Source organism: Pontibacter pamirensis (assembly GCF_010015475.1).
GTDB lineage: Bacteria > Bacteroidota > Bacteroidia > Cytophagales > Hymenobacteraceae > Pontibacter > Pontibacter pamirensis.
In genome coordinates this window covers 57,672-115,342 of the sequence record NZ_SSNI01000006.1, presented here as the reverse complement: position 1 = coordinate 115,342, position 57,671 = coordinate 57,672, and the positions used below count along the sequence as shown (strand labels likewise).

Annotated in this window: 54 protein-coding genes (2 of these 54 cut by a window edge); 36 read left to right on the top strand and 18 right to left on the bottom strand. The window is 48.9% G+C overall.

The window, feature by feature from the left end; translation table 11 throughout:
- The 10 genes from E1919_RS07580 to E1919_RS07535 form a co-directional block, all read left to right on the top strand.
- Window positions 1-111, top strand: partial view of a sterol desaturase family protein gene (locus tag E1919_RS07580; protein ID WP_162052824.1) — the 3' portion only. The gene continues 384 nt to the left of window position 1, outside the view; only the last 111 of its 495 coding nucleotides appear in the window; the start codon falls outside the window, past its left edge; the stop codon is at window positions 109-111.
- The gene (locus E1919_RS07575; RefSeq protein WP_162052749.1) at window positions 83-958 is read left to right on the top strand and encodes a MerR family transcriptional regulator; all 876 of its coding nucleotides are present in this window, start codon (window positions 83-85) and stop codon (window positions 956-958) included. The genes E1919_RS07580 and E1919_RS07575 overlap by 29 nt, the downstream gene beginning before the upstream one ends.
- Window positions 959-1,175: 217 nt before the next feature.
- Entirely contained in the window at window positions 1,176-1,691 is a 516-nt protein-coding gene (locus E1919_RS07570; protein WP_162052748.1) for an RNA polymerase sigma factor, read from the top strand.
- 30 nt (window positions 1,692-1,721) lie between these two features.
- Window positions 1,722-3,218: a phytoene desaturase family protein gene (locus tag E1919_RS07565; RefSeq protein ID WP_162052747.1), complete on the top strand. Its 1,497-nt coding sequence runs from the start codon at window positions 1,722-1,724 to the stop codon at window positions 3,216-3,218.
- Window positions 3,219-3,241: 23 nt separating this feature from the next.
- Window positions 3,242-4,075 (top strand): phytoene/squalene synthase family protein, encoded by an 834-nt coding sequence (locus E1919_RS07560; protein ID WP_162052746.1) that lies wholly within the window; start codon window positions 3,242-3,244, stop codon window positions 4,073-4,075.
- A 3-nt stretch (window positions 4,076-4,078) separates the two neighbouring features.
- Window positions 4,079-4,612, top strand: a complete 534-nt coding sequence (locus E1919_RS07555) for a hypothetical protein (protein ID WP_162052745.1) — start codon at window positions 4,079-4,081, stop codon at window positions 4,610-4,612.
- Window positions 4,613-5,311: a lycopene cyclase domain-containing protein gene (locus E1919_RS07550; RefSeq protein ID WP_162052744.1), complete on the top strand. Its 699-nt coding sequence runs from the start codon at window positions 4,613-4,615 to the stop codon at window positions 5,309-5,311. It begins immediately after the preceding gene.
- Window positions 5,312-5,319: 8 nt separating this feature from the next.
- Window positions 5,320-6,171, top strand: coding sequence for a 4-hydroxy-3-methylbut-2-enyl diphosphate reductase (locus tag E1919_RS07545; RefSeq protein ID WP_162052743.1), 852 nt, complete (start codon window positions 5,320-5,322; stop codon window positions 6,169-6,171).
- 74 nt (window positions 6,172-6,245) lie between these two features.
- Entirely contained in the window at window positions 6,246-6,935 is a 690-nt protein-coding gene (locus E1919_RS07540) for a fatty acid desaturase (RefSeq protein ID WP_162052742.1), read from the top strand.
- A gap of 130 nt (window positions 6,936-7,065) precedes the next feature.
- Entirely contained in the window at window positions 7,066-7,653 is a 588-nt protein-coding gene (locus E1919_RS07535) for a hypothetical protein (protein ID WP_162052741.1), read from the top strand.
- A gap of 77 nt (window positions 7,654-7,730) precedes the next feature.
- Here E1919_RS07535 and E1919_RS07530 read toward each other — a convergent pair whose 3' ends face one another.
- From E1919_RS07530 to E1919_RS27530, 3 genes are all read right to left on the bottom strand, one after another.
- Window positions 7,731-8,081 (bottom strand): heavy-metal-associated domain-containing protein, encoded by a 351-nt coding sequence (locus E1919_RS07530; RefSeq protein WP_162052740.1) that lies wholly within the window; start codon window positions 8,079-8,081, stop codon window positions 7,731-7,733.
- Window positions 8,082-8,134: 53 nt separating this feature from the next.
- On the bottom strand, window positions 8,135-10,354 hold the full coding sequence (locus E1919_RS07525) for a TonB-dependent receptor (RefSeq protein ID WP_162052739.1): 2,220 nt from the start codon (window positions 10,352-10,354) through the stop codon (window positions 8,135-8,137).
- An 83-nt stretch (window positions 10,355-10,437) separates the two neighbouring features.
- Window positions 10,438-10,911 (bottom strand): HYC_CC_PP family protein, encoded by a 474-nt coding sequence (locus tag E1919_RS27530; RefSeq protein ID WP_237144119.1) that lies wholly within the window; start codon window positions 10,909-10,911, stop codon window positions 10,438-10,440.
- A 277-nt stretch (window positions 10,912-11,188) separates the two neighbouring features.
- Here E1919_RS27530 and mraZ point away from each other — a divergent pair, with 277 nt between their 5' ends.
- From mraZ to ftsZ, 13 genes are all read left to right on the top strand, one after another.
- Window positions 11,189-11,656, top strand: a complete 468-nt coding sequence (gene mraZ, locus E1919_RS07515; protein ID WP_115564850.1) for a division/cell wall cluster transcriptional repressor MraZ — start codon at window positions 11,189-11,191, stop codon at window positions 11,654-11,656.
- 3 nt (window positions 11,657-11,659) lie between these two features.
- On the top strand, window positions 11,660-12,571 hold the full coding sequence (gene rsmH, locus E1919_RS07510; RefSeq protein ID WP_162052738.1) for a 16S rRNA (cytosine(1402)-N(4))-methyltransferase RsmH: 912 nt from the start codon (window positions 11,660-11,662) through the stop codon (window positions 12,569-12,571).
- A 40-nt stretch (window positions 12,572-12,611) separates the two neighbouring features.
- Window positions 12,612-13,043, top strand: a complete 432-nt coding sequence (locus tag E1919_RS07505; RefSeq protein WP_162052737.1) for an FtsL-like putative cell division protein — start codon at window positions 12,612-12,614, stop codon at window positions 13,041-13,043.
- The gene (locus E1919_RS07500) at window positions 13,033-15,135 is read left to right on the top strand and encodes a penicillin-binding protein (RefSeq protein ID WP_162052736.1); all 2,103 of its coding nucleotides are present in this window, start codon (window positions 13,033-13,035) and stop codon (window positions 15,133-15,135) included. Before E1919_RS07505 ends, E1919_RS07500 begins: the two co-directional genes overlap by 11 nt.
- Window positions 15,135-16,598: a UDP-N-acetylmuramoyl-L-alanyl-D-glutamate--2,6-diaminopimelate ligase gene (locus E1919_RS07495; protein ID WP_162052735.1), complete on the top strand. Its 1,464-nt coding sequence runs from the start codon at window positions 15,135-15,137 to the stop codon at window positions 16,596-16,598. The genes E1919_RS07500 and E1919_RS07495 overlap by 1 nt, the downstream gene beginning before the upstream one ends.
- Window positions 16,599-16,654: 56 nt before the next feature.
- Entirely contained in the window at window positions 16,655-17,875 is a 1,221-nt protein-coding gene (gene mraY / locus E1919_RS07490) for a phospho-N-acetylmuramoyl-pentapeptide-transferase (RefSeq protein WP_162052734.1), read from the top strand.
- A gap of 33 nt (window positions 17,876-17,908) precedes the next feature.
- Window positions 17,909-19,252, top strand: a complete 1,344-nt coding sequence (murD, locus tag E1919_RS07485; RefSeq protein WP_162052733.1) for a UDP-N-acetylmuramoyl-L-alanine--D-glutamate ligase — start codon at window positions 17,909-17,911, stop codon at window positions 19,250-19,252.
- 32 nt (window positions 19,253-19,284) lie between these two features.
- A complete protein-coding gene (locus tag E1919_RS07480) occupies window positions 19,285-20,454 on the top strand; it encodes an FtsW/RodA/SpoVE family cell cycle protein (protein WP_162052732.1) in 1,170 nt (389 codons plus the stop codon).
- Window positions 20,447-21,559 carry an undecaprenyldiphospho-muramoylpentapeptide beta-N-acetylglucosaminyltransferase gene (gene murG / locus E1919_RS07475; protein WP_162052731.1) on the top strand — a complete coding sequence of 371 codons (1,113 nt, stop codon included), beginning with the start codon at window positions 20,447-20,449 and terminating at the stop codon, window positions 21,557-21,559. Before E1919_RS07480 ends, murG begins: the two co-directional genes overlap by 8 nt.
- A complete protein-coding gene (gene murC / locus E1919_RS07470; RefSeq protein WP_162052730.1) occupies window positions 21,556-22,953 on the top strand; it encodes a UDP-N-acetylmuramate--L-alanine ligase in 1,398 nt (465 codons plus the stop codon). The genes murG and murC overlap by 4 nt, the downstream gene beginning before the upstream one ends.
- Window positions 22,954-23,068: 115 nt before the next feature.
- Window positions 23,069-23,719 carry a cell division protein FtsQ/DivIB gene (locus E1919_RS07465; protein WP_237144109.1) on the top strand — a complete coding sequence of 217 codons (651 nt, stop codon included), beginning with the start codon at window positions 23,069-23,071 and terminating at the stop codon, window positions 23,717-23,719.
- A 12-nt stretch (window positions 23,720-23,731) separates the two neighbouring features.
- Window positions 23,732-25,042, top strand: a complete 1,311-nt coding sequence (gene ftsA, locus E1919_RS07460) for a cell division protein FtsA (RefSeq protein WP_162052728.1) — start codon at window positions 23,732-23,734, stop codon at window positions 25,040-25,042.
- Between the two features lie 26 nt (window positions 25,043-25,068).
- The gene (gene ftsZ / locus E1919_RS07455) at window positions 25,069-26,649 is read left to right on the top strand and encodes a cell division protein FtsZ (RefSeq protein ID WP_162052727.1); all 1,581 of its coding nucleotides are present in this window, start codon (window positions 25,069-25,071) and stop codon (window positions 26,647-26,649) included.
- Window positions 26,650-26,741: 92 nt separating this feature from the next.
- Here the strand turns inward: ftsZ and E1919_RS07450 are convergent, their stop codons facing one another.
- The 4 genes from E1919_RS07450 to E1919_RS07435 form a co-directional block, all read right to left on the bottom strand.
- Window positions 26,742-27,266, bottom strand: a complete 525-nt coding sequence (locus E1919_RS07450; protein ID WP_162052726.1) for an NADPH-dependent FMN reductase — start codon at window positions 27,264-27,266, stop codon at window positions 26,742-26,744.
- 179 nt (window positions 27,267-27,445) lie between these two features.
- Complete coding sequence (locus E1919_RS07445; protein WP_162052725.1) at window positions 27,446-28,201, bottom strand: succinate dehydrogenase/fumarate reductase iron-sulfur subunit; 756 nt, start codon at window positions 28,199-28,201, stop codon at window positions 27,446-27,448.
- Window positions 28,202-28,354: 153 nt separating this feature from the next.
- Window positions 28,355-30,289: a fumarate reductase/succinate dehydrogenase flavoprotein subunit gene (locus tag E1919_RS07440; RefSeq protein ID WP_162052724.1), complete on the bottom strand. Its 1,935-nt coding sequence runs from the start codon at window positions 30,287-30,289 to the stop codon at window positions 28,355-28,357.
- Window positions 30,290-30,306: 17 nt separating this feature from the next.
- Window positions 30,307-30,987, bottom strand: coding sequence for a succinate dehydrogenase cytochrome b subunit (locus E1919_RS07435; protein WP_162052723.1), 681 nt, complete (start codon window positions 30,985-30,987; stop codon window positions 30,307-30,309).
- A gap of 419 nt (window positions 30,988-31,406) precedes the next feature.
- Here E1919_RS07435 and E1919_RS07430 point away from each other — a divergent pair, with 419 nt between their 5' ends.
- The 3 genes from E1919_RS07430 (at window position 31,407) to fabD (ending at window position 35,423) form a co-directional block, all read left to right on the top strand.
- Window positions 31,407-33,995 (top strand): T9SS type B sorting domain-containing protein, encoded by a 2,589-nt coding sequence (locus tag E1919_RS07430; protein ID WP_162052722.1) that lies wholly within the window; start codon window positions 31,407-31,409, stop codon window positions 33,993-33,995.
- Window positions 33,992-34,420: a thiol-disulfide oxidoreductase DCC family protein gene (locus E1919_RS07425; protein ID WP_237144107.1), complete on the top strand. Its 429-nt coding sequence runs from the start codon at window positions 33,992-33,994 to the stop codon at window positions 34,418-34,420. The genes E1919_RS07430 and E1919_RS07425 overlap by 4 nt, the downstream gene beginning before the upstream one ends.
- 124 nt (window positions 34,421-34,544) lie before the next feature.
- Window positions 34,545-35,423 (top strand): ACP S-malonyltransferase, encoded by an 879-nt coding sequence (fabD, locus tag E1919_RS07420; protein ID WP_162052721.1) that lies wholly within the window; start codon window positions 34,545-34,547, stop codon window positions 35,421-35,423.
- Window positions 35,424-35,695: 272 nt separating this feature from the next.
- Here the strand turns inward: fabD and folK are convergent, their stop codons facing one another.
- Together folK and E1919_RS07410 are read right to left on the bottom strand one after the other, a co-directional pair.
- The gene (gene folK, locus E1919_RS07415) at window positions 35,696-36,181 is read right to left on the bottom strand and encodes a 2-amino-4-hydroxy-6-hydroxymethyldihydropteridine diphosphokinase (protein WP_162052720.1); all 486 of its coding nucleotides are present in this window, start codon (window positions 36,179-36,181) and stop codon (window positions 35,696-35,698) included.
- Window positions 36,174-37,019: an alpha/beta hydrolase family protein gene (locus E1919_RS07410; protein ID WP_162052719.1), complete on the bottom strand. Its 846-nt coding sequence runs from the start codon at window positions 37,017-37,019 to the stop codon at window positions 36,174-36,176. The genes folK and E1919_RS07410 overlap by 8 nt, the downstream gene beginning before the upstream one ends.
- 409 nt (window positions 37,020-37,428) lie before the next feature.
- Here E1919_RS07410 and E1919_RS07405 point away from each other — a divergent pair, with 409 nt between their 5' ends.
- The 6 genes from E1919_RS07405 to E1919_RS07380 all read left to right on the top strand — a co-directional run bounded on the left by E1919_RS07405 (window position 37,429) and on the right by E1919_RS07380 (window position 41,884).
- A complete protein-coding gene (locus E1919_RS07405; RefSeq protein ID WP_162052718.1) occupies window positions 37,429-38,406 on the top strand; it encodes a polyprenyl synthetase family protein in 978 nt (325 codons plus the stop codon).
- 119 nt (window positions 38,407-38,525) lie between these two features.
- Window positions 38,526-39,041 carry an energy transducer TonB gene (locus E1919_RS07400; protein ID WP_162052717.1) on the top strand — a complete coding sequence of 172 codons (516 nt, stop codon included), beginning with the start codon at window positions 38,526-38,528 and terminating at the stop codon, window positions 39,039-39,041.
- Window positions 39,042-39,169: 128 nt separating this feature from the next.
- A complete protein-coding gene (locus tag E1919_RS07395) occupies window positions 39,170-39,793 on the top strand; it encodes a class I SAM-dependent methyltransferase (protein WP_162052716.1) in 624 nt (207 codons plus the stop codon).
- Between the two features lie 417 nt (window positions 39,794-40,210).
- Entirely contained in the window at window positions 40,211-40,726 is a 516-nt protein-coding gene (locus tag E1919_RS07390; RefSeq protein ID WP_162052715.1) for a hypothetical protein, read from the top strand.
- Between the two features lie 113 nt (window positions 40,727-40,839).
- Complete coding sequence (locus E1919_RS07385; RefSeq protein ID WP_162052714.1) at window positions 40,840-41,037, top strand: hypothetical protein; 198 nt, start codon at window positions 40,840-40,842, stop codon at window positions 41,035-41,037.
- 391 nt (window positions 41,038-41,428) lie between these two features.
- Window positions 41,429-41,884, top strand: a complete 456-nt coding sequence (locus tag E1919_RS07380; RefSeq protein WP_162052713.1) for a hypothetical protein — start codon at window positions 41,429-41,431, stop codon at window positions 41,882-41,884.
- 177 nt (window positions 41,885-42,061) lie between these two features.
- Here E1919_RS07380 and E1919_RS07375 read toward each other — a convergent pair whose 3' ends face one another.
- Window positions 42,062-43,333, bottom strand: coding sequence for a peroxiredoxin family protein (locus tag E1919_RS07375; protein WP_162052712.1), 1,272 nt, complete (start codon window positions 43,331-43,333; stop codon window positions 42,062-42,064).
- A gap of 191 nt (window positions 43,334-43,524) precedes the next feature.
- On the opposite strand from E1919_RS07375, the gene E1919_RS07370 reads away from it, so the two are divergent.
- A complete protein-coding gene (locus E1919_RS07370) occupies window positions 43,525-45,801 on the top strand; it encodes an aconitate hydratase (protein ID WP_162052711.1) in 2,277 nt (758 codons plus the stop codon).
- An 82-nt stretch (window positions 45,802-45,883) separates the two neighbouring features.
- On the opposite strand, the gene E1919_RS07365 is transcribed toward E1919_RS07370, so the two are convergent.
- Window positions 45,884-49,180, bottom strand: a complete 3,297-nt coding sequence (locus E1919_RS07365; RefSeq protein ID WP_237144099.1) for a S8 family serine peptidase — start codon at window positions 49,178-49,180, stop codon at window positions 45,884-45,886.
- A 521-nt stretch (window positions 49,181-49,701) separates the two neighbouring features.
- Entirely contained in the window at window positions 49,702-49,968 is a 267-nt protein-coding gene (locus E1919_RS07360; protein WP_237144097.1) for a sll1863 family stress response protein, read from the bottom strand.
- A 429-nt stretch (window positions 49,969-50,397) separates the two neighbouring features.
- On the opposite strand from E1919_RS07360, the gene E1919_RS07355 reads away from it, so the two are divergent.
- Window positions 50,398-50,835, top strand: a complete 438-nt coding sequence (locus E1919_RS07355; protein WP_162052709.1) for a response regulator — start codon at window positions 50,398-50,400, stop codon at window positions 50,833-50,835.
- Window positions 50,836-50,915: 80 nt separating this feature from the next.
- On the opposite strand, the gene E1919_RS07350 is transcribed toward E1919_RS07355, so the two are convergent.
- The 5 genes from E1919_RS07350 to E1919_RS07330 are packed head-to-tail and all read right to left on the bottom strand — an operon-like array spanning window position 50,916 to window position 54,996.
- On the bottom strand, window positions 50,916-52,271 hold the full coding sequence (locus E1919_RS07350; protein WP_162052708.1) for a sensor histidine kinase: 1,356 nt from the start codon (window positions 52,269-52,271) through the stop codon (window positions 50,916-50,918).
- A 6-nt stretch (window positions 52,272-52,277) separates the two neighbouring features.
- The gene (locus tag E1919_RS07345) at window positions 52,278-53,318 is read right to left on the bottom strand and encodes an ATP-binding protein (RefSeq protein WP_162052707.1); all 1,041 of its coding nucleotides are present in this window, start codon (window positions 53,316-53,318) and stop codon (window positions 52,278-52,280) included.
- A complete protein-coding gene (locus E1919_RS07340) occupies window positions 53,308-53,721 on the bottom strand; it encodes an anti-sigma regulatory factor (protein ID WP_202915875.1) in 414 nt (137 codons plus the stop codon). Before E1919_RS07340 ends, E1919_RS07345 begins: the two co-directional genes overlap by 11 nt.
- Entirely contained in the window at window positions 53,705-54,115 is a 411-nt protein-coding gene (locus E1919_RS07335; protein WP_162052820.1) for an STAS domain-containing protein, read from the bottom strand. The genes E1919_RS07340 and E1919_RS07335 overlap by 17 nt, the downstream gene beginning before the upstream one ends.
- 8 nt (window positions 54,116-54,123) lie before the next feature.
- Window positions 54,124-54,996 (bottom strand): STAS domain-containing protein, encoded by an 873-nt coding sequence (locus tag E1919_RS07330; RefSeq protein WP_162052706.1) that lies wholly within the window; start codon window positions 54,994-54,996, stop codon window positions 54,124-54,126.
- 321 nt (window positions 54,997-55,317) lie between these two features.
- On the opposite strand from E1919_RS07330, the gene E1919_RS07325 reads away from it, so the two are divergent.
- Window positions 55,318-55,791 (top strand): DUF4136 domain-containing protein, encoded by a 474-nt coding sequence (locus E1919_RS07325; protein ID WP_237144095.1) that lies wholly within the window; start codon window positions 55,318-55,320, stop codon window positions 55,789-55,791.
- A gap of 31 nt (window positions 55,792-55,822) precedes the next feature.
- Here E1919_RS07325 and cobA read toward each other — a convergent pair whose 3' ends face one another.
- Window positions 55,823-56,590 carry a uroporphyrinogen-III C-methyltransferase gene (gene cobA, locus E1919_RS07320; protein ID WP_162052704.1) on the bottom strand — a complete coding sequence of 256 codons (768 nt, stop codon included), beginning with the start codon at window positions 56,588-56,590 and terminating at the stop codon, window positions 55,823-55,825.
- 768 nt (window positions 56,591-57,358) lie between these two features.
- On the opposite strand from cobA, the gene nirB reads away from it, so the two are divergent.
- Window positions 57,359-57,671: the beginning of a nitrite reductase large subunit NirB gene (nirB, locus tag E1919_RS07315; protein WP_162052703.1), read on the top strand. Its footprint extends 2,192 nt past the window's final position; the window shows 313 of its 2,505 coding nt (coding positions 1-313); it begins with the start codon at window positions 57,359-57,361; its stop codon lies off the right edge, out of view.

The following is a 57,671-nucleotide window of genomic DNA, read 5'->3' as shown; positions in this document are numbered from 1 at the left end:
GACTCAGAGTCCTTCGGAATGCTTTGGGTGGCACCACGGTATTATAAAACAGCATACAAAATAGTTAAAAACAAGGAAAAGCGTGGCTCAGTACACAATCAAGGAACTTGAACATCTTTCAGGAATTAAAGCGCATACTATCCGAATCTGGGAGCAGCGCTATAAAATCCTCAATCCAAAGCGCACTGATACCAACATCCGCTACTATGACGATGCCGATTTAAAGTCACTGCTGAACATTTCAGTACTGAACGAGCGGGGCTTTAAAATCTCCAAAATAGCGCAGATGGAGCCTCAGCAAATATTAAATAAGGTGTCACAACTATGCGATGCCCCTTGCGAGTGCTCCCATCATATTAGTATCCTTGTCTCGGCCATGGTAGATATGGATGAGGTGAAGTTTGAGAAGCAGCTTTCCACAGCCACCCTGCAACTAGGCCTGCATCAGACGATGGAGCAAGTTGTTTACCCATTTCTGCATAAAATCGGTATTCTGTGGCAGACGAACAACATTACTCCCGCACACGAGCACTTTGTAAGTAACCTGATCCGGCAGAAACTGATTGTCGCCATAGATGGGCAGGTCTTGCGCCGAAAAGAGAATTCCCCCACTTATTTATTGTATTTGCCGGAAGGAGAATTACATGAACTGGTGCTGCTCTACATGAACTATATACTAAGGGCTAACGGGCAGCATGTGGTATACCTGGGGCAAAACCTCCCTTTCAAGGATGTGGAACTGACGCATGAGCAGTTTCAGGCAGAATATATCTGTACCGTAATGACTGCTTTACCTGAGCGGGATCAGGTGCAGCCATATCTGAACAAACTTTCACAGCGTTTCCCGCAAAGCACCATATATGTCTGTGGCTTTCAAGTGCAGCATGATTTTCTTGTTTTTCCTGAAAACGTGGTGCGCCTTAGTCGTATGCAAGACCTAGTAGATAGACTAAAGTAGAAATATCCCGCAAACTGTACTCCTGCTCCTGTCATACATTTGACAGGGGCAGGAGTTTTTTTATGCTGTTCACCTTATATATAGGTACATACACAGGTTTTTATAAGTCGTTTGTCGTTATTGTTTAATATTTATTGAAAATAAGTTAAACAGTATTGGTTAAAAATATAATAGTTGCGTATATTTGTTTATGCTTTAACCTTAAAAGTATAAACAAATGACTGCTATAGAATTTAATAATCTTGTACAAAATGTGGTACTGTCTCTTCGTCCGGTGGCGATGAATCTGACACGGGATGCGGATGATGCAAAGGATCTCGTGCAGGAAACAATGCTGAAAGCGCTCACTAATCGTGATAAATTTAAGTCAGGGACAAACCTGAAGGCATGGTTGTATACCATCATGCGCAACACGTTTATAAACAATTACAATAAAATCACGAAGCGCAGCAGCAACATCGACAGTTCGGAGTACCTGCAGTACCTGAATACCGATGAAAGCTATATCACGCAGAACAAAGGCACGGCGACCTTCGTCATGAATGATATAAACAAAGCGATTGCCAGTCTGAGCGAGGAGCATAGGACCCCTTTTATGATGTATTACATAGGGTATAAGTACCTCGAGATAGCAGAGAAACTTGATATTCCGATTGGTACCGTAAAAAACCGCATCCACATTGCCCGCAAAGAGCTGAAGCATGCGCTCAAAGTGTATAACCGGGATATATAGTCAATTATATTAAAACCTGTACCTCTCTGCATGGCGCAAAAAAAGATAATTGTAATCGGATCCGGTTTTTCGGGTCTATCGGCGGCAACCTGCCTAGCTGACCAGGGTTATGAGGTGACTGTACTGGAAAAGAACAGCAGCCCCGGTGGACGGGCCAGAAGCTTCGCTGCCGAGGGGTTTACTTATGACATGGGTCCAAGCTGGTACTGGATGCCTGATGTGTTTGAATCTTACTTCCGCCGCTTCGGCAAAACCACCTCCGACTATTACGACCTTCTGCGGTTGGACCCTTCTTATACCGTTATTTTCGGTGAAGACGATTTTATGGAAATTCCCGCTTCTATGGACAAGCTGCGCGAACTTTTTGAAAGCCTGGATAAGGGCAGCGCCAACGCTTTAGACAAGTTTCTGGAGCAGGCTTCTTATAAGTATGAAGTCGGTATTAACCAGCTTGTTTACAAGCCCGGCAGGTCCGTCAGTGAGTTTATGAACCTGCGCCTGCTCTTGGATGTGCTGCGCATGGATGTCTTTCAATCCATACACAAGCACATCCGCCGCTTTTTCAGCCACGATAAAATCATCAAGCTGATGGAGTTCCCGATTCTTTTCCTTGGCGCTCTGCCCCAGAATACGCCAGCCCTTTACAGTTTAATGAACTATGCCGACATCAGTTTGGGTACCTGGTACCCAATGGGTGGCATGCATAAAATAGTGGAGGGCATGGTGAAGCTGGCAGAAGAGAAAGGTGTAAAATTTTTGTATGACCAGGATGTGCAGCGCATAGACGTGCAAAACGGGGTGGCAAAGCAGGTGCTGACAGCCACAGATGTTTTTGACACCGATGTGGTGGTGGCCAGTGCCGATTATCATCATGTAGAGAAAGAATTGCTGCCGAAAGCTTACCAAAGCTACTCCGATGCTTACTGGGAGAAACGTGTGATGGCCCCTTCTTCGCTGCTGTTTTACCTTGGTGTGAACAAGCGCCTGCAAAACCTGCAGCACCACAATTTGTTTTTTGATGAAGATTTCGGGCCGCATGCCCATGAGATATATACAGATCCGAAGTGGCCGAACAAACCCCTGTTCTACGTTTCTGCCCCTTCTGTAACGGACTCATCGGTTGCCCCTGAAGGTTGTGAGAATTTATTTGTGCTGATACCCGTTGCACCCGACCTGGAGGACAAGGAAGAGGTGCGGGAAAAGTACTTTCACCTGGTCATGGACAGGCTGGAACGGCTTACAAAGCAGGAAATTCGTAGTAGTATTATATACAAGCGCAGCTACGCCCACAAAGACTTTATACAAGACTACAATGCCTTCAAAGGCAACGCTTACGGGCTGGCAAACACCCTGATGCAGACGGCGCTGCTGAAGCCGAGCTTAAAAAGCAAAAAAGTTAAAAACCTTTACTATACCGGCCAATTAACTGTTCCCGGGCCGGGCGTGCCCCCCTCCCTTATTTCGGGACAGGTAGTGGCGAAGGAGGTGGCAAAGGAGTATGCAGCGCCGCTTGCCGTAAAAGTATAGAGTACCTAAAACCAATCAAGTGCATGGAGCTATTTAAGGAATGTTGCTTAAAGTGCAGCAAGATTATCACCGAATCTTACAGTACCTCATTTACATTGGGTATTAAAACGTTGCATAAAAAGTTTCACATGCCCATCTACGGCATCTATGGTTTTGTCCGGATAGCCGATGAGATAGTGGATACTTTCCATGACTTTAACAAGCGACAGCTACTAGCGGATTTTAAAAAGCAGACATACGAGGCGATAGAAAACGGCATAAGCCTAAACCCTGTGCTGCACGCTTTCCAGAGCGTGGTAAAGGAGTACGACATTGATAAGGAATACATTGAGGCTTTCCTTAAAAGCATGGAAATGGACCTTGATGACCATGTATACGACCGATCCCTTTACAAAGAGTACATCTTTGGCTCGGCGGAGGTGGTAGGGCTGATGTGCCTGAAGGTGTTCTGCGAGGGAGACGCGGAAATGTTTGAGCGGTTAAAAAAGCCAGCTGCCAGCTTAGGGTCTGCTTTCCAGAAGGTTAACTTCCTTCGCGACATGAAAAGCGATTACAACGACCGTGGCCGGGTTTACTTCCCGAAGGTAGAGTATATGAACTTTAGTAACGACTGTAAGGTTGAGATCGAGGAAGATATTCTGAGAGACTTTGAGGATGCCTACGCCGGTATCATGGCTTTGCCGCGCTCTGCGCGGATGGGCGTTTATCTGGCCTACGTCTATTACCTCAAACTCTTCAGGAAGATACAGAAACTTCCGGCAACCCATATACTGAAAGAGCGCGTAAGAGTACCTGACAATACAAAGCTGGCACTTCTGCTCGGCTCGTATCTCAAGTACCGATTAAACGTATTCTAATTCATGTCAAAAAAAGTTCTTTACCTGTTTCTGCTGGTCCTCCTTTACAGCAGCGCGTGGGCCGATGACGCCCGTTATAATGTATCAAAGTTGCGCTTGCAATACCTGCAGGCAAGCAAAGAGGAAGCAGTGGCGAAGCAGTTTCATAAGAAAATGAGCGCCTACAGCGAAAATGACCCGCTGTTGCTGGCCTATAAAGCGGCATCAGAGGCGGTGATGGCCAAATATGTGTGGAACCCTTACAGCAAACTGAAGCAGGTAAGAACCGCAAATGCCATTTTTGAGGACGCTGTAGCGCTGGACAAGGACAACGCAGAGATACGTTTCCTGCGGTTCACCCTGCAACACTACGTGCCACGCTACCTGAATCTGAGCGGACAAGTGGAGGAAGACAAAGATTTGATTATCAGCAGCCTTCAGGACTACCCGAACTCCGGTATGTCGAAGCCGCTGGCACGCACCATACGTGATTTTATGCTCACAAAAGATCATTGCACAGAAGCCGAGAAGAAAATATTGCGCAATATCAACATCTAAATGTACATCTATCTATACCTCAACATTTTTACCATACTTTTCCCGCTGCTGCTGTCTTTTGATAAGAAAGTAGCTTTTTATAAGAACTGGCCGGCATTATTTCCGGCCATACTTGTAAATGCCGTAGTGTTTATGGCCTGGGATGCCTGGTTCACAGATTTAGGGGTATGGGGGTTCAACGAGGAGTATCTGACAGGAATTTACCTGTTTAACCTGCCACTGGAGGAGGTGCTTTTCTTTATCACAGTGCCTTATGCCTGCGTGTTTATATATGATGTACTGAATGCCTATATCCCAAAAGACCTGCTGCAGCCTTACGCCAAACCCATAGCGCTTGTACTGATGCTGGTGCTGCCGCTCATCGCAGTTTTTCATATGGCACAGCTTTATACTTCTGTTACCTTTACAGCGCTTGCTTTGCTGCACCTCGTGCATCTGCGCTACTTTGGCACACGCTACCTGGGCCGGTTTTACCTGGCCTACCTCGTGCACCTTGTGCCTTTTCTGCTGGTAAACGGTGTTCTTACCTACCTGCCCATTGTGTGGTATAACGATAGTTATAACCTCGGCCTGCGGATAGTTTCCATACCTGTAGAGGATACAATGTATTCTATGCTCATGCTGCTGCTAACTATCTCTGTATATGAAAGTTTGCGGCAACGAAAATCAGTTAAACAATATGCGTCTTTAGCTGTATAAGAGAGTATATGCAAAGCCTAAGTGTAACCATCGACTCAAACTCCGGATTCTGCTTTGGGGTGGTATATGCCATTCAGATGGCAGAAGATATACTGGATGAGCAGGGATACCTTTTCTGCTTAGGCGATATCGTGCACAACGATGAGGAGGTGGAGCGCTTGCAGAAGCGGGGCCTGCGCATCATCGACCATGCCCAAATGGCGGAACTGCATAACGAGTCGGTTTTGATTCGGGCGCATGGCGAGCCGCCGGAAACATATCAAATTGCGTTGCAGAACAACCTCACGCTGGTTGATGCCTCATGCCCTGTGGTGTTAAAGCTGCAGAACCGCATCAAAACCTCTTATGACAAAAAAGACAAGATCTTTATTTACGGCAAGCACGGCCATGCGGAGGTGGTGGGACTGTTGGGCCAGACAAGCAACGAAGCAGTGGTTTTTGAAAATATGGCGGAATTGCTGCAGCATGAACTGCCGTCTAATATTACGCTCTACAGCCAGACCACTAAAAGCACTGACAGCTTTTACAAGATAAAAGGAGAACTGGAAGAGCGTGGTTACGAAGTAAATGCCAACGATACTATTTGTCGCCAGGTTTCTAACCGTGATAAGGACCTGCGTAAATTTGCGGCTAAATTCAATAAAATTATTTTTGTATCCGGTACCAAATCCTCGAACGGTAAGGTGTTGTACCAGGTTTGCAAAGACACAAACCCAAATACTCGTTTTATTTCCAAAGTAGAAGAACTGAAGCCGGAGTGGTTCCAGCCAGGCGATACGGTCGGCATTTGTGGTGCTACTTCCACGCCTATGTGGCTGATGGAAACGGTACGGGAGGCTTTGAAGGGATATAATTTATAAAATGAAATTATAGCTTTGTGCGAAGCACATAAAGCCCGTACGGGTGTCTGATTAGTAGGTAGAAACAATAATATATGGCGATAGTAAGGCGTAACGACGTCAGAGGTGTGGTGATAGCGGCAGTAGTGGTGGCTCTTTGGACTGGTCTGCTGGTGTATCTGCTACAATGGTCCGTTGACTTCTCCTCTTCATTTACTTATCTCTTTTTCCTGTTGCAGACGCACTTGTACACAGGCCTTTTTATTACCGCTCATGATGCGATGCATGGCGTAGTTGCACCGGGGCGGCCTAAGTTGAACCGAGCTATAGGAACCGTTACGGCCCTGTTGTTTGCCTATAACTGGTATCCGCGTCTTTTGCCCCGGCACCACCAGCACCACCGCCACGTAGCCACGGAACATGACCCTGATTATCATGCCGGCTCTTTCTGGCCCTGGTATTTAAGTTTTCTAAAGCAGTACATTACCTGGTGGCAGATTGTTCTGATGGCTATCACGTTTAATGTGCTCAAGCTGTTTTTCCCGCTGGAGAATGTTGTCCTCTTCTGGATGTTGCCGGCTATAGTGGCTACTTTCCAACTCTTTTACTTTGGTACTTACCTGCCCCACCGTGGAGAGCACCCTGCAGATAACCCTCATAAGTCCGGAACACAGGCTAAAAACCATGTTTGGGCTTTTATAAGCTGCTACTTCTTTGGCTACCACTACGAGCATCATGACAAGCCTTATCTACCTTGGTGGCAATTATATAAAGCTAAAGGCTGAAATTTACCTGATTTTCAGCCGGTAAAATATACTTTAGCGGAGATTGAAACAGCTTGTGTTAAAGTGACGTAAGGGAAGTGGTTTGACGCTGCTGCGTGCGGCTTCACCTGAACCTATACTCTTTTCAGCCATGATAAAAATCTTTACAAGAGCTGCTTTCCTGCTGGGGTTTATTCTGTTTCAACTTTCTTCGTTGTCTACTTCCGCGCAGGGAGTGTTTGCCAACAAGGATCCAGGTTCTTTAAGGGCAAGTGTAAGTTATGTATATCTTTCTGATTTCGATAGCCAGGGACTCATGTTTAGTAATCGGTTACACCACTATTTGGGAGAGCGCTTTGGCTTAGGTGTAAACTTAGGCATGCTATCAGGGTCGCGTTACGATAAAACCAGCGAGATTTATACTATTAAGAGCACCTATTACATGGGTGGCTTCGAGTTGAATTATGATTTACTGCAGAACGAGACGCTTGTTTTCCGTATAGGAGGCGGAATGACAGGCCGGCATCGTTCCGAAATAAACTCTGATCCGGAAGATGTTGGTACCGTAGATGGCTCTGTAGTACATATCAGAACGGCTGACGTCGGGGTTACAGGTTTTATAGAAAATGACTTTGGCGTTTTTCGCAATGGCGTGGCAGGAGGTAGGATAGAGTACCTGTACTATACCAAAGGGTCGCCTGTACTTGCCGTTGGCTTACACATGGGTTTTACTTTCTAACTGCATCAAATACCGTCAAACCGCATAAACAGAAAAGGGGCCGCTTTAGCGGCCCCTTTTCTGTTTATGCGGTTTGATTAATGTGCTCCCTTTTTGCAGCAGTCATCCAGCCTCTTGTAGGCGCGCTCCTGGGCGGGCTTGTCATCAGCATCATATCCTGTCTCAGTCACGGCCTTGCGAATATTGTCAACATTCGTTTTACGGCTATCAAATACCACCGTCAGCACTTTCGAGTCAACATCTAAAGATGATGACTTTACGCCTTTCTCATAAGCCATGGCCTTCTCCATGGTTTTCTTGCACATGTCGCATACCGCTGACGTTTTGATGGCAACTGTCTCTTGGTTTTTAGGCTGTGTTTGTGCATTCGAGCTCATGCTCAGAAGCGCTATCAGCATAGACAGGAGCAGCATTTTTACCTTTATCATGTTAAATTGAAGTTATAGTTAAATATGAATTATTTTGTCTTCTTTATCTTTTATTAGTCAATCTTGAAGCGTAAGCCAGCGTAAATCACGCGCCCTGTGATAGGTCCCCACACCATGCTGGCATCAAAATTTGAGCCAAATGGGTCGCTAGCACCAACAATCGGATTGGGCTGCCGGTAGTTCAGGAGATTTTCTCCACCTACATAAACTTCCCAACGTTTGAAGGCCCTTGTTACCTGCGCGTTCGTAGTAAAAAACCTGTCCGATTCGCGCATGTTCATGGCTGCGCCACTGTCTTCTATAGAAGCAAGCGGCATCAGGCCGAAGTATTGTGTGGTGAGGTCCGCGCGCCATTTATCGAATGGCGTGGCAAAGCCTAGGTTCACAAAAAACCGGTGCTCCGGAATCATCGGTTTTTGCACCAGCTGGCCGCTGTAGGTTGTCTTTACATCGAAGTATTTATAAGCAGCCTTTACATCAAAGCCTTTCAGCACCTCGTATTGCACCTCTGCCTGGAAACTTTTAGAGAACGAGCGCCCGCTCAGGTTGTAGAACATAACCCTTTTTGGGTCCGTGTACATATCGGCCACCACCTGGTTTGTGAAAGTTGTATAGTAGTAGTCTGTTACAAAGGTGCCTGGTCTTCCGCCTAACTCAAAGTAATGGGTAAAGGAGCCGCCTAAATTCCAGGCTTCCTCTGGCTGAAGCTCCTCCCTGAAATCAATAGCGCGGGAACTGACAAGGGCTGCCGTGTTTTCTGCAACAGGATTGGCTACTCTGAATCCTTTGCCTGCTGCCAATCGGAAAATAGTGGTAGGAGTAGCGTCAAATTTCACATTCAGTCTAGGCGTAAAGATGGTGCCGTACAGGTTGTGGAAATCCAAGCGGGAGCCAGCCACTATCGTCAGGTTGTTAGAGTTGTTATACACATACTCCAGGAACGCCCCCGGCACACGCTCTGTCCGGCCAAAAGTGCTGTCGGTTAAGGTTTCGGTGTAGCTGTCGTAGTTGTAGCTGAGGCCTGCTTTATAGGTGTGGCCGGTGTGGCCAATGATGGACTGGAAGATTAACCTGGCGGAGCCGCTGTTCTGTTCTCCGTCATAGTTGCGCAAGCCGTATTGTGCGTCAAACTTATGATGCGTGAGGGACGTAATGGCGCCAATGCTCTGGTAAGGCTTGCCTGGAAACGTATAGGAGGTTTTATTGTAGGCGGTAAGCCTGTCAGTTTCAGATTCGGTACCATAGTAAGGCTGCTCTTCCTGTAGCGTATTCTCGTCGTACTCCATCTGGCCACCTATCCTAGTCTCACGCAAAGCACCCACGCCAAACTCTGATACAACGGCTTTGTGCTCGTACTTCCACTTATTAAACATGTTGTACTGTGTGCCCAGCGAAAGGTCCATAAAGCCATCCTTGTTGCGGTCTACGCGGTTGTGAAGTTGGTCGGTGTGCAGCATCAGGATAGTGCTCCATTTGTCGCCTACTTCCGTGGCCACATTCACGTTGGCATCAAAGCGTGCCAGGCTGTTGCCATACACGTTCACAAAAAGCCGCTCCGCTTTTGCCGGGTCTTTCAGCATCACGTTCACCTGCCCGGATACAGACTCATAGCCATTCAGGACGGAGCCTGTGCCTTTGATGATGTCGATGGACTGGATATAGGTGCCGGATAGGTAGTTGAGGCGGTAAGGTGTGGCCAGTCCGCGCAGGGAGGGTATGTTATCTGTTGTGAGCAGGGTATAAGAGCCATCCAGGCCCAGCATCTGAATCTGCTTTGCCCCGGATACGGCGTCCGTGGTGGAAACTTCTACAGAGGCATTGGTCTCAAAGCTCTCTGCCAGGTTGCAGCAGGCAGATTTCTCCAAATCCCGGGAGGTGATAATCTGTGAGTTAGTGGGAGTGAGGGAGGAGTAGCGGGTTTGCTGTCCTTCCACCACCACTTCTTTCAGAGAACCAGAGGCTGCCAGCGGGATGGAAACGAAATCTTTCCCGGTTACCTGAATAGTATCAGGGGTATAGCCAATATAGGTGACGACAATCTCAGGGCTTATGGCATCCTGTTTCTGAAGAACAAAGCTGCCGGTGGCATCGGTGGCAGTGCCAATGCTGGTGCCTTTCCAGACTACATTGGCCCCTATTATCGGACTAGAAGTATTGGCACTGTCTACCACTTTGCCCCTCAGTTCCTGAGCGTTGGCAGACAAGGTGAAGGTGAAAAGAGCAGTTAGAACTGCTATGTAATGAAGCGGATTGCTTTGTTTATTCCGGAACATGTTTTTAAGTAATTTGAATTTCAGACGTAAAAATCACAGCTGACGAGGAAAATGCTCCCACTTCAGCGGTTTTCACGCGAAAATCAAATTATCAGCACCTGGAGGAGGTGCAGGAGCTTGCGGCCATAAAGTGGAGGGGAGGAGTCGGAGTAAGTGAGGGGGCGCAGGTCTGTTGGTAAACTGCTGAACAAACCTGAAAAAACCGGTGTTACCTCCTCATATAAGAAAACAGGCAGCGCAATAGCCAGTGCCTTCTGTGAGGAAACTGTCTCCAGTTTGGCAAAAGTTACCTCTTCTGTGCAACAGCTATCTTCCTCATTGGCAGCCTTCTCACCTTCGCAGCAGCCGTCGGTATGAGCCAGCGCTTCTACCTTTCTGAGCCCTGTCATCAGGCACAGTTGCTCACTGAGCGCAATGCCCACAGACCCCAGCATAACGCAGAAGGCAAGCAGTAGCGGAACGGTATGGCGCAGGGTGGTTTTCACATTGCAAATATACACATTTCCCCCACTTTGTCCCACATTTGCCATTTTCTCCCACTTTTGTTGAAGAACCAAATCAGCTAAAATTAGTTGTTTTCTATATTTTAGTTATAGTGGTGTTTTTCAGTGTATTATGATTTAGTGCCTCGTAGTATAAGCAAACGCCGCAACTGGTGCAAATAAACTTATACCCAAAATATAGACGTGGAAATGTGGATAATGTGGATAAGTGGGGTGGATAACCATAATTTATCCACAAAGTGGTAAAAAGTGGTAGATTGTGGTTGTGGAGTTTTGCTGATTCGCTACATTTGTATAGTCCAAAGTCTATACAGTCAGAACCTCGTTGCCTATGAACTTTCTCTCCGGCGAATATGAGTGCAAGATTGACCCCAAGGGACGATTAGTTTTACCTGCAAAGATAAAAGCTAATCTACCGGAGGAGTCAGGCAACCATGTTGTGCTTATGAGAGGATTTGAGCCATGCCTGGTGCTGTACCCAAAGGCGGAGTGGAAGGTGATTTACGACAAAGTGGCTGGGTTAAACGAGTTCAACGAAGAGTACCGTCATTTCCAGCGGAACTTCTTCCGGGGCAATACCGAGATTGAGTTGGATGGCACAGGCCGCTTTATCGTGCCGAAGACGATGGCGCGGTTTGCGGCGCTGGAGAAGGAGGCCATCGTGGTGGGGCTCGGCAACCGTGTAGAGATATGGAACCCGGACCAGTATGAGGACTTCCTGATAAAGGATCAACAGAATTTCTCACAGCTCGCCCAGAAGTTCCTGGGTGATAAACCGGCTGAAGAGCCGCTGATTTAATTAATGGAGTACCACCGTCCAGTAATGTTAGAGAAGTCTGTAGAGGCCCTGGCTGTTAAGCCCGAAGGAATCTATGTAGACGTGACCTTTGGAGGTGGTGGGCATTCTAGCCTTATCGCAAGCAAGCTTACAGCCGGTAAGCTCTATGGGTTTGACCAGGACCGGGACGCTGAGGAGCAGTCGAAGAAGCTGGATAGCACTACCTTTCAGTTTGTGCGCGCCAACTTCCGCGACTTAAAAAAGTACCTGCGGCTGTACCGGGTAAAAGAAGTGAACGGTATATTGGCCGACTTAGGTGTTTCGTCGCATCAGTTTAACGTGCCGGAGCGTGGCTTCTCTACCCGCTTCGACGGGCCGCTGGACATGCGCATGAATGCAGAGGCAGGCACGACAGCGCAGGAGGTGCTGGAAACCTATTCGGAAGAGCAGTTGCATCGCATCTTCGGGATTTACGGAGAGGTGAAAAACGCGAAGACGCTGGCCCGCACCGTGGTGGAAAAGCGGAACCGGGTGCCACTGCAGACGATAAATGACTTTAAAGAGGCCATCAGGTCTTGCACCCCGAAAGGGAAAGAGAACAAGTACCTGGCGCAGGTGTTCCAGGCGCTTCGCATAGAGGTGAACGACGAGATGAAGGCGCTGGAGGAAATGCTGGAGCAGGCAACGGAGCTGCTGAAGCCGGGCGGGCGGCTGGTGGTGATTTCGTACCACTCGCTCGAAGACAGGCTGGTGAAGAACTACATTGCCAAAGGCAAGTTCTTCGGGGAAGTAGAGAAGGATCTGTTCGGGAATGAGATAAAGCCATTAGAGGCGGTGTACCGCAAACCGGTTACACCAACGGAGCAGGAGTTGCTGGAGAACAGCCGCTCCAGGAGCGCTAAGCTAAGGGTGGCAGAGAAGAGAGCGGAGAGCTGACAGATAAATGCAGAGTATTAGCTAAAGGAAACAAATTATTATGGCTTCAAATGTACTAACAAAGAAAGCAGATGCATCTAAGGGAAACCTGGTGCGTGTGAAGCCAGAGCCGGAAGCACCGAAGCCAAAAAAGGCCAGAGGCTTCAGCTTATTTGCGCTGCTTGATAAATATGCCAACGTAGATGCCTTGTTTGAACATGGGGTGCCGCTTAAGTTTATGCCGCACGTCCTGTTCCTGACGGGCATCACCCTTTTCTATATCGGCAACACCCACTTCGCCGAGAAAACCATCCGCAAGATTGAAAAAGTCAAAATAGAGACAGAAGACCTTCGAGCGGACTTCACCACGCTCAAGTCTGAGTACATGGAGGCCAGCAAGCAATCAGAGGTGGCACGCAACGTGGCGCCCCTTGGCCTGGTAGAAAGTTCATCTCCACCTTTTCAAGTAGTTGTGCCTGCGGATGAATATTAAAAAATCCATACTCGTTAGGGTGCGGGTAGCCTTTCTGGCTATCTGCCTTTTCGCGTGTGCGATAGTTTACAAAATCGTGCAGATTCAGTTTATGGATGGCCAGAAGTGGAAGAGCATCTCCAAAGAGCGCCGCATCTACTATAAGCCGGTGGCCGCTACGCGCGGAAACATCTTCTCCGACAATGGAAGCATTCTGGCAACATCACTGCCTTTTTACCGTGTCGCGTTCGACCCGACAGTGGCTAAGGCAGAGACATTTAACAGCGGTGTGGATTCGCTGGCTTTGCTGCTCTCCCGGTTTTACGGCGATAAGTCTGCGGATCATTACCGCCGGAAAATTAAGAATGCACGCCACTCAGACAGGCGCTACATACGCCTGAACAGCAGGCAGATAAATTATCAGGACAAGAAAATGATGACGCGCTGGCCCATTTTCCGGGAAGGAAAAGGCAGAGGCGGCGTGATATTCGAGAAAGTAGAAAAGCGTTTCAAGCCTTTCGGCTTACTGGCCGATAGAACCATCGGCTTTATCAACGAAGATAAATACGGGGCAGGTTTAGAGTATAGCTTCAACAGCAACCTGACAGGTACGGATGGGGAGGCGCTCTTCGAACGTATCGCTGGGGGAAGCAAGCCAATTTACGACGGCACTGATGTAAAGCCGCAGCACGGCTACGACATCAAAACCACCATCGATATTAACCTGCAGGACGTTGCTGAAAACGCCCTTTACAAAGCCCTGGAGCGAACAAAGGCAGAGTATGGCTGCGTGATTATGATGGAGGTGAAGACAGGGGAGATAAAGGCGATTGCCAATCTTGGTAAAACCACCGGCGGCTACATCGAAGACTATAACTATGCAGTTGGTAACCAGGGGCGCACAGAGCCAGGCTCCACATTTAAGCTTGCTTCTATGATGGCCCTCTTGGAGCATGCTCCCCAGATAAACCTGTCGGATACAATCGATACCGGCGATGGCCGCTACCGCATCAGGAATACCATTATGAGCGATTCGCACCATGGTGGCTTTGGGAAGATAACGGTGCAGCAGGTGTTTGAGAAGTCGTCGAACATTGGAGTGGCAAAGCTGATGGAGGCAAACTTCAGCCAGAATCCCCGCGCCTATGTAGACTATCTGCATCAATTTGGTTTGAGCAGTACGCTTGGCTTTCAGATGGAAGGCGAGGCACGCCCGTACATGAAGAACCCGCAGGATAAGAACTGGTACGGTACTACGCTTACCTCCATGGCCATCGGGTATGAGCTGAAACTCTCTCCGCTGCAGACGCTCGCTTTCTACAACGCGGTGGCAAACAACGGCGTGAAGATACAGCCGATCATTGTAAAGGAAATCCGCAAGGCAGACAACGTAATTCAATCATTCAACACACGCGTGCTGAATGAGAAAATCTGTTCGGATGAGACGCTGAAGAAACTGAAAATGATGCTGGAAGGGGTGGTGGAGCAGGGAACTGCCAAAAACATCCGCAGCGCAGACTATAAAGTAGCAGGTAAAACAGGTACGGCGCGTAAAGTGAAGAATGGGCGCTACGTGCGCGAGTATTCTACCTCCTTTGCAGGCTACTTCCCGGCCGACAACCCGAAATACTCCTGTATTGTCATTATCGACAGTCCAAAAGGGGTGAACGTGTATGGGGGCGATGTGGCAGCGCCTGTTTTTAAGGAGTTGGCAGACAAGGCCTATGCCCGCGACTTGGCTATGCACAAACCGATGCATGCCCGCGTGGTACCAAATAAAGACAGCCTGCCGCTGATACCTGCCGGCAGCTTCGATGATCTGTCTGTTATCCTGAACAAGATTGGCATCAGCAGTCATGCTACCGCCGGAGCAGATGAGGAGTGGGTGAAAGTGGAGCCACAGCGACGTTCACTCAATTTTAAGGCAAACCCGGTGCTGCAGGGGCAAGTGCCTGATGTAACAGGTATGACGCTGCGTGACGCACTCTTTATCCTGGGTAATCAACACCTGGAGGTGAGAGTGGAAGGTTCCGGAAAGCGGGTGCACAGGCAATCCATGGCACCAGGCACTGAAATAGATAAAGATAAAACCATAACGATTACGCTTAGCTAATGCAATTACTGCAAACCATACTGAAAGATGTAAAAGTGCTGGACACAAAAGGTTCGCTGGGTGTGTCAGTGGCAGGTATTACATTCGACTCGCGCCAGGTGCGGGAGGACGTGGTGTTTGTGGCAGTGCGCGGCGTGCAGACTGATGGGCATGACTTTATTCCGAAGGCCGAGGCGCTAAATGCGGCTGCCATTGTCTGTGAAGCGCTGCCAGCGCAGCTACAGGAAGGCATAACTTACGTGGTGGTAAAGGATTCAAAAGAAGCGCTGGGGTATATTGCCTCTGCTTTTTATGATTTTCCTTCCAAAAAGCTGCAATTGGTTGGAGTAACCGGTACAAACGGAAAAACAACTTCTGTTACGCTGCTGCACAAGCTGTTCCGTGAATTGGGCTACCATGTTGGGCTGCTCTCCACCGTGCAGAACCAGATAGATGAGGAGGTGATTCCGGCTACGCACACCACACCGGACGCTGTGAAGCTAAACGAGTTGCTGGCGCAGATGGTAAAAGCGGGTTGCACGCATTGTTTCATGGAAGTAAGTTCGCATGCCATGGTACAGCAGCGTGTGGCGGGGCTCACATTTGCAGGCGGCGTTTTCACGAACATCACCCACGACCACCTCGATTACCATGGTACTTTTGATGAATATATAAAAGCCAAGAAGTCTTTCTTCGATATACTGCCAAAAGGTGCTTTTGCGCTTATTAACGCCGATGACAAGCGGGGACCGGTGATGGTGCAGAACACGCAGGCTAATGTGCATTATTTTGCATTACGCAAAGCTGTTAATTTCAAAGCCCGCATCATCGACAATACTATTCAGGGGCTGCACCTCGAAGTGGACGGCCACGAGATATGGTGTAAGCTGATCGGAGCATTCAACGCCTACAACCTGCTTGGTGCTTATGGCGTGGCTGTGCTGATGGATGAAGATAAGATGGAGACGCTCACTGTGTTGTCGAGTTTAAGCTCTGCCGTCGGGCGTTTTGACTATGTGGTGTCGGATGCGCAGATAACTGGCATTGTAGACTACGCCCATACGCCGGATGCGCTGGAAAACGTGCTGAACACGATTCAGCAGATCCGGAACCCGAACCAGAAAGTGATTACGCTGGTGGGTTGCGGCGGAAACCGCGACGCAGCCAAGCGCCCCGTGATGGCAGACATTGCCTGCCGTTTCAGCGACAAAGTAATTTTGACCTCCGACAACCCGCGCTTTGAGGAGCCGCAGGCTATTCTGGAGGACATGCAGAAGGGGGTGAAGCCGCTTGACTATAAAAAAACACTATCGGTACTGGACAGGAGAGAAGCTATCAAAACAGCCGTTATGCTGGCCGATGAAAATGATATCATTTTGGTGGCAGGAAAGGGCCACGAGACATACCAGGAGATAAAAGGCGTGAAGTACGATTTTGACGACAAGCAGGTGCTGCACGAGATGTTTCAGCAATTAGGTAAGTAACAAGACAGCACAAACGAATACAAAGAATAAAGCCAAGGGAAAACGATTACAATTAAATGCTATACTACCTCTTTACATATCTGGACCGCGAATTCGATTTTATCGGGGCAGGTGTGTTCCAGTACATCTCATTCAGGGCAGGTATGGCTACGCTTGTTTCGTTGCTGATCGCGATGATATTTGGCGGTAAACTGATAAAAGTACTCCAGCGCAAGCAGGTGGGGGAGAGCATCCGCGACCTGGGCCTGGAGGGGCAGATGGAGAAGAAGGGAACGCCGACGATGGGCGGTTTAATTATACTGCTCGCCATCCTGGTGCCTACGCTGCTGTTCGCGCGCCTTGATAATATTTATATCCTCCTGATGCTGGTCTCTACGGTATGGTTAGGCCTTATCGGTTTCCTGGACGACTACATCAAGATATTCAGAAAGAACAAAGAAGGGCTGGCCGGGCGCTTTAAAATATTAGGCCAGGTTGGCCTCGGGCTTATCGTGGGGCTGACACTATACTTCAACGATGATGTGGTGGTGAGGCAGTACCTGTTCAACGACGGCACTGTTTCGGCGGTTAACGCTACCAGTAGGTACACGGACGTGCATAAGATGATTACAACCATTCCGTTCCGGAAGAACAACGAATTGGACTACTGCAACCTGTTTGCTTTTGCCGGGCCGCTGTTTCAGGACTGGTCTTGTTACCTGTACATCCCGTTTGTAATCCTGATTATCACAGCAGTATCTAACGGGGCGAACATAACAGATGGTATCGACGGACTGGCGGCTGGTACTTCGGCTATCATTGGCATGACGCTGGCGATATTCACCTACGTGTCTGGTAACACCATTTTTGCTGACTACCTGGACATTATGTACATACCGAATTCAGGAGAGCTGGCTATTTTCTGTCTCGCTTTTGTTGGAGCCTGCGTGGGTTTCCTGTGGTATAACACTTACCCGGCGCAAGTGTTTATGGGCGATACAGGCAGTTTGGCCATTGGTGGTATTATCGCGGTGCTGGCGCTGATTGTACGGAAAGAATTATTGATTCCCATTTTATGCGGAATCTTCTTGGTAGAGAACCTGTCGGTGATGCTGCAGGTGAGCTATTTTAAATATACGCGGAAGAAATATGGCGAGGGTCGCCGCATCTTTAAGATGTCGCCGCTCCACCACCATTATCAGAAATCAGGCTACCACGAGTCTAAAATCGTTGGCCGCTTCTGGATTGTGGGCATTATGCTGGCCATTTTAACCTTGGCAACTTTGAAATTACGCTAAGGACAGGCACAACGGGATACGATTAACGAAACTATGAAAGTAGCAATACTAGGAGCAGGAGAGAGTGGTGTAGGAGCTGCTTTGCTGGCAAAGGCAAAGGGGCTGGAGGTGTTTGTCTCGGATATGGGGGAGATAAAGGAAAGCTACAAAGCAAAGCTGGTAACGGCAGCTATCTCTTTTGAAGAAAAAACACATTCTTTTAACCAAATACTCAACGCTGATGAAATCATTAAAAGTCCTGGCATTCCTGATAAAGCTGCAATTGTACAAGAAGCAACCAAGAGAGAGATACCGGTAATCTCGGAAATCGAATTTGCCGGAAGGTATACAGATGCGAAGTTTATCTGCATCACCGGAACAAACGGCAAAACAACGACGACGCTGCTGATATACCACCTGCTGAAAAACGCAGGATTGAATGTGGGTTTGGCAGGTAACATAGGAGAGAGCCTGGCAGAAAAAGTAATCGAGAACAAATACGACTACTACGTGGTGGAACTGAGCAGTTTTCAGCTCGACAACATGTACCAGTTCAAGGCGCATATTGCGGTACTCACGAACATCACGCCGGATCACTTGGACCGCTATGAGTACAGCATGGAAAAATATGCTGCCTCCAAGCTAAGGATAGCGCAGAACATGACGGGGTCTGATTTTTTCGTGTACAATGCCGATGACGAAAATATTGCCAAGGCCTTACATAAAGAGACGTTCGCAGGAACTACGGTGCCCTTCACACTAAAAGGAGCCGGCAATGGCAAAGTTTTCCAGGAGGGTAAAAATATAAAAGTGGAGGTTGAGTTTTATAAGGGGGAAATAGACACTTCTAAATCCACTCTCATAGGCAAGCACAACCAATACAACACCATGGCAGCTGTGGCAGTGGCCAAACTGATGCAGGTTTCAGACGAAGCGATTGAGCAGGCTCTGGAAACTTTTCAGAATGCGGAGCACCGCCTGCAGCCGGTAGGAGTGGCCAAGGAAGTAACCTATATCAACGATTCCAAAGCCACGAATGTAGAGGCGGTGTGGTATGCGCTAGAAGGCATCAAGCAGCCCATCATCTGGATAGCAGGTGGCGTGGACAAAGGCAACGACTACAGCACGCTGGTAGAACTGGCACGAGAGAAAGTGAAAGTGCTGGTATGCCTGGGCAAAGACAACAAAAAGCTGCAGGAAACTTTTGGAAGAGTAGTGCCGATTATTGCAGAAACCACTTCCATAGAGTATGCTGTGCGCCTGAGCCGCTCACTGGCCACGGCCGGAGATGTGGTGCTGCTTTCGCCGGCCTGTGCAAGTTTCGACTTGTTTAAGAATTACGAACACCGTGGACAGCGATTTAAAGAAGCTGTAGAGAAGATAGTGCTGAAGAAATAAAAGAATACAAGCATAACCAAAGCCAAAGGTTTATGAACAAGCAGTGGTTACAGAAAAACCTGAATGGAGATCCCGTACTATGGGGAATCGTGATCGTGTTCTCACTGATCAGTGTGGCTGTGGTATATTCTGCAACGGGTACGCTTGCTTACAAGAAAATGGAAGGGAACACCGAGTATTTCCTTTTCAAGCACTCTTTCCTGATTTTTGTTGGTCTGGCCTTTATGTGGGCTGCCCATAAAATTAACTACCGCTATTACTCCAAGCTTTCGCTGCTGGCGCTGCTGCTTTCTGCACCACTGCTTATCATCACATATTTCTACGGTTCCAATATCAACGAAGCATCCCGTTGGATTACGATTCCAGTTATCAACCAAACCTTTCAGCCTTCGGATTTAGCCAAGTTGGCTCTGATATCATACCTGGCCAGTATGCTCTCCAAAAGACAGCAGGTGCTGCACGACCTGAGAGGAACCTTACTCCCCATTTTTGGCTGGACAGTAGCTATTTGTGCGCTGATAGCCATGACAAACACGTCTACTGCCGTATTGCTTTTCGGTACCTGCATGCTGTTAATGTTTATCGGCAGAGTGCCTGTAAAGTATCTGGCGGCGGTAGTTGCAGTAGGAATAGTTGTAGGGGGTATCGGCCTTGCCGTGGGGCAGCGTATGGATACGGCCATCAGCCGGATGCAGGATTTCATGGACCCCAACGAAGTGCCCTTTCAGTTGGAGCAGTCTTACATCGCCATTGCCACCGGTGGCGTGGTAGGTAAGGGGCCTGGTAACAGCGATCAACGCGATATCCTCCCGCACCCTTACTCTGACTTTATTTACTCTATCATCCTGGAAGAATACGGTTTGATAGGAGGTGTAACAGTGCTGTTTTTATACCTGGCGCTTCTCTACCGGGGCCTTGTCACGGTGAGTAAGAGCAATGGGGCTTTTGGAGGACTTTTATCTGCTGGTCTGAGTTTTAGCCTTGTGTTGCAGGGAATGGTCAACATGGCGGTAGCCGTAGGGCTTGGGCCAATTACGGGTTTGCCGCTGCCACTGCTCAGTATGGGAGGTACCTCCCTGATTTTTACCGGTATTTCCATCGGGATTATTTTGAGTGTAAGCCGTAACGAAAGCGAGTTGGAACGTGCTGCCATGGCTACCGTTACCGTAAATTCACCCGTTAATACAGCTGTAAATGCCTGAGTCTAACCGACCATATCGCGTTATCATCAGCGGTGGCGGCACCGGCGGGCATATATACCCGGCCGTGGCCATTGCCAACCAACTGAAGGAGGTTAATCCGGAGGCAGAGATCCTGTTTGTGGGCGCGAAGGGCCGGATGGAGATGACGCGTGTGCCGGAAGCAGGGTATAAGATTGTGGGATTGTGGATTAGCGGCTTACAGCGGCGCCTGACGCTGGACAACTTGTCGTTCCCGTTCAAGGTGTTTTCCAGTGTGCGTGCAGCCCATAAGATTATCAGAGATTTTAAACCGGACGCCGTGGTAGGTGTGGGTGGCTATGCCAGCGGGCCCTTGTTATATGCCGCTACGGCACGTAAAGTGCCGGCGCTCATTCAGGAGCAGAATTCTTACGCAGGCATCACGAACAAACTGTTGGCGAAGCGGGTGGATAAAGTATGCGTGGCGTATCCAAACATGGAAGCTTTTTTCCCCGCTGAGAAGCTGGTACTGACCGGGAACCCGGTGCGCAGCGATATCATGAACAGCCAGCAGAAACGGCAGGAGGCACTGCAGCACTTCGGCCTTATTGGGGAGAAGAAAACGATACTGGTCATTGGCGGAAGCCTGGGTGCTAGAACTATAAACCAAAGCATCGCTGCCGGCCTGGAGCAAATTATTCAGGCAGGTTATCAGTTGATCTGGCAAACAGGAAAGACTTATTATCCGGAGGCACAGGCGCTGGAAGAAAAGCACAAAGCGCAGGATGTACGTGCCTTTGACTTTATCAAGCGCATGGATTTAGCCTATGCTGCGGCCGACATTGTAGTTTCCAGGGCAGGGGCTTTGTCTATTTCAGAGCTTTGCCTGGCGGGGAAACCTTCAGTGCTGGTGCCTTCGCCAAATGTGGCCGAAGATCACCAGACGAAAAATGCCATGGCGCTGGTGCAGCAAAATGCTGCCATACTGGTGCGTGATGCGGAGGCAGCTGAGAAATTAGTACCGGCTGCTTTACAACTGGCGCAGGATGAGCAGGAGCAAAAGCGCTTGCGCACGAACATCCTGAAAATGGCCCGCCCGAATGCGGCAGCCGATATTGTGAACGAGCTAATTGGATTGATCAAGTGAAACTGGAAGACTATACATACATCTACTTCTTAGGCATCGGCGGCATCGGAATGAGCGCCATTGCCCGCTGGTTCAACGCCAAAGGTTACCCGGTGTGGGGCTACGATAAAACCCGCACCACCTTAACCGAGGCGCTGGAGCAGGAAGGCATTGTGGTGCACTATGAGGATGATGTAAACCTGCTGCCGCAGGAGGTTTTGCAGCATAAAGAGGAAACATTGGTGGTGCTGACGCCCGCTATTCCGGCAGAGCACACCGAGTGGGCTTACCTGAAGGAGCAAGGCTACACCATCAAAAAGCGCTCGGAGGTGCTGGGTATCATCACGGCGTCTGCTTATACTGTTGCAGTAGCCGGAACACATGGGAAAACTACAACTTCTTCCATCGTGACTCAACTGCTGCACCATGCCGGAGTAGACTGTTCCGCCTTTTTAGGTGGTATCGCCACCAACCTGAATTCAAACCTGCTGATAGGCAAAGGAGCTGTTGAAAAAGAGGAGGTGATAGTAGTGGAAGCCGATGAATATGACCGTTCGTTCCTGACGCTGTTTCCGGAAGTTGCCATTGTAACTTCCGCAGACCCAGACCATTTGGATATTTATGGTGATAAGGAGGAACTGATACGTACTTTTCAGAAGTTCATTAGCCAGATAAAGCCCGGCGGATACCTGTTCTTACACGAAAACACGGACCCGCGCCTGACGGAAAAGGTGCAGGAAGGCGTGCAGGTAATCAGGTACAGTTTGAACAGCGGAGCGGCTCACTCAGAAAACCTTCAGATCAACGGGCGTTGGTTTGAGTATGATATGGTGAGCCCTTTTGGAGACATCAAAAATATAAGCTTAGGTGTACCAGGTTTTCACAATGTAGAAAACACCCTGGCGGCAACTTTGGCGGCGCAGGTTTTGCAGGTTTCCGATGATAAAATAAGGGGTGGAGTAGCGGCTTACACAGGTGTGAAGCGGCGGTTTGAATTTGTGTACGAAGGCAAGGGAAAAGTATATATTGACGACTATGCGCACCACCCGAAAGAGATAGATGCATTCATGATTTCACTGCGTGCGCTCTATCCAAACAAGCGAATTTTAGTGATATTTCAGCCGCACCTTTTTTCGCGCACGCGTGACTTTGCAGACGAGTTTGCAGAGAGTCTGAGCAAGGCTGATGAACTGGTTCTGCTGGATATCTATCCGGCGCGCGAAAAACCGATAGAAGGAGTGACATCAGACCTGATTTTAGAGCAGGTAAACTGTCTAATTAAGTCGTTGGTTCCAAAGGAAAAAATAGTCGAAAAACTGTCCAAAAACGGTGATTTTGACGTTTTAGCCACTATTGGAGCTGGTGATATAGATACGCTTGTAAGGCCATTGAGAAATTTTTTAGAAAATAACTGAGATGGGCTTGAATAGTAAAATAAAATCTTTAATTTTTGCAGGTTGTAGCATAGTATCCATTGGTGCTTTGGCCGGATTTGCTTCCTCTCGGCAAAATGAAAAAATCTGTGAGAAAGTGTCAATAATTATTGATAATGAGTACAATAATTACTTTATTGGGGATAAGGAAGTTCGGGACCTGCTAACACGTGAAGGTGAGCGGAAACTTGAGGGACTTTATAACCAGGACATCGACCTGAAGAACCTCGAAAAACGCATCGAAGCAAACAAATTTGTGAAGGATGCGGAGGTATACCGGGGCTTAGATGGAAACGTGCATGTAAAAGTAAAACAAACAAGGCCTATTGCTAGAATTATACGAACAGATCAACAAGATGTCTACATTGACGCAGAGGGTAACATCCTTCCTCTGTCCGACAGATACACCGCTCGTGTAATACCAATAACTAAGTCAGCACTTATCAAGTCATCTGACAAAGGATTCTTTCAGGATTCTATAGGCCAGTCTTACCTTTCCCTGCTGCAGTTCATTGAGAACGACCAGTTTTGGAAAGCACAAATTGCCCAGATGCACATAGACGGCAGAGGGGAAGTGTCTTTCCTGCCTCAGGTAGGTGAGCACACTGTTGAGTTTGGCAAGCCTGTAAGGGTAGAGCAAAAGTTTAAAAAGCTAATGATCTTTTATAAAGAGGTACTGCCCGTGATGGGTTGGGAGAAATATAAGAGAGTGAACATTGAATACGAAGACCAGATAATTTGTGAATAACAGAAAAAAGATATGCAGAACGACAAAATAGTAGTAGGCTTGGATATTGGCACAACCAAAGTTTGCGCACTTGTAGGTCGTAAAAATGAGTTTGGCAAGCTGGAGATATTAGGGATGGGAAAAGCTACCTCTGAGGGGGTAGTGCGCGGCATAGTAAGCAATATCGACAAAACAGTAGAAGCCATCCGCAAAGCGATTCGTCAGGCCGAAGAACAGTCGGGTATCAACATTGGGGTAGTAAACGTAGGCATTGCAGGGCAGCATATCAAGAGCCTGCTGCACAACGGGAGCATCACACGCCAGGTAACCGACCATGAGATCACGGTAGAGGATGTAAATCGCCTTACGAACGACATGTACCGGTTGGTGACTCCTCCCGGAAGCGAGATCATTCACGTGATGCCGCAGGAGTATAAGGTAGATTATGAAGAAGGTATTGTCGATCCGGTAGGTATGTCTGGTGTGCGCCTGGAGGGCAACTTCCATATCATCACAGCGCAGTCTAACGCCATTAACAACATCAACAAGTGTGTGTCGCGCGCAGGTCTGGAGGTCGACCAACTGATCCTCGAGCCCTTAGCATCCAGCATGTCGGTGCTAAGCGAGGAGGAGAAGGAAGCAGGAGTGGCACTGGTAGACGTGGGCGGCGGCACAACAGATGTAGCCATCTTTAAAGACAACATTATCCGCCACACGGCAGTTTTGCCTTTTGGGGGAAATATCATTACCTCCGATATCAAGCAGGGTTGCATGGTGATGCAAAACCAGGCAGAACAGCTGAAGGTGAAGTTTGGCAGAGCCATAGCCGACGAAGCTTCCGAGAACGAGATTGTCTCCATACCGGGCTTGCGTGACCGTACGCCGAAGGAGATTTCGCTGAAGAACCTTGCGTATATCATCGAGGCGAGGATGGAGGAGATTGTAGAGTTAGTATATGCTGAAATAGTGCGCTCAGGCTATGGTAATAGCCTGGCGGGAGGCATTGTAGTAACAGGAGGGGGCTCCCAGTTACAGAATCTGGTGCAGTTGGTAGAGTACATTACGGGCATGGATACGCGTATCGGTTATCCGAACGAGCATCTGGGCAGGTCTAAGGTAGACGCTGTGAAGAGCCCGATGTATGCGACAAGTGTCGGATTGGTGCTTGCCGGCTATCAGCCGTTAGATCAGCGCGTGGACCATTACACAGGGGTAAATGAGCCTGTGTATCAGAAACAGCCAGAGCCGAAAAGCACAACTGGCAGCAGTAATAGTGGAGGTGGCCTTCTGCAAAAGCTAAAAGGCTTCTTATCAGACGACATCGACAACAAACAAAGTTATTAACCCATTTTAGAGCAGGAGAAAATCGCATGACTTCAATGTATTCATTTGACTTGCCGACCAGTGGTAAGTCTATCATAAAAGTAATTGGCGTCGGGGGCGGAGGCAGCAATGCCGTGAACCACATGTACGGCCAGGGTATCAAAGATGTAGAGTTTATCATCTGTAACACCGACTCACAGGCTTTAAAAAGCAGCAGTGTTCCGAACAAACTGGCCATCGGCCAGAACCTGACGGAAGGTTTGGGTGCCGGTGCTAACCCTGAGAAAGGTAAACACGCTGCCCTCGAGAGCAAGGAAGAGATACGGGAGATGCTAAGCAACGACACCAAAATGGTGTTTATCACGGCTGGTATGGGTGGTGGTACCGGTACAGGTGCTGCCCCGGTTATTGCGAAAGTGGCCAAAGAACTGGGCATTTTGACAGTGGGTATCGTAACCGCTCCTTTCGTGTTCGAGGGTAAGAAGAAGAAGATAGCAGCAGAGAACGGCATCAAGGAACTGAGCGAGAACTGCGATACTATCCTGGTGATCCTCAATGATAAACTGCGTGAGATGTTTGGTAACCTGACCATCCGTGAGGCTTTCGCGAAAGCTGATAACGTGTTGACGACTGCTGCTAAATCCATAGCTGAAATCATCACGGTTACTGCTGAAGTAAACGTTGACTTTGAAGACGTAAAAACAGTAATGAAAGACTCTGGTGCTGCAGTAATGGGTTCTGCAATTACAGAGGGCGAGGGCCGAGCCCTGCGTGCTGCTGAGGAAGCACTTTCATCTCCTTTGCTCAACAACACCGATATCCACGGTGCTCAGAAAATCCTGCTTTCAATTATGTCTGGCGAGCAGGCGGAACTGGAAATGGATGAACTGACTGAAATCACAGAGTATATCCAGGATAAGGCCGGCCAGGAAGCTGAAGTTATCTTCGGGCACGGCATCGATTCTTCTCTTGGCCAAAGTATCCGTGTGACGGTGATTGCCACTGGTTTTGCCAGTGACGCGGAGAGTATCATTGAGCCAAAAAAAACATTCTTTGACTTAGAAAGCCAAAAAAAAATCGAGGTAACTGAACCTGTGAGACCAGAGCCTGCGCAAGAGGTAGCTGCCTTTGTGTCGCGCCCTGTAGCGCCTGCTCCTGTAGTTACACCGCAACCTCCTGTACAGCAAACACCACCGCCGGCCGCGCCTCCAACTTATGAGCAGCAGCCGGCACATCGTCCGGAGCCGCAGCCAGTACGGCCGCAGCCAATCATTTTTGAGCTGGATAGCGATGTACAGAACCATAACAATGGTGGTTATACGCATAATGCTCCCCGTGAAGACGATGGCCGTGCGGCACGTGAGCGCGAGGCGGCAAGCCGTTTAGCAGAAGAGCGTGAACTGATGCAGCGCCGTGCAGAAGAGCGCCGTGAGCGTTTGCGCATGCTGAGTTCAGAAATCACTTCTGAGGCTATTAAGGAGAAGCTGGATGTGCCAGCTTACCTGCGCCGCAATGTAGCCTTAGATAGAGTGTCACACTCTTCAGAGCGTAACATCTCCCGTTTTAACCTGAACGACGACAACGAGATCTTAGGCGACAACCGTTTTCTGCACGACAACGTGGACTAAATAATTAGTAATCCTAAACAGAAAGCCCCTGCATGCGCGCATGCAGGGGCTTTCTGTTTATACGTCTACCTGAAACGGAAAGAGAGAAGCCTTTAAAATCGGATGAGCTGTTCAATCTGTTCTTCCATCAGGTCATTGTAGAGGTCGCTGGTGATGATCTTCCCGTCAAAGTTTTTCTCGATGTGGGCAAACTTCAGTTTCATAGCCATAATGTGCATGCCTAGGTAATGCAGTATATCCGTAAGGTGGCTAAGGGCAAGTCCGCTGCCTTGCATACCAGACGATAAGCCTATCAAAGCTCCTTTCTTATCCTTGAAAGGGCAGGGGTAACTAAGCGCATCAATAAAAGCCTTCAGCACGCCAGGGAAAGATGAGTTATATTCCGGAACCACAAAAACAAACTTGTCAGAGTTCTCTATGACTTGAATAAGCTTGTTGAATTCTTTGTTCTTGCCTGCATTCTTGTACATCGCTGAAACAGTAAAATCAGCAGGTAAGTCAGCCAAATCTACAATGTGATAGGCCTCCTGCCGTGCGTCCAGCATAGAGGCGTATAAGTCGGCAATGGCTCTTGAGCGTGAGGCAGGTCTATTAGTGCCTGATATGATTGTAATCATATAATGTGTTTCTTATATCTCCTTTAACAGTTAATACCAGCATAGGTTATAGAGGAGGACGTTTTACGTACGTTCACTTCCGGTGCTTGTATCTTCATGAAGTATGGATATACAAGCGCATCTAAAATAAAAAAGGCGGGAACAGTAGCTGCCCCGCCTTTACTTATGGTAAAGCTTTATTAAGCTACGTTCTCAGAGGTTGCTTTTGCAACAATAAACTCTCTTCTGAGCTTGTTGATGTTCTCTAAAGATATGCCAACGGGGCACTCGGCAGCGCAGGCACCTGTGTTGGTACAAGCTCCAAAACCTTCAATGTCCATCTGGGCAACCATGTTCTCCACGCGCGTCTTACGCTCTGTCTTACCTTGCGGAAGCAGGGCCAGTTGCGACACCTTCGCACTGACAAACAGCATGGCAGAAGCATTTTTACAAGCGGCCACACAGGCACCACACTGGATGCAGGTAGCTGCGTCGAACGCTTTGTCTGCTACTGTTTTCGGGATTGGAATCTCGTTGGCATCCGGCACACCACCTGTGTTAACGGAGATGTAACCACCCGCCTGCTGAATACGATCAAACGCAGAACGGTCCACCACCAGGTCCTTATGAACCGGGAAGGCAGCTGCTCTCCAGGGCTCAATAGTAATGGTGTCGCCGTCTTTGAAATGACGCATGTGCAACTGACAGGTAGTGGTGCCACGCTCCGGACCATGTGCACGGCCGTTGATAAACAGGCTACACGCTCCGCAGATACCCTCACGGCAGTCATGGTCGAAGGCTATAGGCTCTTCGTTACGTATTTCTAGGTCATCGTTCAACACATCCAACATCTCCAAAAACGACATGTCAGGGGAAACGTTCTTTACAGGATAGCTTACCAGCTGACCTGCTGTGTCTCTATTTTTTTGGCGCCAAACCTTTAGTGTCAGGTTCATCGGTTTAGCATTTGGATTACTTCCAGCCATTTCTTTTGAATTAGAAATTATGAATTATGAATTAGAAATTATCAGAATTGACGCCCTTGTATAACAATCTTTTAAGGCTATTCATTTCTAATTTTGAATTTCTAACTTTCAATTATCAATCAATTATTTGTAGCTACGCTGCGTGAGTTTCACGTTCTCGAACTCAAGGTCCTCCTTGTGTAGCCTTGGCTCATTGCCAACACCCGTAAACTCCCAGGCTGCTACATAAGCGTAGTTCTCATCATCACGCAGGGCTTCGTTTTCCGGTGTCTGAGACTCCTCGCGGAAGTGACCACCACAGGATTCATTCCTGTTCTGGGCATCGTCTACCATCAGTTCGGCCAACTCAATAAAGTCAGCCACACGGTTTGCACGCTCCAGCGTCTGGTTCAGCTCTTCGCCTACGCCAGTCACTTTCACATCACTCCAGAAAGCCTCGCGTATTCTGCGGATTTCTTGTTTAGCAAATCTTAAGCCTTCTTCGTTACGAGCCATACCACAGTGTTCCCACATAATCAACCCTAGCTCCTTGTGGAAAGAATCTACGGTGCGGGTGCCCTGGATAGAAAGTAACTGGTTGTTTTTATCAATTACTGCCTGCTCTGCCTCTCTAAAGGCAGGGTGGTCCGTTGGCACTTTATCGTAAGGCATCTTCGCCAGGTAATCTCCAATGGTATAAGGAATCACGAAGTAACCATCAGCCAGTCCCTGCATCAGCGCCGAAGCACCAAGTCGGTTCGCACCGTGGTCAGAGAAGTTACACTCGCCAGCGGCATATAAGCCTGGGATAGTAGTCATCAGGTTATAATCCACCCAAAGGCCACCCATGGTATAGTGTACCGCCGGGTAGATACGCATAGGTCTTTCGTACGGGTTCTCATCCGTAATCTTGGCATACATCTCGAACAGGTTACCGTACTTGGCTGCAATAGCCGCCTGGCCGTCACGCTTGATAGCATCTGCAAAGTCCAGGTATACGGCAAGGCCGGTTGAACCAACGCCGCGTCCTTCGTCGCAAGCTAATTTAGCGTTACGGGAAGCCACGTCACGCGGTACCAGGTTACCGAAGGCTGGGTATTTGCGCTCCAGGAAGTAATCGCGGTCCGCCTCGCCAATATCATTTACAGAGATTTCACCTTTTCTTAACCGCTCCGCTATCTCCACTGTCTTTGGCACCCAAACACGTCCGTCGTTTCGGAGAGACTCAGACATCAGCGTCAATTTAGACTGGTACTCGCCTGATACCGGAATACAAGTTGGGTGAATCTGCGTAAAGCAAGGGTTAGCAAACAAGGCTCCTTTTTTATAAGCTCTCCAGGCTGCCGTTGTGTTGGAACCCATCGCGTTGGTAGAAAGGAAGAACACGTTACCGTAACCGCCTGTTGCCAGTATCACGGCGTGTGCGCTATGGGATTCAATTTTGCCTGTAATCAGGTTACGGGTAACAATGCCACGGGCTTTGCCGTCAACCATCACAAGGTCCAGCATTTCCGTGCGAGGGAATACCTTCACCTTACCGTAAGCTACCTGGCGGTTCAGGGCAGAATAAGCACCCAATAACAGCTGCTGCCCGGTCTGGCCGCGGGCGTAGAACGTACGCGACACCTGCGCACCACCGAACGAACGGTTGGCAAGCAACCCGCCGTAGTCACGGGCAAAAGGAACACCCTGCGCCACACACTGGTCAATGATGTTGACCGACACCTGTGCGAGGCGGTAAACGTTCGCCTCGCGTGAACGGTAGTCACCACCCTTTACCGTGTCATAGAAAAGACGGTAAACAGAATCCCCGTCGTTTTGATAGTTTTTGGCGGCGTTAATACCACCCTGTGCGGCAATAGAGTGCGCACGGCGCGGGGAGTCCTGAAAGCAGAATGCTTTCACATTATAGCCAAGTTCACCCAGGGTAGCTGCGGCAGAAGCACCAGCTAAGCCGGTACCTACTACAATTATATCGTATTTTCTTTTGTTAGCCGGGTTTACCAGCTTTACATTAAATTTATGCTTGTCCCACTTTTCAGCTACTGGGCCTTCCGGGATTTTAGAATCTAATATCATAGCAAAATAAAAGACAGTTAGTATAAAAAGAAGAAGTATAGTGGGATAATGGCAAAGCCAAGACACACAATAACTGAAAACGCGTAACCAAACATCTGAATGAAAGGAGTGTACTTTTTGTGATCTAAACCAAGCGTTTGGAAACCACTCTGAAATCCGTGAATCAGGTGGTAAGCCAGCGCCACCATCGCGAGCACGTAGATAAGTACATACCACCAAATCTGGAAAGACTCAACAACTCTGATATAAAGGTTTTCATACTCTGCACCCTCTATCACAACGCCCTCCAGGCCGCCGAAGCGGGCAGGAACAAAGAAGTTCCATAGATGGATAATGAGGAAAACAAGAATAACAGTGCCTAACAAACCCATGTTGCGGGAAGACCAGGTGCTGTTTTCCTGTGGGCGAACCTCAGCGTATTGAATCGGGCGGGCTGCCTTGTTCTTACGCACTAGTACGATAGCATCATATATATGAAAGAGGAAGCCAAGAAGTAGTACTATTTCCATGATACGGATAACAATGTTGTTGGCCATAAAATAGGAGTAAAGATTAAAGGCCGCACCTCCGTCATCATTAAAAAGCTGCAGGTTACCAATAAGGTGTACTACCAGGAAAGAACACAGGAAAAGGCCCGTAATCGACATGATGATTTTGCGCCCCATTGTACTGGAAAACGTTTTAGTAAACCAACTCATTTGTGTTTGTTATAGGTTAAGTAAATCAGGGTTTTTAATTACCAAAGGTAATAGCGGCCCTTATATAAACCAATTTTAGCTTCATATTTTGAATCAATCTAAATTGTTACGCGTACCACAAAAGGTTACAGGTTTATAACCTCCCTGCAATCCTTTTGTTGACATTTGTTGACAATAAAATCTAAAAAAATTAGTTTAGATAAGTACCTATAATTACTACCTATATTTACCGCCAAATATAAAATCGTATGCCAAACAGTTTACGCATGAAGTATTTGCTGCGCGGCAGTCTGTTGTTAGTGCTGATAGCATTGTGGGGAAGTTTCACAGAGGCACAGGCTACGCATATCCGGGCAGGAGACATAACAGCAGTACGCGATACCACCCCAAATCCTAATCCGCGAAGATTCTTTTTCAGGATGAACATTTTCACCGATCAGGCTTCTTCCGCTGAAGATCCGGTCGTGTTTATGAACATGGGCGGAGGAGTAATACTGGAAGTTGCCCGTGATTCAGTGGTCGATATCGGAAACGAGACCGACAGAGAAGTATACATGTGGGAGTACACCTTTCCTTCTGACGGTACCTTCAGGGTATCCTGGGTGGGGGTAAACCGTAACCTCGGCATCCTGAACATGGCTCCTCCCTCAGATCAACGGTCATTCTTTATAGAAACCGTTATCAACATAAACGCGCTGCGTGGCTTCAACAGTACACCTATCCTGACGGTGGATCCGATAGATATTGCTGCAGTGGGACGAAGGTACGTGCACAACCCCGGCGCTTACGACGCCGACGGTGACAGCCTTTCCTTTAAACTGATTGTGCCGCGTTACGAGGATGTGAACGGCAACATCTCGCCCGTTCCGGGCTACAACCTGCCCCACCTCATCTTCAACTGCACAACCTCCGACGCCTCCGGCCCTGCGACCTTCTCTCTGGACCCTTTGACGGGGCAGATGACCTGGGACGCGCCCTGCCGGCAGGGAGAGTACAACGTGGCCTTCGTGGTGGAGGAGTGGCGGGTCTCGCCCAACGGTGGGGCCGTGAAGTTGGGCGAGGTAGTGCGCGACATGCAGATACTGGTGCGCGAGACCCCTAACCGCCCGCCGGTGCTCGAGCCGAAGGACACTTGCGTGGTGGCTGGCACGGAGCTTCGCGGGGTGGTGGTGGCCACCGACCCGGACGGCGACTTGATAAACCTGACGGTGGCGGGCTCGGGCATTGTGCCGCCGGCCACCTTCGAGCAGACGGTGCGCCAGCCGGGTGAGGCGCGGGGGCTTCTCAACTGGCTCACCGACTGCGGCGACGTGCGGGAGCGGCCCTACCAGGTGGTGTTCCGCGCCGAGGACGTGCGGCCACCGGGGGAGACGCGGCTGGCTGACCTGCAGGCCTGGAACATCCGGGTGGTGGGCCCGGCGCCCGAGAACCTTGCCGCGCAGGGCGGCGACCGGAGCGTGACGCTCAACTGGGACCCCTACGCCTGCCAGAACGCCTCCGCTATCCGCATCTACAGGCGGGAGGGCCCCTCGGGCTTCGTGCCCGACGACTGTGAGACCGGCGTGCCCGCCTCCACGGGCTACGTGCTGGTAGGAGAGGTGGAGGCCGGGGTGGCCACCTTCTTCGACGACAACGGCGGGGCGGGGCTGCAGGCCGGGGTGGAGTACTGCTACATCATCTACGCTGAGTTCCCGGCGCCAGCGCGGGGCGAAAGCCTGGCCTCCAATGAGACCTGCGTGGCCATCAATCAGGACATCCCTTACCTGACCAACGTAACGGTGGACGAGACAGACGCCGAAGAGGGGCAGGTGACGGTACGCTGGACGCAGCCCGAGACGGGCATGCTGACCCCGCCGCTGGAGTACCGCCTCTACCGCAAGGAGGGCATGGGCGCCGGGGAGGGCTTCGTGGAAGTGTTCCGTAGCCGCGACATGTCTGACACGGTCTTCGTGGACACAGGACTCAATACGCAGGATTTGGCCTACCGCTACCGCCTGGAGTTCTACCAGTCACCTGCCGGGGGCGAGCCCACGGAGCTGCGGGAGAGCGTGGAGGCCTCGAGCGTGCGGCTCTCCGTTGCGGCGGCTGCCGGCGACGAGGAGGTTATGGAGCTGAGCTGGACTTATGATGTGCCGTGGGACAACGGCGCCTTCCTGCACCGTATCTACCGGCAGGAGGGGGCTGAACTGGTGCTCATAGACAGTGTGCAGGCCACAGGCGCTGGTGGCAGCTACCGCGACACGGGCGCCTTCGGGGGCCTGGGGCTGGAGCGGGGGCGCACCTACTGCTACGTGGTGGAGACGGCTGGGGGCTACGGGATAGCGGGGCTGCCTGAGCCGCTGCTGAACCTGAGCCAGGAGGCGTGCGCGCTGCTGGAGAAGGTGGTATGCGCCCCGGAGCTGAGCGTGGATGCGCTGGACTGCGAGGCCTTCGCGCGCAACCCGCAGGAGCCGCCGTACCAGAACGTGCTGACGTGGGTGCCGCAGGTGAGCGGCGACTGCACCGACCAGATAGCCTTCTACACGGTCTACTTCCGGCCTTCGCTGGAGGTGGAGTACGTGGCGCTGGGCACCACCGAGGAGACTACCTACACGCATGTGGGGCTGGAGTCCTTCGCGGGCTGCTACCGGGTGACGGCCACGGACACGGCGGGGCGGGAGAGCCCGCTGAGCAACGAGGTGTGCAAGGACAACTGTATTAGCTTCCTGCTTCCCAACATCATTACCCCGAACGGGGACGGGCTGAACGACGTTTTCCGGCCCGACCGCAGGACGGCCTTCATCCGCAGCATGAACTTCAAGGTGTTCAACCGCTGGGGGGTGCAGGTGTACGAGCGGCGTGCGCAGAGCGGGGGCGACGACCTTTACATTAACTGGGCGGGGGTGGACAACGATGGCAACCGCCTCACCGACGGCACCTACTATTATGAGGCCGAGGTGGAGTTCCACACCCTGGACCCCAGCCAGGCAAGGGCCACCTACAAAGGGTGGGTCGAGATTGTAAGATGATAATAAAAAACAAAACAAAACAGCTGCAGGGGGAGGCCATCGTTTTTTACGATGGCACCTGCGGCTTTTGCCAGGCAAGCGTACAACTGGTGCTGAAACACAACAAGAGCCGCAATCTGAATTTTGCGGCCCTGCAATCGGGTGTGTTAGAGGCGCTGGTTCCGCTTTCGCAACGCCCTGACCCACTGCCGGATTCAGTTGTGTTTTATGAGCAGGGCAGGCTTTTTACAGAGTCCGATGCGGTGCTTCGGATTGCACGTCACCTTAACTTTCTCTTCCCGGTGCTTTACTATTTCCGGTTTATTCCTTTATCTTTCCGCAACTTCTTATACCGTTTTATAGCCAGGCATCGCTATAAAATTGCCGGACAAACAGAAGCATGCATGCTGCCAAGTCCCGAAGAACGGGCAAGGTTTGTGTCGTAAACTGCTGAATTGTTAAATGGTTAAAATACATAAATTTTGAGCAACCATATAACAATTTAACCATCCAGCAATTGAGCCAATCAAAAAGGAAACGATAAACGAATAACAATAAACATTTAACGAAATGAAGGCATATGTTTTCCCGGGGCAGGGTTCTCAGTTCACGGGTATGGGGAAAGACTTGTATGAGCAGCACACCGAGGCAAAAAGGCTGTTCGACAAGGCAAACGACATTCTGGGTTTTAATATAACAGACGTCATGTTCACTGGCACCGAAGAGGAGTTGAAGCGAACAAGAGTAACACAACCCGCTATTTTCCTGCATTCTGTAACACAGGCAGCAGTGGCCAAAGATTTTAATCCGGACATGGTGGCAGGGCATTCGCTCGGGGAGTTTTCGGCCCTGGTTGCCAGCAAGGTGCTGAGTTTTGAAGATGGGCTGAGGTTAGTATACAAGCGTGCTCTGGCCATGCAGATGGCCTGTGAGGCAAACCCTTCTACGATGGCGGCTATCCTTGGCCTTGAAGATGACAGAGTAGTGGAGATCTGCGCCTCCATAGAGGATGAAATAGTGGTAGCAGCAAACTTCAACTGCCCGGGCCAGTTAGTGATTTCAGGCTCCAACAGAGGTATAGAGATTGCCTGTGAGAAAATGAAGGCAGCAGGTGCCAAACGGGCGCTTCCCTTACCGGTGGGCGGTGCATTCCACTCCCCCCTGATGAAACCCGCAGAAGTAGAACTTGCGCAAGCCATAAAAGACACAACCTTCAGCGACGGTATTTGCCCTGTCTACCAAAATGTGGATGCCAGACCTCACACCGATCCATTGGAGATCCGGCAGAACCTGATAAAGCAATTAACGGCACCAGTGCTCTGGACACAGTCTGTACAGCAGATGGTTGCCGATGGCGCGACGCATTTTGTAGAATGTGGCCCAGGCAAAGTGTTGCAGGGTCTTGTAAAGAAAATAGACCGTACAGCAGAAGTAAGTTCTGCAGAGTAATATTTTTTATACCACCCTCAGTTCAGAGCCCTTCCCTGTTTGTGCGGGGAAGGACTTTTGTTTTTATACCCAGTAGTATAAAGAACTTTCCATAGCTGCTCTCTTTTTTTTGTATGGCAAGAGCAGTCAAAACAGGCAAAGCGGAGGATTTGTTGAGGCGGAGCAAAAAAGAGGCCCAGTCGCTGGCTATCCATCATAGTCAGTTTCAATACTTTTCTTCAATCTGCCTGTTTGAGTTCCTACAGTCAAACGCAATAACTCTACTGTTTATCCTATGCCTGATGTACCCGAACCTCCAACATGTCTGGGCACACCTCCAGCAAGTCTTTCACCGTTTTTCCCAGCACCGGGTGCACCAGCTGTGGAGCTATTTCTGCCAGGGGCAGCAAGGTAAAACGGCGTAGGTGGAGTTGCGGGTGGGGGATGGTGAGGCGCTGGCTTTGGAGCACGAGCTGATCGTAGAACAGAACGTCGATATCAATGACGCGGGCGCCCCAATGTTCGAGGCGGACCCTGCCCAGTTCCTGTTCAATTGCATTTACCTTTTGTAACACCTGTTCGGGCGCCAGTTCTGTTTGCACTGCTAACACCTGGTTCAGGAAGGCAGGCTGGTCTGTATTTCCCCAAGCGGCTGTTTCATATAGCTTCGAACGTTGGGTAATGAGGCCAACTGCTGCGGCTATGCTTGTACGGGCATCCGCTAAGTAAGAGCTGCGGTCGCCAAGGTTGCCGCCCAGGAGCAGGTATAATTCAGGCATGCTTTTGAAAAAAATCTATAGTCAGATCAGCGGCGGTACGGGCTGCTTCCGGTAGTTCGCTGTGCTCGTATGGGTGCGAACCCCCAAAGGAATGATTGGCTTCTGACAGGAGGTGCATTTCTGCATCTGCTTTCCAGTTTCTCAGAGCATGGGCCATTTGCACGGGTACTGTCTCGTCCTGCCCACCATGCAGAATAAGCAAGGGCTGCTGCATCTTTTTGATAACCTCCGGAATGTCGAGGCGAGGCCGGTTCTGGTAGTAGTCTTCTACCATCTGGTAATAAAGAGGCATCTGCTGCCCCGTCCGGCCATTCAAAATCCATTGCACGCCGTCCTGTTTCCATTGGTGCATCTGTTCTTTTGTCCAGCGCTGATCATAGTCACTCACAGCCGCCCAGGTGGCAACGGCTTTTACACGGGTGTCTTCGGCGGCTTTAAGTATAACAGCTCCGCCTCCGCGGCTGTGGCCAATCAGGTAGATTCTGTTCAGGTCAAGTTCGCTTTGTGTAATGGGGCCAGATGCATCATAAAGTAAATCAATTAACGCCTGCAGGTCATCCAGTTCAAGGCTAAAGTTGTTATTGCCAAAGGCCTCGAGGTCGTGCATATCGCTATGGTCCTCTACCGTAGTGCCGTTGTAGGCGAAGTTGAACTTTATGAACGCAAACCCTTTTTCAGCGAAGTGCCGCGCCAGCAGGTTAAAGTGCCCCCAGTCCTTAAAACCTTTGAAGCCGTGCGTGAAAATGATGATGGGCTTTGGCTGGCCGTCAGGCATATAGGTGGCGTCGGCGGTAAAAGGCCGCCCGTGCTCGGGGTATACTACAAAATCTACTTTCATCTATTTGAATGTTATATGGCTTCATTGTTAAATTGTTGATTTAGTAAATCACTAAATCAGGCGGGTGTTGCTCCTGCACACTTGTATGGCTTTTATAAGACATTGGCATCCTTAAAATTTCAATCCTATTATTCTATTCAGTGGCCTCACACTAGAAATATTGTACCGGCACAGCTGTTAACATTGAATGGCAGTTCATTTATGACTGAATTAAGAAGTAAGCCTGTAACAAAAAGCCGCTGAACTATTTTGCTAAATTCAAACAATCTGACTCTCAAACAATTTATCCGTTGCGCAATTTAACCATTGGGGGATGCAGCAATTTAACAATTAAGCCGCAATTAAACCCCGTTTTGCGAAACACGTTTGGAAACCACTGCAGCAGGTAGTAATATTGCGGACTTAACATATGAGCATCAGCCTAAAGGAAATACAAGCGCCTATTGCGCCGGAAATGGAGCTGTTCGAGAAGAAGTTCAGGACCTCGATGAAGTCGAAGGTGCTGCTCTTGGATCGGATCATGAGCTACATCGTGAAGCGTAAAGGCAAGCAGATGCGCCCGATGTTTGTGTTCTTCACGGCCAAGCTTTTCCGCCCTGACATTAGTGATGCTACCTACCGTGGCGCTGCGCTCATAGAGTTGTTGCACACCGCCACTCTTGTGCACGACGATGTAGTGGACGATGCCAATTACCGCCGCAGTTTCTTCTCCGTTAACGCCCTCTGGAAAAATAAGATAGCCGTGCTGGTGGGCGATTACCTGCTGTCCAAAGGCCTGTTGCTCTCGCTGCAAAACGATGATTTTGAGTTACTCAAAATTGTATCGAATGCAGTGAAAGAGATGAGCGAAGGAGAGTTGCTGCAGATTGAGAAAGCCCGCCGTCTCGATATCACAGAGGATGTATACTTCGACATTATCCGACAGAAGACAGCCTCCCTGATTGCCTCTTGCTGCGCAGTAGGCGCTGCCTCCGCAGGTGCCTCCAGAGAAGAGGTGGAGAAGGCGCGCCTGTTCGGCGAGAAAGTGGGTATTGCCTTTCAGATTAAAGACGACCTGTTTGATTACGGCACTGCTGAAATCGGCAAGCCGGTGGGCATCGACATCAAAGAGAAAAAAATGACCCTACCGCTGATTCACGCCCTCCGCAGCGCCGATTGGCTGACGAAGCGCCGCGTTATCTATAATGTGAAGAACAACAACGGCAACAGCAAACGTGTGCAGCAGGTGATTGATTTTGTGAAACAATCCGGTGGTATTGACTACACCATAAAGTTAATGAACCAGTATCACGCAGAGGCGCTGGCAATTTTGAATACTTTCCCCCCGTCCCCATCGCGCGCCTCCCTGGAGCAGCTTATCGCTTATACCATTGAGCGGGAAAAATAAGTAAGTTATATGGTGAGAAAAATTTAATTTTTTTGATATTAATAGTTCGTTAACTTTGTATTATTGTACCTACACTGGTGCATGGATGCTCTCTGTTACAACTACTTATACTCGTTCTTATGAAGGTACTACTCTGTGTTATCACATTGGTACTTAAGCTGCCGTCTCTGGTGGTAGCGCAAGACCACGAACCGCAGTTTAAACATGAAAAGTACAAGCAGCCGACACAGCTTATTGCCGAGGGCTTGTTGCCTGAAGTGCATGAACTTTCTAAGTTGTGTGTCAGCTCTGTAACGTTTGTGCGTTTTGTGGTTGGTGCAGACGGAAAAGTAAAGAATGTGGCCTGCACGCTGGATACACCTCCTGTAATTGCGAAATCTCTGAAGCAAACGGTGCTGGCAACAAATGGGCATTGGTCTCCGAGAGAAGTGAATGGTGTAGCTGTGGAGAGCAAGCCATATCTGCTACCTGTGGTGTACAATGTTAACTTCGGATGCCCGAAAAGCGGGCAAAGTGAGAGTAAGTTTGAAGACGCGATTCAGCATGTGCTGGTTTTTGATGATGGCACCGTGACTGAATCGATGGAATGTACGTTACTGCCCCCAATGGTGCAGCGGTACGTGAAGAGTAAGTAATACAACACGGGTATCAGAGTATAAAGTAAAAGTCAGGAACGTAGCTTGTATGATGAGGGCAAATTACCCTGTAGTGAATCAGAGTAGCATATTTTAATTAGTTTAGGGCTCGCAAAATAACCTGTGAAATGAGCCTGAACACCAACACCTGGAACCGTATACGGTACACCCTTTACCTTCCTGTTTATGATTTTATAGCCGACCGCATTTTCAGGAAGTATAGGCAACAGTCTATCAATTTACTTCACGCAAAACCCACAGATGCCATACTTCTGCTGGGTGCCGGCACCGGTCTTGATTTGCCCTGCCTGCAGGGCTACACAAACCTGACAGCCATCGATATTACACCGGGTATGATTGCTAGGCTCAGAGAGCGGGCGCAGCAACTTGACCTGCCGGTGCAGGCACAGGTTATGGACGGGCAGGAACTGCAATTTGCTGATGCCTCCTTCGATGCAGTTCTGCTGCACCTGATACTTGCCGTTATTCCTGATCCGGTGGCCTGTATAAAGGAGGTGGAGCGGGTGTTAAAACCCGGCGGTACCGTAATGGTGTTCGACAAGTTCCTGCCTGACGGTCAAAAGCCCTCGCCGCTGCGCCGGCTGCTCAACCAGTTTGCCAGCACCCTCTTCTCCGACATCAACCGCAGCATCGGAGACATCATCCGTCACACCTCTCTACAGCAGGAACTAAACAAACCGGCAGCTTTGGGTGGAGCTTTTAGAATTGTGCGGCTGCTAAAGCCGGAGTAGACTCAGAACAAACTTCCGCTGGACTAGTATGAGCATGGCAATCCCGAAATTGTATTAAGCTGGTAGTACTGCTACATTGCCACCTCTTTACTTGCTTCACCTCCAGAATCTTAACGTGCACATGAGGGAGAAAAGGGTATTTTACCACTGGTTCTACTATAAGATAGAATTTCAACCAGAAATTTTCTATGTTTTGCATAAGAATAGTTAGGAGCGAAACAGCCTTTTCAGCGCGCTGGAGGAGGTGCCGGTTTTGGTACTTTCGTGGGGAAGGGAAACTATCGGTAGATGACTTTATATTAATCAGGATATATAGTATATTCGTTAGTTCGGTTCCGTTTATACGACACCCGTTGGGCGGCTAAACGGAATAACTCCTTATATCTAGTAGTTGGCGGTAAGATTAATTAAAGAAAAATGAGAGCAATACTAAAGGCGAAGCACTGGCAGTTATTTCTAATTATTATGTTCTTGTCTTTTACGGGTAGCATAAGCATAGACGATTCATCAACGTTGGAAGCTGTTCTTGATACTCTTTTCCTCATTGCCATAGTAAGCTTTCCTTTAATTTTAGGAAACGAACTGTATGAATATGTTCCAGATAATGTAAAGCTTAACTATGTTCTCTTTTTGGTTACTGGAGTATTAGTGTTGCTAATTGTTGGAGTTGCCTTGGTTTTTGGAGATGGGAAACATTATGAATTTAGCGGATTAGAAGCCTTACCAATTCATTTCATAATCTTAGCTTACTTGTATGTTGCTGCCTTTCCTGTAAAAGAACTAAAGTCGATTGAATTAGGAAGAGAAGCTAAGTTTGGGGAGTATTCGAAAGAATTAGTTCTAATGTTAGTATGGTGGCCAATTGGTATATGGTTTATACAGCCACGAGTAAACAAAGCTATTAGAGAAGTAGACAGTAGATTGAAAAAGTAAGAACTCCTGCCGCCAACAAAGTTTAGCAGTACGGCTTGCTGACGCTGCGCCATTCTGCTACACGAGTAACGTTGGCATTAACCCAAATTAAGAGCAAATTAATTTAACTTATAATGGAATTTGTCTTGGAGATAATTATCTATTTTATTTTTATGTATCCTGGTGCTGCAATAAGATGGCTAATTTCAAGATTATGGAATTCTAAAAAGACTTTTAAAGAGTTTGCAGAGGATGATGCTTACCTCAATGGTGGCACAGGTATTTTTTTTTTGGCTGTAGTGATGATTTCTGTTAAACCTCTTTTTGAATAAAGAAAAGAGCAACGGTTAAAAGGTCTTATGCCAACAACTAAGGCTTCGTTGGGTACGGAGTGCCCACAATGAAGCCGTGGTTGCACCTTACCGATTTGCCTACACTATATATAATGGGTTTTTCGTTTTCTTTAAATTCGACATAAACGACTGATTATCAATTTGTTGCGTAGTAAAAACTGCCTAAAATATTTTTGCAAGATATTGAATATCAGTTAATTATATTTAATAAGATATGCTAATATGTACCAACGAAGGGTACAGTGTATATATACGTAAACTACCGAAGGTTTAGTGCAACACCGTCCAGATGCCATTGGAGGAAACTCACGAGCACCGCGTTCCTCCAACGAGAAGCCATCTGGACTAACGTTGGCGTGCATTTAGAACTATGAAAAAGGCTTCATTTATACTTTTGACTACCATATTGTTTTCTTGTTCTTCTAAAGCAGACAAATCAAGGATAGAAAATAGTGAAAGTTCAGAGATAGCAACAAATGCAGACGACAGGACAACAGAGAAAGATAGTAGCGATACTACTTTAGCGATACCAGCTGATGGAGAATACAGATTTGACGTTGCATTCGCGGAGTGGGAAGGGAAATCCATGGGTGAGAAAGTGACTGTAGTAATACAAGGCGATTCAGTAAAAGTAATTTATGCTGGCGACGGCAAATTGACAGCAAAGAAGGGTGAAGTGTTGGATGAAGGTATTATTCTCAAACATAAATCTGGAGACTGGATAATAGGACGTAACAGAGAAGATGTGAACCTTGAAGAAATCGGTGGGTGTACAGGTGGTCCCTCAATGATAGACTTTAAGAACAAGAAGTACTGGATGTGTTAGATAGAAAAACGAAACGCCAACAACATATATAAGTCATACTTCGGCTACGCCTCGTTCGCCTTCTACACGAGCCGCTACCTTCCATCTGCTATACTATACAACTGGAGATACACTTTTGCATTTCTTCTGCTCCAGTTTCTCTGGTAAATTTGCCATGCCTGCCGGGCAACTACTACATTACTTTTCCGCCAGTAGTTCCTCCATTGTCTTGTTGAAATCAGCTACCCAGGCCTCGTAGTACTCGCCGGTGCCGGGGCCGGAGAAGCCGGTGTGTATCTTGCGTACTTTCCCGTCTCTGCCTATAAAGATGGTAGTCGGGAATGACATGACGTGGTTGAGGGCAGGAAGGGCTTTGGCCGCCGCTTCTTTATCAGATACACCCGCTACCAGCAAGTCATAGTCAATGTCGAAGCGGTCTTTCATTTTCTGCAGGCGTGCGGCGGCTTTGTCAAACTCGGGGCTGCGTTCAAAGCCAAGGCCTATGATTTCGAGGCCGCGGTCTTTGTTCTCGTCATAGTAGGGCGACAGAAATTTAGTTTCGTCCATGCAGTTCGGGCACCAAGAGCCCAGCAGCTGCACAAGCACCACCTTGTCTTTGTACCTGGGGTCAGAAAGAGATACCTGCTGGCCTTCCAGGTTTGGGAAAGTAAAGGCCAGTTCCTCGTAGCCAGGTTTCAGGTAAGTGAGGGTGTCGGCGCTGGCAAGCTGTGCCTGCTCATTGCGCCTGGCTGTCCAGCTTTCGTGGTCGCTCATGCCGGAGTAAAAGTCGCCTTGCAGGGTGCTGTCGCCGCTGGGTTGGGCTGTGAAGAGGTAAGCATGATTGCCATCAAATGTAGACAGCTTCAGGTGCGCTCCTTCAACCTGTCCTTCTAAGTAGCGGTAATCCCCCGTCTCCGTCAGGAAGGTGCCGTTTACGTGGTTGCCGTTCTGGTTAAACACACCGATAGCTTTGTAGCTGGCTCCTTCCTTATCAGTGAAAAGGACTTCCCATTTTCCATCGAAGTTATAGGTGGCAGGTGCGGGATTTGCTGCAAAGCGGTTATGCTGGCCATGTGCTGCCACAAAAGGAACAGAATAAGGCGTTTCAGCATCGTGCTTCACAAAGCGGCCTTTCATCTTATCTCCGTTCACGCTGGCAATCAGATCCGCATCAAAAGTGTGTAAGGCTATTTTAAGGGAATCACCCTGTTGCTGCATGTCGTCCAGAAGAATGCGCTCTTCCCCATTTACCAGGTACAGTACGGTGCTTCCTTCTTTTTCTTCGGCTTCCATAATAAACGGAATTTCCTGGCCTTGCGCCTGCAAAGCTACGCGCCAAGTGCCTGTTTGTATTGCTGCGGGTGTGTCTTCTAGTGTTTCCGTCGGATTGCAGGAGCTTAAGAGCGGGATTACTGCCATTACCAAAAACAAAATCAGGCTGGCAGGGGTATTAAGAAAGTGATGTTTCATGCGGTAATATTTTGAAAATTTGTAGATACAAAAGTACAGCATGTGTTTTTAAAAACCACATGCTGCCTATTATACATGCATATCCATGTTTAGCCTATATTCATGTATGTTAATGTTTTTAGAGATACATAGATTTCGTACCTTTGTGAACTTCATAACAAAGCTTTTAAATAACTAACAATAGCAAAACTATGGCATTTGATTTAGGAATGATCAAGGCAGTATATGCCGGCATGGGAGAGCGTATTGCTGCTGCCCGCCAGGCAGTAGGCCGACCGCTGACCCTAACAGAGAAAATCTTGTATTCGCACCTTTACGAAGGCTCTGCCAGAGGCGCACATGAGCGGGGGCAGTCTTACGTGGATTTCGCGCCGGACAGGGTAGCCATGCAGGACGCCACGGCACAGATGGCGCTGCTTCAGTTCATGCAGGCTGGAAAGCCACAGGTGGCTGTGCCTTCTACTGTGCACTGTGACCACTTGATTCAGGCACGCGTTGGCGCCGACGCTGATTTACAGGACGCTTACAACGAGAACAAAGAAGTATATGATTTTCTGGCTTCTGTCTCTAATAAATATGGCCTTGGCTTCTGGAAGCCGGGTGCAGGTATTATTCACCAGGTAGTACTCGAGAATTACGCTTTCCCGGGCGGTATGATGATTGGTACTGACTCACACACACCGAACGCAGGTGGTTTGGGTATGATAGCCATTGGTGTGGGTGGTGCCGATGCCGTGGACGTGATGGCAGGAATGCCATGGGAATTGAAATTCCCGAAAGTGATTGGCATAAAGCTGACTGGTAGACTGAGCGGCTGGACATCTCCAAAAGACGTTATCCTGAAAGTAGCCGGTATCCTGACTGTAAAAGGTGGTACGGGTGCTATTGTGGAGTACTTTGGCGATGGTGCCGAGTCGATGTCTTGTACAGGTAAAGGTACAATCTGTAACATGGGCGCTGAAATTGGCGCAACGACCTCTGTTTTCTCTTACGATGCTAAAATGCGTGATTACCTGATGGCAACCGAGCGCCAGGAAATCGCTGACATGGCTGAAGGTGTGGCAGAGCACCTGCGTGCTGACGACGAGGTGTATGCTGACCCGGCTGCTTTCTACGACCAGCTGATCGAAATCGACCTGTCTACATTGGAGCCACACGTAAATGGACCGTTCACGCCGGATGCCGCATGGCCAATTTCCCAGTTTGCTTCCGTTGTGCGTGAGCACGGCTGGCCGGAAAAACTAGAAGTGGGCCTGATTGGTTCGTGCACCAACTCTTCTTACGAAGACTTGACCCGTTCTGCCTCTGTGGCGGCACAGGCGGTTGAGAAGCGTTTGGTGGCGCAGGCGGAGTTCACCATCACACCTGGTTCTGAAATGGTACGCTATACCACAGCCCGTGATGGCTTGTTGGATACCTTCGCAGAGATGGGTGGTGTGGTGCTGGCAAATGCCTGCGGACCGTGCATCGGACAGTGGGCCCGTCATACAGACGACCCGAAGCGCAAGAATTCCATCATTACTTCGTTTAACCGTAACTTTGCCAAGCGTAACGACGGTAACCCGAACACACACGCATTTGTAGCCTCACCGGAAATTGTAACGGCCTTCGCTATTGCCGGTGACCTGACTTTTAACCCGCTGACAGATACGCTGACAAATGAGGATGGCGAGCAGGTAAGACTGGATGAGCCAAGAGGCATTGAGTTGCCAACACAAGGCTTTGCTGTGGAAGACGCTGGTTATACAGCTCCAGCAGAAGACGGCAGTCAGATAGATGTAGTGGTTGACCCGGCATCTGACCGTCTGCAACTACTCGAAGGCTTCAAGCCATGGGAAGGTACAGACCTGAAAGGCCTGAAACTACTGATTAAAGCACAAGGCAAGTGTACGACGGACCATATCTCTATGGCCGGCCCGTGGCTGAAGTACCGTGGTCACCTCGACAACATCTCGAACAACATGTTGATTGGTGCCATGAACGCTTTTAACAGTGAGGCGAACAGCGTATACAACGACATGACCCGTGGTTACGATACTGTGCCTGCCACAGCCCGTACCTACAAAGCTGCCGAAATCGGTACAGTAGTAGTAGGCGACGAGAACTATGGTGAGGGATCATCCCGTGAGCATGCTGCCATGGAGCCACGCCACTTAGGTGTTCGTGCCGTTATCGTGAAGTCATTCGCGCGTATCCACGAAACTAACCTGAAGAAGCAGGGTATGCTGGGCCTTACATTTGCTAACAAAGCAGATTACGACCTGATTGAGGAGACAGATACTTTCGATATCATTGGCCTGACAGACTTCAGAGAAGGGCAGCCACTGAAAGTGGTGCTGCACCATAGCGATGGCAGCCAGGATAGCTTTATGGTAAACCATACCTACAACCAGGGGCAGATTGAGTGGTTTAAGGCTGGTTCAGCGCTTAACCTGATTCGATTGAAGGAAAAAGGCGCAAAGGCTTAATTCCTGCACCTTAAATAAAAAGAGAAGGCCTCACCGTTAAGTGAGGCCTTCTCTTTTTATAGGTAGCGTGTACTTTCAGTCGCTAGTGCCTCACTAATATCCGCTTTACAGAACTGGTGTTATTATACGTGATGTGGGCGATGTAGACGCCTGCCGCTAATTTGCTCACATCGTAGTATAAATCCGAATCGGAAATATGCGAGGGAGGAGAAACGCTCTTGCCTGCCATGTCTGTCAGGGTCAGGCGCGGGCTGGAGGCACTGTCGCCCCAGTCGACGGGCCTTGTAAGCGTAATGATGAGGAACTGGTCTGTCGGATTCGGGAAAACAGTTACCTGATCGGAGTATACCTGCAATTGCTTGGTGATAACGCTTTGTACGCAGCCAAGGCTGTCAGATGCTGCGAGCGTCACCTCGTATATGCCAGTCTCTTTATAGGTGTGGCTTGGGTGAATATCAGTAGAGGTAGTGCCGTCCCCGAAGTTCCATTCTACCAAAGCCGTATGTTTGCTTTTGTTCGTCAGTTGTGTCGCCAGGCCAGTATTGCCAAACTCTTTGGCGAAATTAAAATCAGCGACAGGTTCAGCAGGTATAATATAGCTGTAGGGTACGGGTGTGCTTTCAAATAAAGAATCGGCATTGGTGACATAGATGGTCCTGTTCTCATTCACCGAGCTAACAGGAAGCGCATCCGCTGTACCAATGAGTTGTGATTTGGCTTCATCAGCATAAAAGTTAAACACGCTGCCATTGTCTGGAGTAACCAAAACAGGAGAGCCCGCGCAGATGCCCTGCTGTGTTGGGGTGGGCATAGGGCCTGATTTGATACTGATGTACTTCTCCTGCGCTGCGGCTGCATGCGCTTTTAGCTTTGTCAGGTTATCAGCAGCGAGTAGCGCTACAGCTACTGTTCGTGTCTCACCCGGGGCAACATCAGTGAGCGTGGCACCCACTATATGCGACACATTGTTACCGGCTCTGCCGCCAGCCTTCACCCTGCTCACTCCGTTAGAGACTATCTTGTACTTTTCTGCATCTGAGAAGCCGTCATCTACAGTCACAGTGGAGTCGTTTCCGCCCATGTTGTCTATGGCATGGTACACTGGCTGGTCTTTTGTCAGAAGTTTAATTCCCGCATAAGGCAAAGCAGATCGCTTGTTGTAGACATAGCCGAGCTTTAGGGAATCGTTCCAGGCGGCTGCGTTTTGCATATAGTTGCCAATGTCCCAGTCGGCAAAGAGGCCGGCGTGCACCTTTGCAATGGTGTCAGTTGTTACGTTGGTTATCTGGTATTCGAAGATGATGTAGTCGCGGTCAGGTGCTTCCATCCAGGCGGAGGCCACCTGTTTTACCCTTACGCCCACCTGCTTATCTCCGGTAGCCTCCATCAGCGTACGCGCTTCCTGGGTAGCCAGAGGCGTGTCGTAGCGCAGCCGAACAGGTCCTGATGAGATAAAATCAGCATCGTTGAGCCATTTCTCATTATGCAGATTGTCCGATACCTTGCCAGCGTCTGTTGCCACTATCAGTCCTCCCTCAAATAATAGAGAAGGGCCACCTTTGTATTTTACGCCAATACCCTGCTTAAAATTAAGGCCGTTATAGCCAATGTTACCCACATTGTTCAGCGACACGTGCAGGTCGTTCGCGGTCAGGGTAACAAAGCTCGGGTTAATGACCAGCGTGATGTACTGAAAATCCTCATAATCGCCATCCATAAATCCAAGGCGCAGGTGCACCATGTGGTTGGTAGGCGCATCTTCAGCAATTTTCAGGATAAAAGGGCGCAGGCCGGAAGTGACTGTGCCCATGGTGGCGACACTACCCAGAGGCAGGGTACCCCGCTCCATGCTGACATAGGGGGAGGCAGAAGTGAGGGTTACCTGTAGTGCTTTAGTGGGAGAAAGGTAGTTCAGGAAGCTTGTTTCCAAGGCCACTGTGCTGCCCGCATAAGCAGTTTGGGTAGTCAGAGCCAGCCCGTATGAGGTACAACGCACCGATTTGAGATTCTGCTGTTTCAGCGCCTTCTTCAGGTTAAAGCGTCCCTTCCCCAGTTTCTCAAGGTATGGCTGGTTGCCTGCCAGCTCGTAAATATCGTCCGTGCTGACCCGGATTCGCTCTGCCACCTGCCGGGCATTGAGTTCGGGGTATTTCGCTCTCACCAGGGCCGCACCTCCGGCTACAATAGGAGAGGAGAAAGAAGTGCCCCAGGCACCACCATACGTTTGGTCGTTGTTGATGGTGGCTGTGTGAATGTTGTCGCTTGGCGCTGTCAGGTCTATACGGTAGCTGTAGGTGTGGTCTTTGTACTTGACATCTGCGGCGTTAGTTCCTCCCACAGAAAGCACATTTTCATAAGATGCCGGGTAAATGTCCAGCAGTTTGTTCGTGTTTCCCCCGGATGCTACTATAAGTACGTCCTTGTCCAGCGCAGCATAATTAATAATATCCTGCTCATACTGCGACTGCCCCTCACCGCCCCACGAGAGGTTAATGACTTTGCATCCTTTGTTAGCGGCATAAACGATGGCTTCATAGCCACCAAAGGAGCCGTTGGAAACTGACGAAAAAACCTTGAGAGGCAGAAACTTTGTGTTATAACCCAGGCTGGCTATACCGGTGCCATTGTTCGTGGCACCAGCTGACACAGCGGCTACACTGGTGCCATGCCCTTTCCAGGAAGTGTCGTCATTTACGTCGTTGTCTTTGTCTGAGAAGTCCCAGCCAGAGAAGTTGTCGATGTAACCGTCGCCGTCGTTGTCTATGCCGTCTATTGGGTCACTGTAGTTGTGCTTCACTTTTGACTTAAGCTCTTCGTGTGTGAGCCGGAAACCAGTGTCCAGAATGGCTATCACTACATTGGTGTCGCCCTTCTCCACAGCCCAGCCCTCATAGGCCTGCAGCAGCTTCAGGTAATACTGTGTGGATTTGGTTGAGTCAGCAGCAGGGTCATTAGGTTGGGCAAGCGGCTCCCGCACATAAAGCGGCTCTACGTACGCTACCAGGCCGGTGCTCATCAGAGCTTTTTGTACCTGGTCAAGGGTATAGCCCTCATCATACTTCAGCTCATAAATCAGCGACAGGTCGACAGCGGGCGCGGCTCTGCGCACATTGGCAGCCTGTGCTGCTGCTTCCTTCGGGAACTTCTGCTGTACCTGCTTCGCACCTACCTCCTGTATGGCTGCCTGAAGGAGGCTACCAGCACTTTGGTTGCTACGCGCCATCTGGCCGAACTGAGGCTTCAGTTTATAGACGACGGTGTGCGGAACGGTGCCGCTGCCGATGTTGCCGGGGCGTTGCGCATACAGTAAGGGTATAAACACAAAAGATACAGCTACGCTCCAGAAGATGCGTTTCAGCGCCATTAAAAGAGTAAGCATGCAATCAAATGAGCTATGGTATGGGTGCGTGAATTATTTTTTTTTCTGAACGGGTGCTGACAGTGTGAAAGAAAACATAGAATGAAATCAAGTATACTTTTGGTTCCTTTTGTTCTCTCACAAATCTTTCCCTGATTCAGTACAGGAAACACAGATTTCCTGTTAATGGCAATACAATAAGTTGTTATAAGTAAATGTATAATTAAAATTCGATTTTTAATACGTTGCGAAAGTATATATGTTCCATTATATAACCAAATAGCTATAGATATTAATTTTTTCGACATGCCTCAGTTTACTATAGGCAGAGCATACTTTAGTGAAAGAGAAAGTGATAGTAGCTGATAGTTTGGTGAGAATGCCCGCTTGTTGAATTCATATGTACCGGGCGGGTACTTCAACGGGAGTACTTTCTTCAAAATCCGGGGTCTTTGATCAGATGCTTTACGGGATCCGGTTGATGGGAAAATTCAAATAAAACACAGGAGCCCCTGCAATTGAGTTGCAGGGGCTCCTGTGTTTTATTTGAACAGCTTGTTCAGGTCGTCTTTCAGGCTGTCAAGCCCGCTTTGCAGATCCTGCCAGGTACTCTGCTTGTCCTCTGCGTCAGCAAGTTTGGAGGCAATGAGCTCCCGCTTCTTCTCGAGGCCTGCAATATGTTCGTGGTAGGTATGGTTTGAGTCGGCGGCAGTGGCATGTGCCCGCCCTTTCAACACCTTTATCTTACTGTCCAGTTCATTAAGGCTTTTCTGTATCTCTTCGCGGGTAAGATTATCAGGTGCGCGCATATGTTCAGGTTTCAAAGGGTAATGATCCATAATTTTCAGATTAAATCATTCTACACGTGCCGTAAAAGGCATTTCATTTATCTTCATACTCTTCTCAAGAAAAAAAGATGTATTTGCAGCGGCACCGCTCTAACCTTTATTGCGCAAACATAGGAGGGGTGCTGGAAAGGGAAAAGCAAATAAAAATTTCTTAGAGAGGGACATCCAGCGCAACAAAACGCAGCAAAACAGGCTTCGACTACCTGCGCCATCAGCCGCCGGTTTAATAAGCTTCTGAAAGATAAAGCATAACACAATATCAATTTTGATATTTGAAGAAAGTCCACGATATTAGCAGGGGCGAATGAAGTGCTTTCCGCCTGCTGATTGGCAGGAGCAGATACTTTAGCGTTTTATACAGACAAAATAAAGTAGGCTGAGCTTTACCTAATGATTTCTTACAATACTCCTTTGAATCTGGTGCTACTTGTAGACGATGATGAAACAACAAACTACCTGAACAAGCGCCTGTTGAGTGAAATGCAGATAGCCAGTGAAATACTGGTGCTGAGTAACGGCAAAGAAGCATTGGAATACCTGGCGAAAGCCTGTGATGCTGTGCCTGATGCTGCGTTCAAATGCCCCGACCTGATTTTCCTGGATATAAAGATGCCGGTGATGGACGGTTTTACCTTTCTGGAAGAGTATGAGAAGCGTGGGCTCAATATGAGAGACCACATGATTATTCTGATGCTGACTTCTTCGGCCAGTTTTTATGACCTGGAGCGGCTGAAGAACTTTAAAAAGGTGCGGAAGCATTTTTCCAAGGCTCTCACCAAACACGATGTGCGGGATATCATGGATGAGTTTTTCAAGGTGAGAAAATAGGTACCACAATATACCCTGTAATACAGAAGGCGCTGCAATAACTTGCAGCGCCTTCTGTATTACAGGGTATATTGTGGTACTCAGGAAAAGTCCTCAGGCATCAGTTCGGTGGCAGGCCACGTGAATACAAAGCGGCTGCCGCGCCCTTCCGATTCTATCCAAAGCTTACAACCTTTTCTGTCAATGATCTTGCTAACAATAGACAAACCAAGCCCGGAAGAGAGCGAGCGCCTGACACTGGTATCCAGCTCATGGATACTCAGCACCTGGTGTTGTTTTTTTTGAGGAATGCCGGGGCCGTTGTCCTGCACAGAAAAAGAAAGGAACTCCGGGTTTAGCTCGCAGGCAATCTTTATCGAACCCTTATCGGGTTGGTCATGGTGTTTGATGCTGTTACCGATGATGTTGCTGAAAACCTGGTAAAGGAAAATCTCCTCGGTATAAAGCACTGGCAGGTCTTCTGGTATACATACATCGCAACCAGCAGGCACATCCAGCGATGCCACCACCTGGTGCAGCAGCGTATACAGGTTTACGGCGTTTTTTTGGATGTTGCGGCGGCCAGCCAGCGAGTAAGCGAGTATACCCGTAATCAGCCGGTCCATTTTGTGTGTTTGCTGGCGTAGCATCGGGAACACATGATTTGCCTCCTCCAACTGCTCCGCTTCCAGGTAGGCTTCCAAAGCCAGGGTAATGCCGTTAATGTTTTGCAGTGGCGCCCGCAGGTCATGCGACACAGTGTGGGCAAAGGCATCCAGGCTTTGGTTTATGTGCTGCAGCTGGCTGTTTTTTTTGTCGCGCTCCTCCAACAGCATGCCTATCTCTGAATTTGACTGCTGCAGCCTGGTGTTCAGTCTCCGGATCTCCTGTAGTTGTTGCTCTGCCTCTATGTTGCGGAGGTGCAGTTGCTCCAGCAGTTCCAGTAACTGCATATTTTGTCTCTTGATTTCGGCATAAGGCGAAATGCGCGTCTCCTGGTCAAATTCCATCGTCCAGTTCTCCAGCAGCTGCTTTGTCATGTTAGGTGCCTGGGCCGGAAGCTTTTTGCGGAGCGTTACCCTGGTGCCTTTTTCGAAATCACTTTCAATGTCAAAGAAGTCAGTAAGCTTTCTGGAGTTGACGATGCCGGACCCACGCCCGTTGGGAGAGGAGCCTCTTCCGGAAAGAATATATTCCAGGTTGCCAATGCCGCGGCCCCTGTCCGTGATAGAGGCCTCCAAATAGTTCACGCCCCCTTCTTCTGCCAGGCTGAAGTGGATGCCGCCGTTGCCGACATGCTCTACCACATTGCGGCAGATTTCGGACACGGCAGTGGCAAACTTCGTTTGGTTCGCCTGCGCCATGCCCAGCCGCTCCGACAGCTGCATGGCCCTTTTATAGGCCAGCACCACGTCCAGTTCGTTCGTTATATTTATTTTGAGTATACTACGTGACATCCCTTTCTATATTTTGCCTTTACATACAACTACAAGTGTGTCATCAGTCTTGCGGCTGTTGGTTTTATAAAGCACAGCGGCTATGGTGGAAGCGTGGTGGCGGTTCAGAGAAGGGAGCTTCGACATATCCCATCTTGACTTTAGCCCGTCGGAGTGCAGGACCAGCATGTTGCCGCGCCCCCAATCAAGCTGTTGGTTGCTGAGGGTGTTGGGTACATTATGCCCCAATATACCATTATAAGAGATAATATTCTTATAGGCTGCTCCGGCCATGCTGCTATCCTGGTTAAACAGTTTCCCGGCAATGTTGCCAACGCCACAGTAGCTGATGCGGTGTGTACTGCCGCTGATGCTGGCCATAAGCCCTACTGCGCCGCGCGTGCGCTTGATGTTAGCGTGTATGTAGCGCAGCGCATCGGCAGGTGCTGTTGCCGGTGAGCCCATAAAGTACTTGGCAGCCTCCTGGGATGCTTCGTGTGCGTTTGCGCCATGCCCCAGGCCGTCTAAGGCCAGCAGGTACAAGTCCGGGCCGCGCAGGACCATAGCAAAATTGTCTCCGCAAAGCGTTTCGCCTGACTTCGCCACCATCACATAGCCTACCTCATAGCGGGTAATATCTGCCGCCAAGTCCTTTTTTCTGCCGGTTTTATAAATTCTGGAGAGCACTGTAGTGCCTATACCTGGCTGCGAATAGAGGTCAAATTCATCTGACTGCCTTTTTATGGCTCCCAAACCTTCACCTGCCGAGCCATAGGTGGAGAAGCCATCTTCCTGCATGCGGGCAGGGTCAGACATGCCGGGGCCGTTGTCGAGGCAAAAAATTTCAAGGCCAGTAATGGGGCTGCCGAAAGGCCTCACCAGCAGCTCTCCGCCTCCAGTGGCAAATTTTGCTAAGTTAGTAACTAGTTCGGAGACAACGATGTTCACCTTGCCTACATCGGCGGGCGAGAAGCCATAGCTCTCCACCAGGCGCGTAATGTCTCGCTTCGCTATGCTGGAGTAGCTTTTGTCGGGGATGATGAATTGCTGGTGCTGATTAACGTCCATGTTTCCAGTGGATAACGGTTACGCGTGTGCCCTCGCCGGGTTTGCTCTGTATGTCAAACTCATTTACGAGGCGCTTAGCTCCGGGGAGCCCAAGCCCAAGGCTCTTACCTGTCGAGAAACCGTCCTGCATGGCCTGCTGTATATCCGCAATACCCGGTCCTTGGTCTGTAAAGGTTAACCGGACACCATTCTGTGCGCTTTTGCTGATAATTTCAATAACAACTTGGCCGCCGTTGGCATACTTGAGCATGTTGCGGACCAGTTCGCTGGCTGCCGTAATTAGTTTTGTCTGGTTTACAAGGCTCATTCCTATTTTCGTACTGTACTCACGCACACGATTGCGGAAAAGAACAACGTCCTGTTCCCGCACGATCTGCATCGTGTCCTTATTCAGTACGATCATCCAGCTCTTCCTCTTCGTCCTGCTCCTGCAAATAGTCGGGGCCAATCTTGTCCTGAAGTAATTCCATGCCTTTTTCAACATCAAGTGCCGTGTGCACTCCCTGCAGCGTGAGGCCAAGCTCTACCAGCGTGATGGCAACGGCCGGCTGCATGCCTACCACTACCGTCTGTGCGTCCATTATGCCGGACATAGAGGCAATGTTGCCTAATATGCGGCCCATAAAAGAGTCTACTATACTTACAGCCGATATATCAATGAGTACCCCGCGCGCGCCTGTTTTGCTAACCATGGTAATCAGATCGTTCTCTAAGTTCAGGGCTAACCTGTCGTAAAGGTCCACCTGTATGGTGACCAGCAGAAAGGGGCCCAGTTTCAAAATTGGGATTCTGTCCATATCCATGTTTAGCGCTTAAATCCGAAAGTGGTGCTTTTACTATGTGACTTCACTTCAATTCTATTCATACTGAAGGCCAGTTGCAACGCACTCGCCAACGATGCCTTTGTTTTGATATTGGAGAGGTCGATGCCTAAGTGTACAATTGTTTGCGCAATCTCAGCCCGTATGCCGCTGATGATGCACTCGGCACCCATCAGGCGGGTAGCACTCACTGTTTTAATAAGGTGCTGCGCCACCAGTGAGTCAACAGCTGGCACGCCGGATATATCCAGAATAGCAATGTTGCTGCCTGTGTTCACAATCTCCTGCAGCAGGCTTTCCATCACAACCTGGGTGCGGGCGCTGTCCAGGGTGCCAATAATCGGCAGGGCCAGAATGCCTTCCCATACTTTAATAACAGGGGTGGATATTTCACTGATCTCATCAGACTGACGTAGAATCACTTCCTCGCGGCCTTTAATGAAGGTCTCAAAGGTTACAACGCTGAGGCTATCAAGTAGCCTGTTCACCATCATAACTTCTTTGTAGAGCTGCTCATGCTGCCCGGCAAGCTCCTGCTCCAGCGCATCGGCAATGGCTTTTTTCAGGCTGAGTACATACATGCCTGTTTCGCGCGGGCTGAAGCCCTGGCGGGCACGTGTAATAGAGATATCCGACAGGATCTCAGTTATCGGCTCATACTCTGCTGCGTAAATGTTGTCCGTGTTGCCTGTTGCCATGGCACGGGCCAACCCATTCAATAGCTCATCTGATTGTTTGTGGAGCTCTTCATTCGAAATAAGATCATCGCGGAGCCCCTGGTCAGAGAGTTGGTTGCTCATCCAGCTTTCGAGAATGGTTTTCTTCTTGCTGTGTAGTAGTTGTGCCGTAGTATTCATGATGGTGTGAAGTCTATGAGTCCTTTATGTGCCCTAAAAGATGCAGGCGGGAATTTCCGGTTAAAGTTAAACATTATGTTGTACATACCATCAGAATATAATCTTTATACCTAAAAGACGTCCGTACGCCAGCCAGACTGATAGGTATGAAACGCCTGGTAAAAGGAACAGGTGCAGGCAGAGAAAACAAGTGTATAGCTTAAAGCAAATTGAACGTATACAGGAGTCAAGCGTAATCCAAACAGAAAGATGAAATTTACTTACCTGCAGTGCCTATTGCCAGTCTTGCTTTTACTAACGGGATGCAGCCCATCTATACAAGTGAATACCGAACCTGCCCCTGGCTTTCAATTAAGCAACTATGAAACGTTTGCTTTTTATGAGGTAGAGGCTTCCGGAGAGGGACTGACACCGGCCTACCAGACCCAGGTGCAGTATCTGCAGCAAGCAATCTCAGACCAACTGGAGGCACGGGGTTTAACGCAAACTACTTCAGATCCTGACCTGCTCATTAACCTGGGTATTGTGGTTACTGAAGAGGTGCAGACGCGGCAGACGGATATTCGATCGGACCCGCCTAACTACATTGGGCAGCGCCGCTATACATGGCGGAGCAGAGAAGTAGAGGTGGGCAGGTACAGAGAAGGAACCGTATCGGTGCACCTCGTGGACAACGAACAGAACGAACTGGTATGGCGCGGCGCGGCAGAAGCCATCCTGCAGCGCAAGCAGGCAAAACTACAGGAACAGATCGTAAAAGGGGTGGAGGAAATGTTCCAGGCAATACCGCAGTGAAATTATGCTGAAGCCGAAGAGCGCACTTAGTTTATTGTGCCGTGCCAACAGGAGGAAGAAGTGGCGCACCACCTGCCTGCACGTCTATCACCCAGCCTATCACGATAATGGCGGGATAGGTAAGGTGGTGCTCCTTAATCAGATTAGGTAAGTCTTTTACTTTGCCCACCGCTGACTTCTGGTGTGGCAGAGAGGCATGTTGTATAATAGCTACCGGCATGTCGCCTTTTCCCTCCTGCACATACACAGCGGCAATCTCCGGGGCTTTTTTCATACCCATATATACAATAACGGTGGCATTGCTCTGCATCGACAGCCTCAGGTCTTTAGACAGGGAGCCGTCTTTTTTAGTGCCGGTTATGGCCCATACGCCTTCGCTGACGGCACGGTGCGTGAGCGGGATATCGTTAAAGCCGCTTGCCTGCATGCTGGTGATGCCCGGTATGTAATGGGTTTTAATGCCGTGCTCCCTGGCAAAGAGCACCTCTTCAAATCCTCTACCGAAAATATAAGGGTCGCCGCCCTTTAGCCTTACCACAATGCCCTTGCTATGTGCTTTCTCTAATATTAATTCATGAATTCTTTCCTGTGGTGTATAGTCACCATAAGGGTGCTTCCCGACATAAATTCTCTCGCAGTCTTCTTTCGTAATATCCAGCAGTTCTTTATTAGCGAGGTTGTCATACAGCACTACGTCTGCTTTTTGTAAAACTTTATAGGCTTTTACAGTTATCAGTTCCGGGTCGCCGGGACCAGCGCCCATTACATAAAGTTCAGGGGTTTTCTTTTGATCGGGCATATTGCTTCATTCTCCACGTAATTGCTTACGCTATCTATTAAAGTATACTAGTCAGGCAAATGTAATGGTTCGCTTCTCATTTATAGTATGGCTTCAAAGGTTTAGCTTTTTCTTTATCTATTTCCAATCCTGCTTTCTCCAGTGTCACTACAACTCCTGCTGCTTTTGCTGATACTGTGGGACGCACCGTGCTACCTCTCTACTATCGAGTTATAACATCAGATGATTGTCCTGCTTCTTTTTCCTGCCTCACCTCTCCAATGATTAGTTACTCACTCACATTTTTAGGTTTAAATTATTGGCAATATACTATTTTGTCGAATAATTTAAATTTAAGTTTAGTGTAGTGTTTTTATAGGGGTTAATTTAATTAATATATAATATTAGTTTACATAACCCTATTTTACAAGGGGCGTAATCGTGAAATCATGTGTAAAATAATGGGTAGTAGTGTATATTAATAGGGGGTGTTGAAAATAAATTTAATTTTTTTAAAAATTTAATTTATAACTATAGTTCAATTATAGATAGTAAAACAAGCTGTTTTTGTTGGTAATGTGAAATTTTAAATAAAATATCACTCTGTTGCATATTTGTTAACACGAATCTGTTTTTGTGAAAATTTAGTAATTTTTAACTAAGTTTGATTGAAAGGTTGTTAAAGATAGGCCTGTTGGAGGAGAAGCTGTTAACTTCTAAATATCGGGTGAAGGGATAAACTCTTACCGGCTCCGGACTAAGTCTTAGATAAAATTTGAAATTATGAATATGTCTCAGCAAGATCTCAAAACAGTTGTGGTGGTAGGAAATGGTATGGTGGGCTACAAGTTTTGTGAAAAACTGCTCGCTAAAACTTCAGCTTTCAACATTGTTGTTTTTGGGGAAGAACCGCGCCACGCTTACGACCGCGTGCATCTGAGCGAATATTTCAATGGGAAGTCTGCAGATGACTTGTCTATGTCGCACCTGGGGTGGTACAGCGAAAATAACATTGCCCTGCACCTCGGCGACACTATCACCGAAATCAACCGCTCTGAAAAAGTAATCCATTCCCTAAAAGGCGTTTCGCAGCCCTACGATT

Bases quoted from the DNA above. Each gene is read 5' to 3' on its own strand.
- E1919_RS07570 (WP_162052748.1), top strand. From the start codon at position 1,176: ATGACTGCTATAGAATTTAATAATCTTGTACAAAATGTGGTACTGTCT.
- E1919_RS07565 (WP_162052747.1), top strand. From the start codon at position 1,722: ATGGCGCAAAAAAAGATAATTGTAATCGGATCCGGTTTTTCGGGTCTA.
- E1919_RS07560 (WP_162052746.1), top strand. From the start codon at position 3,242: ATGGAGCTATTTAAGGAATGTTGCTTAAAGTGCAGCAAGATTATCACC.
- E1919_RS07555 (WP_162052745.1), top strand. From the start codon at position 4,079: ATGTCAAAAAAAGTTCTTTACCTGTTTCTGCTGGTCCTCCTTTACAGC.
- E1919_RS07550 (WP_162052744.1), top strand. From the start codon at position 4,613: ATGTACATCTATCTATACCTCAACATTTTTACCATACTTTTCCCGCTG.
- E1919_RS07545 (WP_162052743.1), top strand. From the start codon at position 5,320: ATGCAAAGCCTAAGTGTAACCATCGACTCAAACTCCGGATTCTGCTTT.
- E1919_RS07540 (WP_162052742.1), top strand. From the start codon at position 6,246: ATGGCGATAGTAAGGCGTAACGACGTCAGAGGTGTGGTGATAGCGGCA.
- E1919_RS07535 (WP_162052741.1), top strand. From the start codon at position 7,066: ATGATAAAAATCTTTACAAGAGCTGCTTTCCTGCTGGGGTTTATTCTG.
- E1919_RS07530 (WP_162052740.1), bottom strand. From the start codon at position 8,081: ATGATAAAGGTAAAAATGCTGCTCCTGTCTATGCTGATAGCGCTTCTG.
- E1919_RS07525 (WP_162052739.1), bottom strand. From the start codon at position 10,354: ATGTTCCGGAATAAACAAAGCAATCCGCTTCATTACATAGCAGTTCTA.
- mraZ (WP_115564850.1), top strand. From the start codon at position 11,189: ATGAACTTTCTCTCCGGCGAATATGAGTGCAAGATTGACCCCAAGGGA.
- rsmH (WP_162052738.1), top strand. From the start codon at position 11,660: ATGGAGTACCACCGTCCAGTAATGTTAGAGAAGTCTGTAGAGGCCCTG.
- E1919_RS07505 (WP_162052737.1), top strand. From the start codon at position 12,612: ATGGCTTCAAATGTACTAACAAAGAAAGCAGATGCATCTAAGGGAAAC.
- E1919_RS07500 (WP_162052736.1), top strand. From the start codon at position 13,033: ATGAATATTAAAAAATCCATACTCGTTAGGGTGCGGGTAGCCTTTCTG.
- E1919_RS07495 (WP_162052735.1), top strand. From the start codon at position 15,135: ATGCAATTACTGCAAACCATACTGAAAGATGTAAAAGTGCTGGACACA.
- mraY (WP_162052734.1), top strand. From the start codon at position 16,655: ATGCTATACTACCTCTTTACATATCTGGACCGCGAATTCGATTTTATC.
- murD (WP_162052733.1), top strand. From the start codon at position 17,909: ATGAAAGTAGCAATACTAGGAGCAGGAGAGAGTGGTGTAGGAGCTGCT.
- E1919_RS07480 (WP_162052732.1), top strand. From the start codon at position 19,285: ATGAACAAGCAGTGGTTACAGAAAAACCTGAATGGAGATCCCGTACTA.
- murG (WP_162052731.1), top strand. From the start codon at position 20,447: ATGCCTGAGTCTAACCGACCATATCGCGTTATCATCAGCGGTGGCGGC.
- ftsA (WP_162052728.1), top strand. From the start codon at position 23,732: ATGCAGAACGACAAAATAGTAGTAGGCTTGGATATTGGCACAACCAAA.
- ftsZ (WP_162052727.1), top strand. From the start codon at position 25,069: ATGACTTCAATGTATTCATTTGACTTGCCGACCAGTGGTAAGTCTATC.
- E1919_RS07450 (WP_162052726.1), bottom strand. From the start codon at position 27,266: ATGATTACAATCATATCAGGCACTAATAGACCTGCCTCACGCTCAAGA.
- E1919_RS07445 (WP_162052725.1), bottom strand. From the start codon at position 28,201: ATGAACCTGACACTAAAGGTTTGGCGCCAAAAAAATAGAGACACAGCA.
- E1919_RS07440 (WP_162052724.1), bottom strand. From the start codon at position 30,289: ATGATATTAGATTCTAAAATCCCGGAAGGCCCAGTAGCTGAAAAGTGG.
- E1919_RS07435 (WP_162052723.1), bottom strand. From the start codon at position 30,987: ATGAGTTGGTTTACTAAAACGTTTTCCAGTACAATGGGGCGCAAAATC.
- E1919_RS07430 (WP_162052722.1), top strand. From the start codon at position 31,407: ATGAACATTTTCACCGATCAGGCTTCTTCCGCTGAAGATCCGGTCGTG.
- E1919_RS07425 (WP_237144107.1), top strand. From the start codon at position 33,992: ATGATAATAAAAAACAAAACAAAACAGCTGCAGGGGGAGGCCATCGTT.
- fabD (WP_162052721.1), top strand. From the start codon at position 34,545: ATGAAGGCATATGTTTTCCCGGGGCAGGGTTCTCAGTTCACGGGTATG.
- folK (WP_162052720.1), bottom strand. From the start codon at position 36,181: ATGCCTGAATTATACCTGCTCCTGGGCGGCAACCTTGGCGACCGCAGC.
- E1919_RS07410 (WP_162052719.1), bottom strand. From the start codon at position 37,019: ATGAAAGTAGATTTTGTAGTATACCCCGAGCACGGGCGGCCTTTTACC.
- E1919_RS07405 (WP_162052718.1), top strand. From the start codon at position 37,429: ATGAGCATCAGCCTAAAGGAAATACAAGCGCCTATTGCGCCGGAAATG.
- E1919_RS07400 (WP_162052717.1), top strand. From the start codon at position 38,526: ATGAAGGTACTACTCTGTGTTATCACATTGGTACTTAAGCTGCCGTCT.
- E1919_RS07395 (WP_162052716.1), top strand. From the start codon at position 39,170: ATGAGCCTGAACACCAACACCTGGAACCGTATACGGTACACCCTTTAC.
- E1919_RS07390 (WP_162052715.1), top strand. From the start codon at position 40,211: ATGAGAGCAATACTAAAGGCGAAGCACTGGCAGTTATTTCTAATTATT.
- E1919_RS07385 (WP_162052714.1), top strand. From the start codon at position 40,840: ATGGAATTTGTCTTGGAGATAATTATCTATTTTATTTTTATGTATCCT.
- E1919_RS07380 (WP_162052713.1), top strand. From the start codon at position 41,429: ATGAAAAAGGCTTCATTTATACTTTTGACTACCATATTGTTTTCTTGT.
- E1919_RS07375 (WP_162052712.1), bottom strand. From the start codon at position 43,333: ATGAAACATCACTTTCTTAATACCCCTGCCAGCCTGATTTTGTTTTTG.
- E1919_RS07370 (WP_162052711.1), top strand. From the start codon at position 43,525: ATGGCATTTGATTTAGGAATGATCAAGGCAGTATATGCCGGCATGGGA.
- E1919_RS07365 (WP_237144099.1), bottom strand. From the start codon at position 49,180: ATGCTTACTCTTTTAATGGCGCTGAAACGCATCTTCTGGAGCGTAGCT.
- E1919_RS07360 (WP_237144097.1), bottom strand. From the start codon at position 49,968: ATGCGCGCACCTGATAATCTTACCCGCGAAGAGATACAGAAAAGCCTT.
- E1919_RS07355 (WP_162052709.1), top strand. From the start codon at position 50,398: ATGATTTCTTACAATACTCCTTTGAATCTGGTGCTACTTGTAGACGAT.
- E1919_RS07350 (WP_162052708.1), bottom strand. From the start codon at position 52,271: ATGTCACGTAGTATACTCAAAATAAATATAACGAACGAACTGGACGTG.
- E1919_RS07345 (WP_162052707.1), bottom strand. From the start codon at position 53,318: ATGGACGTTAATCAGCACCAGCAATTCATCATCCCCGACAAAAGCTAC.
- E1919_RS07340 (WP_202915875.1), bottom strand. From the start codon at position 53,721: ATGATCGTACTGAATAAGGACACGATGCAGATCGTGCGGGAACAGGAC.
- E1919_RS07335 (WP_162052820.1), bottom strand. From the start codon at position 54,115: ATGGACAGAATCCCAATTTTGAAACTGGGCCCCTTTCTGCTGGTCACC.
- E1919_RS07330 (WP_162052706.1), bottom strand. From the start codon at position 54,996: ATGAATACTACGGCACAACTACTACACAGCAAGAAGAAAACCATTCTC.
- cobA (WP_162052704.1), bottom strand. From the start codon at position 56,590: ATGCCCGATCAAAAGAAAACCCCTGAACTTTATGTAATGGGCGCTGGT.